Annotated in this window: 63 protein-coding genes and 1 tRNA gene (1 of these 64 only partly in view); 10 read left to right on the forward strand and 54 right to left on the reverse strand. The window is 61.0% G+C overall.

Annotated elements, in window-relative coordinates:
• Positions 1-92: 92 nt before the first annotated feature.
• The 43 genes from HYP802_RS0114830 to HYP802_RS0115040 all read right to left on the reverse strand — a co-directional run bounded on the left by HYP802_RS0114830 (position 93) and on the right by HYP802_RS0115040 (position 35990).
• The gene (locus HYP802_RS0114830; protein WP_013948163.1) at positions 93-1526 is read right to left on the reverse strand and encodes a Do family serine endopeptidase; all 1434 of its coding nucleotides are present in this window, start codon (positions 1524-1526) and stop codon (positions 93-95) included.
• A gap of 103 nt (positions 1527-1629) precedes the next feature.
• The gene (locus tag HYP802_RS0114835; protein WP_013948164.1) at positions 1630-2742 is read right to left on the reverse strand and encodes an NAD-dependent epimerase/dehydratase family protein; all 1113 of its coding nucleotides are present in this window, start codon (positions 2740-2742) and stop codon (positions 1630-1632) included.
• 324 nt (positions 2743-3066) lie between these two features.
• Entirely contained in the window at positions 3067-3492 is a 426-nt protein-coding gene (gene rplQ, locus HYP802_RS0114840) for a 50S ribosomal protein L17 (RefSeq protein ID WP_013948165.1), read from the reverse strand.
• Positions 3493-3651: 159 nt separating this feature from the next.
• Positions 3652-4674, reverse strand: a complete 1023-nt coding sequence (locus HYP802_RS0114845; protein WP_013948166.1) for a DNA-directed RNA polymerase subunit alpha — start codon at positions 4672-4674, stop codon at positions 3652-3654.
• A gap of 109 nt (positions 4675-4783) precedes the next feature.
• Entirely contained in the window at positions 4784-5182 is a 399-nt protein-coding gene (rpsK, locus tag HYP802_RS0114850; RefSeq protein WP_013948167.1) for a 30S ribosomal protein S11, read from the reverse strand.
• 101 nt (positions 5183-5283) lie between these two features.
• Complete coding sequence (rpsM, locus tag HYP802_RS0114855; RefSeq protein ID WP_013948169.1) at positions 5284-5661, reverse strand: 30S ribosomal protein S13; 378 nt, start codon at positions 5659-5661, stop codon at positions 5284-5286.
• Between the two features lie 188 nt (positions 5662-5849).
• Positions 5850-6443 carry an adenylate kinase gene (locus tag HYP802_RS0114860; RefSeq protein ID WP_013948170.1) on the reverse strand — a complete coding sequence of 198 codons (594 nt, stop codon included), beginning with the start codon at positions 6441-6443 and terminating at the stop codon, positions 5850-5852.
• A complete protein-coding gene (gene secY, locus HYP802_RS0114865; RefSeq protein ID WP_013948171.1) occupies positions 6440-7783 on the reverse strand; it encodes a preprotein translocase subunit SecY in 1344 nt (447 codons plus the stop codon). The genes HYP802_RS0114860 and secY overlap by 4 nt, the downstream gene beginning before the upstream one ends.
• Before the next feature lie 136 nt (positions 7784-7919).
• Positions 7920-8474: a 50S ribosomal protein L15 gene (gene rplO / locus HYP802_RS0114870; protein ID WP_013948172.1), complete on the reverse strand. Its 555-nt coding sequence runs from the start codon at positions 8472-8474 to the stop codon at positions 7920-7922.
• Positions 8475-8540: 66 nt separating this feature from the next.
• Positions 8541-8729, reverse strand: a complete 189-nt coding sequence (gene rpmD / locus HYP802_RS0114875; RefSeq protein ID WP_013948173.1) for a 50S ribosomal protein L30 — start codon at positions 8727-8729, stop codon at positions 8541-8543.
• Positions 8730-8793: 64 nt separating this feature from the next.
• Positions 8794-9369 carry a 30S ribosomal protein S5 gene (gene rpsE / locus HYP802_RS0114880; RefSeq protein ID WP_013948174.1) on the reverse strand — a complete coding sequence of 192 codons (576 nt, stop codon included), beginning with the start codon at positions 9367-9369 and terminating at the stop codon, positions 8794-8796.
• Positions 9370-9393: 24 nt separating this feature from the next.
• On the reverse strand, positions 9394-9756 hold the full coding sequence (rplR, locus tag HYP802_RS0114885; protein WP_013948176.1) for a 50S ribosomal protein L18: 363 nt from the start codon (positions 9754-9756) through the stop codon (positions 9394-9396).
• A gap of 11 nt (positions 9757-9767) precedes the next feature.
• Complete coding sequence (rplF, locus tag HYP802_RS0114890; protein ID WP_013948177.1) at positions 9768-10310, reverse strand: 50S ribosomal protein L6; 543 nt, start codon at positions 10308-10310, stop codon at positions 9768-9770.
• Between the two features lie 42 nt (positions 10311-10352).
• Positions 10353-10751, reverse strand: coding sequence for a 30S ribosomal protein S8 (gene rpsH / locus HYP802_RS0114895; RefSeq protein ID WP_013948178.1), 399 nt, complete (start codon positions 10749-10751; stop codon positions 10353-10355).
• Between the two features lie 12 nt (positions 10752-10763).
• Positions 10764-11069 carry a 30S ribosomal protein S14 gene (gene rpsN / locus HYP802_RS0114900; protein WP_013948179.1) on the reverse strand — a complete coding sequence of 102 codons (306 nt, stop codon included), beginning with the start codon at positions 11067-11069 and terminating at the stop codon, positions 10764-10766.
• 44 nt (positions 11070-11113) lie between these two features.
• Positions 11114-11788 carry a 50S ribosomal protein L5 gene (gene rplE, locus HYP802_RS22435; RefSeq protein ID WP_013948180.1) on the reverse strand — a complete coding sequence of 225 codons (675 nt, stop codon included), beginning with the start codon at positions 11786-11788 and terminating at the stop codon, positions 11114-11116.
• A 3-nt stretch (positions 11789-11791) separates the two neighbouring features.
• Positions 11792-12118 carry a 50S ribosomal protein L24 gene (rplX, locus tag HYP802_RS0114910; protein WP_013948181.1) on the reverse strand — a complete coding sequence of 109 codons (327 nt, stop codon included), beginning with the start codon at positions 12116-12118 and terminating at the stop codon, positions 11792-11794.
• Positions 12118-12486 carry a 50S ribosomal protein L14 gene (gene rplN, locus HYP802_RS0114915; RefSeq protein WP_013948182.1) on the reverse strand — a complete coding sequence of 123 codons (369 nt, stop codon included), beginning with the start codon at positions 12484-12486 and terminating at the stop codon, positions 12118-12120. The genes rplX and rplN overlap by 1 nt, the downstream gene beginning before the upstream one ends.
• Before the next feature lie 163 nt (positions 12487-12649).
• Positions 12650-12880, reverse strand: coding sequence for a 30S ribosomal protein S17 (rpsQ, locus tag HYP802_RS0114920; RefSeq protein WP_013948183.1), 231 nt, complete (start codon positions 12878-12880; stop codon positions 12650-12652).
• Positions 12881-12894: 14 nt separating this feature from the next.
• On the reverse strand, positions 12895-13101 hold the full coding sequence (gene rpmC / locus HYP802_RS0114925; protein ID WP_013948184.1) for a 50S ribosomal protein L29: 207 nt from the start codon (positions 13099-13101) through the stop codon (positions 12895-12897).
• Positions 13102-13117: 16 nt separating this feature from the next.
• Positions 13118-13528: a 50S ribosomal protein L16 gene (gene rplP, locus HYP802_RS0114930; protein ID WP_013948185.1), complete on the reverse strand. Its 411-nt coding sequence runs from the start codon at positions 13526-13528 to the stop codon at positions 13118-13120.
• 18 nt (positions 13529-13546) lie between these two features.
• Positions 13547-14380 (reverse strand): 30S ribosomal protein S3, encoded by an 834-nt coding sequence (gene rpsC, locus HYP802_RS0114935; protein ID WP_013948186.1) that lies wholly within the window; start codon positions 14378-14380, stop codon positions 13547-13549.
• 1 nt (position 14381) lies between these two features.
• Entirely contained in the window at positions 14382-14822 is a 441-nt protein-coding gene (gene rplV / locus HYP802_RS0114940; protein ID WP_013948187.1) for a 50S ribosomal protein L22, read from the reverse strand.
• On the reverse strand, positions 14822-15100 hold the full coding sequence (rpsS, locus tag HYP802_RS0114945) for a 30S ribosomal protein S19 (RefSeq protein ID WP_013948188.1): 279 nt from the start codon (positions 15098-15100) through the stop codon (positions 14822-14824). The genes rplV and rpsS overlap by 1 nt, the downstream gene beginning before the upstream one ends.
• Before the next feature lie 27 nt (positions 15101-15127).
• Positions 15128-15955: a 50S ribosomal protein L2 gene (gene rplB, locus HYP802_RS0114950; RefSeq protein WP_013948189.1), complete on the reverse strand. Its 828-nt coding sequence runs from the start codon at positions 15953-15955 to the stop codon at positions 15128-15130.
• 9 nt (positions 15956-15964) lie between these two features.
• Entirely contained in the window at positions 15965-16261 is a 297-nt protein-coding gene (locus HYP802_RS0114955; RefSeq protein ID WP_013948190.1) for a 50S ribosomal protein L23, read from the reverse strand.
• Entirely contained in the window at positions 16258-16878 is a 621-nt protein-coding gene (gene rplD / locus HYP802_RS0114960; RefSeq protein ID WP_013948191.1) for a 50S ribosomal protein L4, read from the reverse strand. Before rplD ends, HYP802_RS0114955 begins: the two co-directional genes overlap by 4 nt.
• A complete protein-coding gene (rplC, locus tag HYP802_RS0114965; RefSeq protein WP_013948192.1) occupies positions 16878-17579 on the reverse strand; it encodes a 50S ribosomal protein L3 in 702 nt (233 codons plus the stop codon). Before rplC ends, rplD begins: the two co-directional genes overlap by 1 nt.
• 62 nt (positions 17580-17641) lie before the next feature.
• The gene (gene rpsJ, locus HYP802_RS0114970) at positions 17642-17950 is read right to left on the reverse strand and encodes a 30S ribosomal protein S10 (protein ID WP_013215045.1); all 309 of its coding nucleotides are present in this window, start codon (positions 17948-17950) and stop codon (positions 17642-17644) included.
• A gap of 74 nt (positions 17951-18024) precedes the next feature.
• The gene (tuf, locus tag HYP802_RS0114975; protein WP_013948193.1) at positions 18025-19233 is read right to left on the reverse strand and encodes an elongation factor Tu; all 1209 of its coding nucleotides are present in this window, start codon (positions 19231-19233) and stop codon (positions 18025-18027) included.
• Between the two features lie 113 nt (positions 19234-19346).
• Complete coding sequence (gene fusA / locus HYP802_RS0114980; RefSeq protein ID WP_013948194.1) at positions 19347-21437, reverse strand: elongation factor G; 2091 nt, start codon at positions 21435-21437, stop codon at positions 19347-19349.
• 28 nt (positions 21438-21465) lie between these two features.
• Positions 21466-21936: a 30S ribosomal protein S7 gene (rpsG, locus tag HYP802_RS0114985; RefSeq protein WP_013948195.1), complete on the reverse strand. Its 471-nt coding sequence runs from the start codon at positions 21934-21936 to the stop codon at positions 21466-21468.
• Positions 21937-22007: 71 nt separating this feature from the next.
• Positions 22008-22379, reverse strand: a complete 372-nt coding sequence (gene rpsL / locus HYP802_RS0114990) for a 30S ribosomal protein S12 (RefSeq protein WP_013948196.1) — start codon at positions 22377-22379, stop codon at positions 22008-22010.
• A gap of 656 nt (positions 22380-23035) precedes the next feature.
• Complete coding sequence (gene rpoC, locus HYP802_RS0114995) at positions 23036-27256, reverse strand: DNA-directed RNA polymerase subunit beta' (RefSeq protein WP_013948198.1); 4221 nt, start codon at positions 27254-27256, stop codon at positions 23036-23038.
• Positions 27257-27366: 110 nt separating this feature from the next.
• Positions 27367-31530: a DNA-directed RNA polymerase subunit beta gene (gene rpoB, locus HYP802_RS0115000; protein ID WP_013948199.1), complete on the reverse strand. Its 4164-nt coding sequence runs from the start codon at positions 31528-31530 to the stop codon at positions 27367-27369.
• A 257-nt stretch (positions 31531-31787) separates the two neighbouring features.
• Positions 31788-32165, reverse strand: coding sequence for a 50S ribosomal protein L7/L12 (rplL, locus tag HYP802_RS0115005; protein WP_013948200.1), 378 nt, complete (start codon positions 32163-32165; stop codon positions 31788-31790).
• 104 nt (positions 32166-32269) lie between these two features.
• On the reverse strand, positions 32270-32791 hold the full coding sequence (rplJ, locus tag HYP802_RS0115010) for a 50S ribosomal protein L10 (RefSeq protein ID WP_013948201.1): 522 nt from the start codon (positions 32789-32791) through the stop codon (positions 32270-32272).
• A 332-nt stretch (positions 32792-33123) separates the two neighbouring features.
• Positions 33124-33873 carry a 50S ribosomal protein L1 gene (gene rplA / locus HYP802_RS0115015; protein WP_013948202.1) on the reverse strand — a complete coding sequence of 250 codons (750 nt, stop codon included), beginning with the start codon at positions 33871-33873 and terminating at the stop codon, positions 33124-33126.
• A gap of 4 nt (positions 33874-33877) precedes the next feature.
• Positions 33878-34324: a 50S ribosomal protein L11 gene (rplK, locus tag HYP802_RS0115020; protein WP_013948203.1), complete on the reverse strand. Its 447-nt coding sequence runs from the start codon at positions 34322-34324 to the stop codon at positions 33878-33880.
• Between the two features lie 191 nt (positions 34325-34515).
• Positions 34516-35091, reverse strand: coding sequence for a transcription termination/antitermination protein NusG (gene nusG / locus HYP802_RS0115025; RefSeq protein WP_013948204.1), 576 nt, complete (start codon positions 35089-35091; stop codon positions 34516-34518).
• Positions 35092-35140: 49 nt separating this feature from the next.
• Positions 35141-35338 (reverse strand): preprotein translocase subunit SecE, encoded by a 198-nt coding sequence (gene secE / locus HYP802_RS0115030; RefSeq protein ID WP_013948205.1) that lies wholly within the window; start codon positions 35336-35338, stop codon positions 35141-35143.
• Positions 35339-35429: 91 nt separating this feature from the next.
• A tRNA-Trp gene (locus HYP802_RS0115035) sits at positions 35430-35505 on the reverse strand.
• 101 nt (positions 35506-35606) lie between these two features.
• Complete coding sequence (locus HYP802_RS0115040; RefSeq protein WP_013948207.1) at positions 35607-35990, reverse strand: YbjQ family protein; 384 nt, start codon at positions 35988-35990, stop codon at positions 35607-35609.
• Positions 35991-36254: 264 nt separating this feature from the next.
• On the opposite strand from HYP802_RS0115040, the gene HYP802_RS0115045 reads away from it, so the two are divergent.
• Positions 36255-37148, forward strand: coding sequence for a TIGR01459 family HAD-type hydrolase (locus tag HYP802_RS0115045; RefSeq protein ID WP_013948208.1), 894 nt, complete (start codon positions 36255-36257; stop codon positions 37146-37148).
• A 12-nt stretch (positions 37149-37160) separates the two neighbouring features.
• Here the strand turns inward: HYP802_RS0115045 and HYP802_RS0115050 are convergent, their stop codons facing one another.
• From HYP802_RS0115050 to mdoH, 3 genes are read right to left on the reverse strand one after another with little or no spacing between them, the layout of a single operon-like run.
• Positions 37161-38174, reverse strand: coding sequence for a hypothetical protein (locus HYP802_RS0115050; RefSeq protein ID WP_013948209.1), 1014 nt, complete (start codon positions 38172-38174; stop codon positions 37161-37163).
• Positions 38175-38199: 25 nt separating this feature from the next.
• On the reverse strand, positions 38200-38943 hold the full coding sequence (locus tag HYP802_RS0115055; protein WP_013948210.1) for an FkbM family methyltransferase: 744 nt from the start codon (positions 38941-38943) through the stop codon (positions 38200-38202).
• Positions 38944-38947: 4 nt separating this feature from the next.
• Positions 38948-40762: a glucans biosynthesis glucosyltransferase MdoH gene (mdoH, locus tag HYP802_RS0115060; RefSeq protein WP_013948211.1), complete on the reverse strand. Its 1815-nt coding sequence runs from the start codon at positions 40760-40762 to the stop codon at positions 38948-38950.
• Between the two features lie 20 nt (positions 40763-40782).
• Between mdoH and HYP802_RS0115065 the strand changes: the two genes are divergently transcribed.
• Genes HYP802_RS0115065 through HYP802_RS0115080 form a run of 4 tightly spaced genes read left to right on the forward strand, consistent with a single transcriptional unit; the run spans position 40783 to position 44105 of the window.
• Positions 40783-41808, forward strand: a complete 1026-nt coding sequence (locus tag HYP802_RS0115065) for a zinc-binding alcohol dehydrogenase (RefSeq protein ID WP_013948212.1) — start codon at positions 40783-40785, stop codon at positions 41806-41808.
• Positions 41809-41831: 23 nt separating this feature from the next.
• Positions 41832-42236 (forward strand): 6-carboxytetrahydropterin synthase, encoded by a 405-nt coding sequence (locus HYP802_RS0115070; protein ID WP_013948213.1) that lies wholly within the window; start codon positions 41832-41834, stop codon positions 42234-42236.
• Positions 42229-43275 (forward strand): glycosyltransferase family 4 protein, encoded by a 1047-nt coding sequence (locus HYP802_RS0115075; RefSeq protein WP_024276064.1) that lies wholly within the window; start codon positions 42229-42231, stop codon positions 43273-43275. The genes HYP802_RS0115070 and HYP802_RS0115075 overlap by 8 nt, the downstream gene beginning before the upstream one ends.
• Entirely contained in the window at positions 43272-44105 is an 834-nt protein-coding gene (locus HYP802_RS0115080) for a class I SAM-dependent methyltransferase (protein ID WP_013948215.1), read from the forward strand. The genes HYP802_RS0115075 and HYP802_RS0115080 overlap by 4 nt, the downstream gene beginning before the upstream one ends.
• Positions 44106-44117: 12 nt before the next feature.
• Here HYP802_RS0115080 and HYP802_RS0115085 read toward each other — a convergent pair whose 3' ends face one another.
• Together HYP802_RS0115085 and HYP802_RS0115090 are read right to left on the reverse strand one after the other, a co-directional pair.
• On the reverse strand, positions 44118-44717 hold the full coding sequence (locus tag HYP802_RS0115085; RefSeq protein WP_013948216.1) for a cytochrome b/b6 domain-containing protein: 600 nt from the start codon (positions 44715-44717) through the stop codon (positions 44118-44120).
• A gap of 5 nt (positions 44718-44722) precedes the next feature.
• Positions 44723-45424, reverse strand: coding sequence for a RibD family protein (locus tag HYP802_RS0115090; RefSeq protein ID WP_035575830.1), 702 nt, complete (start codon positions 45422-45424; stop codon positions 44723-44725).
• A gap of 166 nt (positions 45425-45590) precedes the next feature.
• On the opposite strand from HYP802_RS0115090, the gene HYP802_RS0115095 reads away from it, so the two are divergent.
• Positions 45591-47366, forward strand: a complete 1776-nt coding sequence (locus tag HYP802_RS0115095) for a glucan ABC transporter ATP-binding protein/ permease (RefSeq protein ID WP_013948218.1) — start codon at positions 45591-45593, stop codon at positions 47364-47366.
• Positions 47367-47420: 54 nt separating this feature from the next.
• Here the strand turns inward: HYP802_RS0115095 and HYP802_RS0115100 are convergent, their stop codons facing one another.
• The 5 genes from HYP802_RS0115100 to HYP802_RS0115120 form a co-directional block, all read right to left on the reverse strand.
• Positions 47421-48062: a GTP cyclohydrolase II gene (locus HYP802_RS0115100; protein WP_013948219.1), complete on the reverse strand. Its 642-nt coding sequence runs from the start codon at positions 48060-48062 to the stop codon at positions 47421-47423.
• 252 nt (positions 48063-48314) lie between these two features.
• A complete protein-coding gene (locus tag HYP802_RS0115105) occupies positions 48315-48752 on the reverse strand; it encodes a CoA-binding protein (RefSeq protein ID WP_013948220.1) in 438 nt (145 codons plus the stop codon).
• A 5-nt stretch (positions 48753-48757) separates the two neighbouring features.
• Complete coding sequence (locus tag HYP802_RS0115110; protein WP_013948221.1) at positions 48758-49183, reverse strand: VOC family protein; 426 nt, start codon at positions 49181-49183, stop codon at positions 48758-48760.
• On the reverse strand, positions 49183-49998 hold the full coding sequence (locus HYP802_RS0115115; protein ID WP_013948222.1) for an enoyl-CoA hydratase: 816 nt from the start codon (positions 49996-49998) through the stop codon (positions 49183-49185). Before HYP802_RS0115115 ends, HYP802_RS0115110 begins: the two co-directional genes overlap by 1 nt.
• 40 nt (positions 49999-50038) lie before the next feature.
• Positions 50039-50629 (reverse strand): hypothetical protein, encoded by a 591-nt coding sequence (locus HYP802_RS0115120; protein WP_013948223.1) that lies wholly within the window; start codon positions 50627-50629, stop codon positions 50039-50041.
• Positions 50630-51032: 403 nt separating this feature from the next.
• On the opposite strand from HYP802_RS0115120, the gene rplM reads away from it, so the two are divergent.
• The 4 genes from rplM (at position 51033) to argC (ending at position 53838) form a co-directional block, all read left to right on the forward strand.
• Positions 51033-51494 carry a 50S ribosomal protein L13 gene (gene rplM / locus HYP802_RS0115125; protein WP_013948224.1) on the forward strand — a complete coding sequence of 154 codons (462 nt, stop codon included), beginning with the start codon at positions 51033-51035 and terminating at the stop codon, positions 51492-51494.
• A gap of 5 nt (positions 51495-51499) precedes the next feature.
• On the forward strand, positions 51500-51979 hold the full coding sequence (gene rpsI, locus HYP802_RS0115130) for a 30S ribosomal protein S9 (RefSeq protein WP_013948225.1): 480 nt from the start codon (positions 51500-51502) through the stop codon (positions 51977-51979).
• Between the two features lie 162 nt (positions 51980-52141).
• The gene (locus HYP802_RS0115135; RefSeq protein ID WP_013948226.1) at positions 52142-52900 is read left to right on the forward strand and encodes a TerC family protein; all 759 of its coding nucleotides are present in this window, start codon (positions 52142-52144) and stop codon (positions 52898-52900) included.
• Positions 52897-53838, forward strand: coding sequence for an N-acetyl-gamma-glutamyl-phosphate reductase (gene argC, locus HYP802_RS0115140; protein WP_013948227.1), 942 nt, complete (start codon positions 52897-52899; stop codon positions 53836-53838). The genes HYP802_RS0115135 and argC overlap by 4 nt, the downstream gene beginning before the upstream one ends.
• A gap of 76 nt (positions 53839-53914) precedes the next feature.
• Here argC and HYP802_RS0115145 read toward each other — a convergent pair whose 3' ends face one another.
• Positions 53915-54916, reverse strand: the 3' portion of a protein-coding gene (locus HYP802_RS0115145; protein WP_024276066.1) for a COX15/CtaA family protein. 120 nt of this gene lie beyond the right edge of the window; only the last 1002 of its 1122 coding nucleotides appear in the window; its start codon lies off the right edge, out of view; it ends in the stop codon at positions 53915-53917.

Genomic DNA, 54916 nt, shown 5'->3' on the forward strand with positions numbered 1-54916 from the left:
CGCGGAGGTCGCGAGGCGTAACCTCGGCCATGATTTTGTCAGCTTCTCGACAGTTGCGCGGCAATCGAGGTTAACACCCAGGGCTGCGATCCCTAACCCGGCACCTGAAGCTGGAGGACGCGGCTGCCGCGCTTGACTGAGATCTGCCAGAGCTGCTGGCGCGTTTCGAGTGCTTGGTCGGCCTCGTCTACGTTGGCGATCTTCTTCTTCCCGATGGCGACGATGACATCACCCGGCTGGAAGCCGAACTGCTGAGCCAGCGAACCGTCACGCACGGACGTCACGACGACCCCGTCAGTTTGATCGAGATTATACTCATCGGCGACGGACGGCAGGATGTTGGAAATGCGCGCACCATCGAGCGGGTGATTGCCCGAGAGATTCTTGGCGTCGCCCTTGCCAGGCTTCGGCGCCGCGACGAGCGGCATCTCGATATCGACCGGCTTTTTGTTGCGAATGACGGTCAGCTTCGCCGTGCGGCCGATGCCTTTCGTCATCAAACGATAATAGACGGCACGCGCATCGACGACCTCAACGCCATCGACATGCGTAATCACGTCTCCGGCCTGAAGGCCGGCGTCTGCGCCCGGACCTTTATCGTAAAGCCGGGTGACGACAGCACCCGAAACGCGATCGAGGCCGAGGCCTTCGGCGAAGTCCCGCGTCATGGCTTCGATCTTGGCGCCGAGCCACGGCTTTTCGACCTTCCGGCCCTTCTCCGCACTTTCGGCATAGACGCGAACCAGGTTCGATGGAATGGCGAAGCCGATACCGACGGAACCGCCGGACTGCGAATAGATCATCGTGTTGATGCCGACGAGGCGACCGGACATATCGACCAGCGCGCCGCCGGAGTTACCGGGATTGATGGCCGCGTCGGTCTGGATGAAGACTTGACTGTCCGATTGACCGATCTCCGAACGCGACAACGCCGAGACGATGCCGCTCGTTACGGTCTGGCCGACGCCGAAGGGGTTGCCGATGGCGAGCACGAGATCGCCGACTTCGAGCGAATCTGAATCATCGAACTGCAGATAGGGGAAATTACCGTCGCCGCCTTCGATCTTCAGCACGGCGATGTCGGCCTTGTCGTCCTGCGCGATAACCTTGGCGTCGAACTCGCGCTTATCGGCAAGCGCCACGCGGATGGCGGCGTCGCTGCCGCCCTTGATGACGTGCGTGTTCGTGACAACGAGGCCCTCGCGATTGACGATGACCCCGGAGCCGAGCGAACTCAACACACGCTCTGACGGACGGCCGAAAGCGTCGCCGAAGAAATGACGGAAGAAGGGATCGTTGGCGAAGGGTGAGTCGAACGTGCGAACGCGGCTGCGGACATAGACGTTGACGACGGCAGGCGCGGCCTTCTTCACGATCGGCGCGTAGGAATACTGGATAGCCTCGCGCGAGGGCGGCGGCATCTTCTCTTGGGCGGACGCCGTTTCCGCCGGACTGAAGATCTTCGGTGTGACGGCCGCACCAGCGACGATGGCAGCACAGACGAGGATCCACTTCTTCATTGTCATCGATCAGCTCTTCGCGATGGGTCTTGCAAGACCGTCCCATAGTTGATGCTCGACCGTCTCCGGCGAGACGAATCCGATCGCAGAGATAAGGTCTGGGGTGCGGTCAGATCAACCTAAGGTCTCGTAATGATCGCACCGCGGCGACGACGGCGTCGTCGGCGTTACGGAGCGTAAGGCCCAGTTCTGCCTTCACTTTGGCGTTGGTGTAGTCTTTCTTTTCGCCAAGCTCGGGCAGAACGGTCCGCAACTTCCTGTCGAATATGGCAGCTGTTCGCACGGCAAAGTCGGGAAGCTCGAATTTCGGCACCTTGGACGCGAGATCCGGCAGTTCGCGCGCCATGATGCGGCCCAGCTCATAAAGGCTCAAGCGCCCCTCGCCGACCAGATAGCGGTTGCCGCCGACGCCGGGGCGTACTGCCGCTTCCGCGTGCGCTGCGGCGATGTCGCGCACATCCGTCACGGGAAAGCTTATGCTCGGAGCTGCCGGATAGGTCCCCTTCGCCATGATGCGATAAAGCTCGTGCGAGGTCGAAAGATCGGCATCGACGGCCGGGCCTTGCACGAAACTCGGATTGATGGCGATCAGCTCGGGGGCACCGTGTGTCGACTCGATGAAGTCCCACGCGGCCTTTTCGGCGATGGTTTTCGATTTGACGTAGGGCGTCAGATCGGGGCGCGTTTCGTCGCTGTAATCCTGCTCGGAATAGATGTGCCCCGCCGACACGCCGCTGGGATAGAAGATCGCCACTGTGGATGACGTCAGCACCACGCGCGTGACGGCGGCTTTCGTCGCGGAGCGGAGAACGCGCAGCGTGCCATCGAGCGCGGGCAAGATCACGTCGTCGGGATCGTCCGGCTGCGAAATCGGAAACGGCGAAGCCGTATGAACGACGGCATCGGCGCCAGCGATGGCGTCGTCCCAGCCGGCATCGCTAGTCAGGTCGGCGACAGCAAACGACAGCTTCGAAGCGTCAGCGCCGAGGCGTGTCACCGCCGCGCGAACGCCGTCCGCCTTGCCCATGTTTCTCAGCGTGCCGCGAACACTGTGTCCACGACGGAGAAACTCGGCAATCGTGTACTTGGCGACAAGGCCGGTTGCGCCGGTCACGACAACCTGAGAATCCGAAGGCATGGACGCACCAACCGTTTCAAAGGCGGCACGCGCCTCGCGCACCGGATAGAGGCGATAGTCGGGCAGAATGCGCCCGGATGGCAACGTCAGATCGACGATAAAATGGTGTCTGCGGGGCTCGCGTCACACACGTGTAATGCAGATGAGCGACAACCTTGGCGAAAGAGCTGGAGGGGGCATCGCAATTTCTCGATGTGCCGAGCCTGCAGGATTTAATCCCGCTCCTACGCACGCTTACACATCATATCGCCCCCAAAGCAAAACCCCGGCGCAGCTCTCAGCGCCGGGGTTTTTGATTTTGGCTGCCAATCTGACGAGCCATCAACGTCATCGCTTAAGAGCCACAAACGCAAATGGCCGGGGCAAGCCCGGCCATAGCAAATTCATGCTGGTCGCTTCGAGCGCGAGTTAGCTCTGGGCCTGCTCGGCGAGCATGGCTTCGTGGCGGGCCTTGTCCTCGGCGCCCTTCACGCTCTCGTCGCGATCGACGAGTTCGATGACGGCGCGCGGCGAGTTATCGCCATACCGGAAGCCGGCTTTCAGAACGCGCGTGTAGCCGCCGTTGCGGTCCTTGTAGCGTGCGGCGAGAACGTCGAAGAGCTTCTTGACCATGTCTTCGTCACGCAGGCGCGCGATAGCCAGACGGCGCGAGTTCAAGTCACCGCGCTTTGCGAGCGTGATGTACTTATCGACGACGCGCTTCAGGTCTTTCGCCTTCGGCAGCGTGGTGACGATCTGTTCGTGTTTGATGAGGGCAGCCGCCATGTTCGAGAACATTGCCTGGCGGTGACCAACGTGGCGGCCAAAGCGGCGGCCGAGCTTCTTGTGTCGCATCGTATCTTCATCCTTACATTGTGAAAGCAACCGTCAGCGGATTGCTGTCCGGTCTGAGCGCGGGAGTTTCTGTGGCCTCACCTTCGCCCATAGGACCCGGTGCTCTCTGAGCTATCCGGGTACTCGGCCGGCCCACGAACCGCGGGCCAGCCGGAATTCTTAGTACTGGTCTTCGAAACGCTTCGCCAGCTCGTCGATGTTGTCCGGCGGCCAGTTCGGAACTTCCATGCCGAGATGGAGACCCATCGTGGCGAGGACTTCCTTGATCTCGTTGAGCGACTTGCGGCCGAAGTTCGGCGTGCGCAGCATCTCGGCTTCCGTCTTCTGGATCAGGTCGCCGATGTAGACGATGTTGTCGTTCTTCAGGCAGTTCGCAGAGCGGACCGAAAGCTCGAGCTCGTCGACCTTCTTGAGAAGCGCGGCGTTGAAGGCGAGCTCCGGATGGCGCTGCTCTTCCTGGGCCTTCTTCGGCTCTTCGAAGTTGATGAAGACCGCGAGCTGGTCCTGCAGGATGCGGGCAGCAAGCGCGACGGCATCTTCCGGGCGGACCGAGCCGTCGGTTTCAACGACCATCGTCAGCTTGTCGTAGTCGAGGATCTGGCCTTCGCGGGTGTTCTCAACCTTGTAGGAGACCTTCTTGACCGGCGAATAGAGGCTGTCGACCGGGATCAGGCCGATCGGCGCATCTTCCGGACGGTTGCGGTCAGACGCGACGTAGCCCTTGCCGATGTCGGCGGTGAACTCCATGCGGATCGCGGCGCCCTGGTCGAGGTGGCAGATCACGTGGTCGGGGTTCAGGACTTCGACTTCGGACGACATTTCGATGTCGCCTGCGGTGACGGGGCCGGCACCTTCCTTCTTGAGCACCATGCGCTTCACGCCTTCCGAATGGATGCGGAGCGCAATTTCCTTGATGTTCAGGATGATGTTCGTCACGTCTTCGCGGACGCCGGGGACCGACGAGAACTCATGCAGCACGCCATCAATCTGCACGGTCTTGATCGCAGCGCCCTGAAGCGACGAAAGCAGCACGCGGCGCAGCGCGTTGCCGAGCGTCATGCCGAAGCCGCGCTCAAGCGGCTCAGCGACGACGGTCGCGATGCGCGAACGATCGCGGCCGGTCTGAATTTCAAGCTTCGACGGCTTGATCAGGTCTTGCCAGTTCTTCTGGAGAACGTTCACGAGATACCTCGTTTAGTTTGGCGCGGACGGGGGAGCGGGCCGCGGAATCTCTTGAGCAGTGCATGCATCGCCGCGCGCCGGACGAGCGGCGCGCTGGCAGAATTTCGTATTAGACGCGACGGCGCTTGCGCGGACGGCAGCCGTTGTGCGGGATCGGCGTCACGTCGCGGATCGAGGTGATCTGGAAGCCAACAGCCTGGAGCGCGCGGAGTGCCGATTCACGACCCGAGCCCGGACCACAGACTTCGACTTCGAGCACCTTCATGCCGTGCTCCTGGGCCTTCTTGCCGGCATCTTCGGCGGCGATCTGAGCAGCGTAGGGCGTCGACTTGCGCGAACCCTTGAAGCCCTTCGTGCCCGAAGACGACCAGGCGATCGTGTTGCCCTGCGCGTCGGTGATCGTGATCATGGTGTTGTTGAACGACGCGTTGACGTGCGCGACGCCCGACGTGATGTTCTTCTTCTCGCGCTTTTTGACTTTGCCGCGCGCTGCTGCTTCCTTGGCCATTACCGTCGTTGCTCCATGCCTCAACCGATGAGGCTAAAAACGTTGCGCGCGCCGGAGATCTTAAAAAACCAGACCGGCGCGCAGAAATTTGCGGTGACGAACTACCTCGTCGCCTTCTTCTTACCGGCGATCGGAACAGCCTTGCCCTTGCGGGTGCGGGCGTTCGTGTGCGTGCGCTGACCGCGAACGGGGAGGCCCTTGCGGTGACGAAGACCGCGGTAGCAACCGAGGTCCATCAGGCGCTTGATGTTGGTCTGAACTTCGCGGCGGAGATCGCCTTCGACCGTGTAATCGCGGTCGATGGTTTCACGGATCTGCAGGACCTCAGCGTCGGTCAGCTGATTGACGCGGCGCTCCGGCGGGATGCTGCACTTCTCACAAATCTCTTTCGAGAATTTGGGGCCAATGCCATGAATATAACGCAGCGCGATTTCAACGCGCTTGCCTGTCGGAATGTTGACGCCTGCGATGCGGGCCACTTCAGTCTCCTGCCTTTAAATCTCGTGTCGAATTAACGATGCCGTATTCGATATTTCTCAAGTGCCAAAAGGCGCAACGACCGCAGAACCGGGGGTTCAAGCCCTGGTCGGATCAAGTTGAGCCCTAGAAGAAAGTTGCGTGTTCTACCTCGGGTCTTCCCTTCCGTCAATGCGTGCTTTTTTCTTTGTCAAGCATCCTGGAATTGATTCAACAATGCGCCAATCTGGCGGCTTACGTCGGCGATCGGCGCCATGCCGTCGATCGACTTCAGCAGCTTGTGAGCATAATAGTAACCAATGAGCGGCGCCGTCTCGCGGTAGTAAGCGATCAGGCGCGTTTTCAGGGCCTCGGCGTTGTCATCGGCGCGGACTGTGCCGCCTGCCGCAAGCGTTTCGCGAGCGCGGGTCTCGATCCGCTCGACGAGCTTGGTGTCGTCGACCTTCAGCTCGATCACGCAATCGATATGGCGGTTTTTCGACTTCAGCAGATCGTCCAGCGCATCGGCCTGGGGCAGCGTGCGCGGAAAACCATCCAGAATGAAGCCCTTGGCGCAGTCCGGCTCGGAAATGCGGTCGGCGATGATGCCGATCACGATCTCGTCGCTGACGAGGCCGCCTTCCGCCATGATCTTCTTCGCCTTGAGGCCGACCGGCGTTCCGGCTTTCACGGCCGCGCGGAGCATATCGCCGGTGGAAAGCTGAGGCAGTCCGAGCTTCTCGGAAATGATCTGCGACTGCGTCCCTTTGCCCGCGCCTGGCGGGCCCAACAGCATCAGGATCATCGGCGCGCCCCGCGAAGCTTGGCCTTCTTGATGAGGCCTTCGTATTGCTGGGCGATCAGGTGGCTTTGGACCTGAGCGACAGTATCCATCGTGACGCTGACGGCGATCAGCAGCGAGGTGCCACCGAAGTAGAGCGGGATGCCGGCGTAGGACGTCAGGATCTCAGGGAGAACGCAGACTGCTGCCAGATAGAGTGCGCCGACGACGGTGATGCGGGTCAGAACATAGTCGATATACTCGGCGGTCTTGTCCCCAGGGCGGATACCGGGCAGGAAGCCGCCGTACTTGCGCAGATTGTCGGCCGTCTCCTTCGGGTTGATCACAACCGCGGTGTAGAAGAACGCGAAGAACAGGATCAGCAGCGCGTACACAAGCATGTGGAGCGGCTGGCCTGAACCGAGCGCGGCGACCGCCTCGTTGAGCCATTCCGGGCCCTGCCCTGCCGTAAACTGGGCAACCGTGATCGGCAGCAACAGCAGCGACGAGGCGAAGATCGGCGGAATAACGCCCGACGAGTTGAGCTTCAGCGGCAAGTGCGAAGCCTCGCCCTGGAACATCTTGTTGCCGACCTGTCGCTTCGGATACTGGACGAGCAGACGCCGCTGGGCGCGCTCGAAGAAGACGATGGCCGCGACGACCGCCAGAGCGAGCGCCAGGAAGAACACGAGAATGCCAGGCGAGATCGAGCCGGTACGCGACAGCTCGAAAAGTTGTACCAGCGCGCCCGGAAGGCCCGCTACGATACCGGCGAAGATGATCAGCGACGTGCCGTTACCGACGCCGCGCTGCGTGATCTGCTCGCCGAGCCACATCAGGAACACGGTACCGCCGACCAGCGTGATAACGGTCGTGGCGCGGAAGAACAGGCCGGGATCCATGACGACAGCGCCGGCGGCGTTGCGCGAGCCTTCAAGACCGACGGCGATGCCGTAAGCCTGGAGCGCTGCGAGCACAACCGTCAGGTAGCGCGTATATTGGTTGATCTGCTTGCGGCCCGCCTCACCCTCTTTCTTGAGGGCTTCGAGCTTCGGCGAAATCGAGCTCATCAACTGCATGATGATCGACGCCGAGATGTACGGCATGATGTTCAGCGAGAAAATGGCGAGACGCTGAAGCGCACCGCCCGAGAACATGTTGAACATGCCGAGAATGCCGCCCGCCTGAGACTTGAAGGTCTCGGCGAATGCGGCCGGATTGATGCCCGGCAGCGGAATGAACGTGCCCAGGCGGAAGACGATCAGCGCACCAAGCGTGAACCACAGGCGCCGCTTCAAATCCTCCGCCTTTGCGAAGGCGCTGAAATTCAGGTTCGAAGCAAGCTGCTCGGCAGCGGAAACCATTGGTCTCTTCTCCTAACCGTTGTGGCGATGGCCGACAGGCCCAACCACAACTTGGGTCCGGAACGCGCCGTTTCCAGTGCCTTCCAGCCTCGAACGCTCGGCCGGGACCAGTCCCCCGCTCCGGCCGGGCGCGCGATTAATCTTCCGATTTCGCGGCGCCGGGCTTCTTGCCCTGAGCAGCCTTCTTGGCCTCTGACTTTTTCCGCTTTTCTTCGTCAGCGGCGATGACCTTCGGCTCGATCAGCGTGATCGTGCCACCGGCCTTCTCGATCGCTTCCTTCGCCTTGGCGGAAGCGTGGTTGACCGTGATCGAGATCTTGGCCTTGATCTCGCCGTCGCCCAGAAGGCGCAGGCCTTGCTTCGGGCGGCGAACGATGCCGGCCTCGATCAGCGTCGCAAGGTCAACGGGCTTGGAGCCGTCGAGACGCTTGTCTTCGATGGCCTGCTGCAGCGAGCCGACGTTGATCTCGTTGAAATCCTGCGGGCGCCACTTGTTGAAGCCGCGCTTCGGCAGACGACGATGCAACGGCATCTGGCCGCCTTCGAAGCCGCCGATCGCGACGCCGGTACGGGCCGTCTGGCCCTTGCCGCCGCGGCCACCCATCTTGCCGAGGCCCGAACCAATACCACGGCCGATGCGGACGCGCGTTTTCTTGGCGCCGGGGTTGTCTTTAATGCCATTGAGCCGCATGGGACCCAGATCCTTCTTTGCTTGCGCTCGGCGACTCCCGTTCCGGGAGCCGGCCGCCGAGCGAGGTTATTTCCCTTCTTCGACCTGGACGAGATGCTGAACTTTCTTCAGCATGCCGCGGACGGCCGGGGTATCTTCGAGCGTCGAGGTGCGACCGAGCTTGTTCAGCCCGAGGCCGATCAGCGTCTCAGCCTGCCGCTCGGGGCGCCGGTTGGGGCTGCGCACCTGCTTCAGCGTGATCGTTTTCTTCGACATGTCGTAACCTCAAAATCCCATAGCAAAGCGGCACGGCGCAACCGGCCGCTTTCGTTGTTCTCTATCAGACGTCGGCGCCGGCTTCGGCAATCGACGAGCCGTCGCGACGGCGCGATACGATATCGGAAACCTTCTTGTTGCGACGAGCTGCGACGCCGCGCGGGTTTTCCTGGGCCTTCAGCGCGTCGAACGTGGCGCGAACGACGTTGTAAGGGTTCGTCGAGCCCATCGACTTCGCGACGATGTCGTGAACGCCGACCATCTCGAAGACGGCGCGCATTGCACCACCGGCGATGATACCCGTACCGGCCGGAGCCGAGCGCAGGATCACCTTACCCGAGCCGTGACGGCCGACGCTGTCGTGATGAAGCGTGCGAGCGTCGCGCAGCGGCACGCGGAGAAGGTTGCGCTTGGCGCCTTCCGTTGCCTTGCGGATCGCTTCCGGCACTTCACGCGCCTTGCCGTGGCCGAAACCGACGCGGCCCTTCAGGTCGCCGACGACGACCAGCGCAGCGAAGCCGAAGCGCTTACCGCCCTTGACGACCTTCGCAACGCGATTGATGTGCACGAGCTTATCGGAAAACTCGCTATCGCGTTCCTCGCGGTCTCTGCCACGCTCTCTCTGGGGTCCACGTGCCACGATCTAGTTCCTCTCGAGTATCTCTTAAAACTTCAGACCGCCTTCACGGGCGGCATCGGCGAGCGCCTTGACGCGCCCATGAAAAAGGAAGCTGCCGCGATCGAAAACGACCTCGGTGACGCCAGCCTTGACAGCGCGTTCTGCAACGAGCTTGCCGATGGCTGCAGCGGCCGCCTTGTCGGCGCCGGTCTTCAGCGTACCCTTGACGTCCTTCTCGAGCGTCGAGGCAGCGGCGAGCGTTACGCCCTTCACGTCGTCGATCACCTGAGCGTAGATGTTCTCCGACGAGCGGTGAACAGAAAGCCGGGGGCGGCCGTTGGAGGCTGCCTTGACGGCACGGCGAACGCGCGCACGGCGGTTCGCAAGTTTTTGGTTCATATTGGCCATCGGTGCCGATCCTACTTCTTCTTACCTTCCTTGCGGAGGATGTATTCGCCTTTATAACGCACACCCTTGCCCTGGTAAGGCTCAGGCTTGCGGGAGGCGCGGATGACGGATGCCACCTGGCCGACCGCCTGCTTGTCGATGCCGGAAACGTTGACCAGTTCCTGCTTGGCGCCGCCAACCTTGACCTCGACACCGGCCGGAATCTTCAGCACGACGTCGTGGCTGTAGCCGACCGAAAGGGTCAGCGTATCCTTGCCCTTCATGGACGCCTTGAAGCCAACGCCATGGATTTCGAGATCCTGGCTGTAGCCGTCCGTCACGCCCTTGATGAGGTTCGCGATCTGAGTGCGCGACATGCCCCACTTCGAGCGTGCAAGTTTGGTGTCTTCGAGAAGGCTGACGTCGATGCCTTCGTCCGTTCTCTGAACCTTCAAAGCGTCGGGAACAACAAAGGCGAGTTCGCCCTTGGGTCCCTTCATCTTGACGGTCTGACCGGTGATCGTCGCCGTTACGTTCGACGGGACCGGAACGGGTTTCTTACCGATGCGCGACATGGCTTCTTCAAACCTTGTTTCGCCGAGGCCAAAGCCCCAGCCTTAGAAAATACTGCAGATGACTTCGCCGCCGACGTTGGCTTCGCGCGCCTTCGTGTCCGACATGACGCCCTTCGGCGTGGACAGAATGGCGACGCCGAGGCCGTTGGCGACCGTCGGGATACCCTTCACGGGCGAATAAACGCGGCGGCCCGGCTTCGAGATACGCTCGATCTCACGGATGGCCGGCTGGCCATTGTAATACTTGAGCTCGATCTCGAACTGAGGGAGTTCGCCCTTCATTTCGACGCGGCTATAGCCACGGATGTAGCCTTCCTCGGCGAGAACGTCGAGGACGCGCGCGCGGAGGTTCGAGGCCGGGGTCGCAACCTTCGGACGGCGACGCATCTGGGCGTTCCGGATGCGAGTGAGCATATCGCCGATGGGATCATTCACGGACATTGATGCTTCCTCTTACCAGCTCGACTTGACCATGCCCGGGATGCGGCCCTGGCTCGCCAGCTCGCGGAGCTGGTTGCGGCACATCTTGAGCTTGCGGTAGTTGCCGCGCGGGCGGCCGGTGATCTCGCAGCGATTGCGGATGCGAACCTTCGAGCCGTTACGGGGCATCTCGGCCAGCTTCAGGCGGGCAGCGAAACGCTCTTCCGGCGTCTTGGTCTTGTCCTTAGCGAGCAGCTTGAGGCGCTTACGCTTCGGGGCTTGCTCCGCCACCATCTTGCGGCGGCGGTTGTTCTTTTCGATCGAACTGACTTTTGCCATTTCTTCTCCTCCAAAGGCCTTTCGGCTTTGAGTGCCGAGGTCCTCTAGCTACGGAACGGGAAGTTGAAGCCCTTGAGCAATTCACGGGCTTCGTCATCGGTCTTGGCCGACGTGCAAACGATCACGTCGAGGCCCAAAACGTTGTCGACTTTGTCGTAGTCGATTTCAGGGAACACGAGATGCTCCTTCAGGCCGGTCGCGTAGTTGCCGCGGCCATCGAAGCTCTTCGGGTTCAGACCACGGAAGTCCTTCACGCGCGGCAGCGCGATCGTGACGAACCGGTCGAGGAATTCGTACATGCGGTCGCCGCGGAGCGTCACCTTGGCGCCGATCGCCATGCCTTCGCGCAGCTTGTACGTTGCGATGGCCTTGCGGGCGCGGGTAACGACCGGCTTCTGACCGGCGATGAGCGCGAGATCGGCAGCGGCGACGTCAACTTTCTTGCGATCGTTGACGGCTTCGCCAACGCCCATGTTGATGACGACTTTTTCGATCTTCGGAATCTGCATCACGTTGGCGTAGCCGAACTTCTCTTTGAGAGCGTTGCGGACGACCTTCTCGTAATGCGATTTCATGCGCGGCTTGTAATCGGCCGGACGCGGCGCAGCAGGAGCACGCGGTTCGGACGAAGCGGCCTTCTTGTCGGCCTTCGCCTTCTTGTCACCGCCCTGGGCGGCGCCGCCCTGCGGCTTCACGGATTTTTTTTCTTCCTTAGCCATGGCTTAGTTCTTCTCCGGGATCTGCTCGCCCGAGCGCTTCGCGACGCGGACCTTCTTGCCATCGGCGAGGACCTTGAAGCCAACGCGGGTCGGCTTGCCGTCCTTGGGATCCTCGAGCGCGATGTTCGAGAGGTCGATCGGACCTTCCTTGGAAATGATGCCGCCTTCCTGGGTCGCCGACTGGCGCTGGTGACGGCGCACCATGTTGACGCCACGCACGAGGGCGCGGTGCTCTTTCGGGCGAACCTCGATCACCTCACCGCGCTTGCCTTTGTCGCGGCCGGCGAGGACGACGACGTTGTCGCCCTTCTTGATTTTAAAAGCCGACATCAGAGGACCTCCGGCGCAAGCGATACGATCTTCATGTGGTTCTTGGCGCGAAGCTCACGCGTCACGGGTCCGAAGATGCGGGTGCCGACGGGTTCGCCGTTGGCATTGACCAGCACAGCGGCGTTGCGATCGAAGCGGATCAGCGAACCGTCGGCGCGGCGGATACCCTTCGCGACGCGGACGATGACAGCCTTCATCACCTGGCCCTTCTTGACGCGACCCTTCGGGATCGCCTCCTTGACGGAGACGACGATGGTATCACCCACCGTCGCGTACTTGCGCTTCGAGCCACCCAGCACCTTGATGCACTGGACGCGGCGCGCGCCAGAATTGTCGGCGACGTCGAGATTGCTCTCCATCTGGATCATCGCGTCATTCCTTCTCTCATGGCTTCGAGAGGCATACTCTCCAAGCCCATCTCATCATTTTCCCAACCGGCTCGCGGGGTCTTGGGGCAATTCCCAACTCTCCGACGGCCTGAAAGGCGCTCTACGTAAGCGTTCGATCGCTTAGCGAAGCGAGGCTTATGCCTCAATTCGCGACGGCAATCCAACGTTTGTTCTTGGAGATCGGCCGGGTCTCTTGAATTTCGACCTGGTCGCCTACCTTGAACGAATTCGATTCATCGTGAGCGTGGTACTTCTTCGTACGACGCACGGTCTTCTTCAGCAGCGGATGGGTGTAGCGACGCTCAACCTGAACGACGATGGTCTTGTCGTTCTTGTCAGATACCACGACACCCTGCAGCACGCGCTTCGGCATAATCTCGTTCTCCCTTACGCGCCTTTTTTGACGCTGCCACCGCGCCGGGCAACGGCTGCGGTCTTGACGCGCGCGATGTCACGGCGGACCGTCCGGATGCGCGCGGTGTTCTCGAGCTGGCCCGAGGCCTTCTGAAAGCGCAGGTTGAACTGCTCCTTCTTCAGCTTCGCCAGCTGGTCGTCGAGCTGATCGATCGACATGCCCTTGAAATCATCGGCCATGACTGTTCCTCAACTCCTATTCAATTCGCGTAATGACGCGGCATTTGATCGGCAGCTTCGCAGCACCGAGCGCAAGCGCTTCTTTGGCGACCTGGGGGTTCAAACCGCCAAGCTCGAAAATAATACGGCCCGGCTTCACGCGCGCCACCCAGAGCTCGGGCGAACCCTTGCCGGAGCCCATACGGACTTCGGCAGGCTTCTTCGACACCGGCACGTCCGGGAAGATGCGCAGCCACATGCGGCCAGCGCGCTTCGTATGACGAGCGATGGCCCGGCGTGCGGCTTCGATCTGACGAGCGGTGAGACGCTCGGGCTCCATGGCCTTGAGGCCCACTTCGCCGTAAGCGAGCGTGGTGCCCGACTTCGCGACGCCGTGGATGCGGCCCTTGAACTGTTTGCGGAACTTCGTCCGTTTCGGTTGCAGCATTGTGTGCCTCTGAATTCCTTACGCTTCGGGCGCCGACGGAGTAGCGTCGGAAGCGGCCGGTGCGTTGCCGCCACCCGCGCCACCACGTCCACCACCGCCGCCACGTCCACCGCGGCCCGGACGACGATCACGACGATCCTGACGGTCGCCATCGTCACGACGCGGACGCGGAGCGCCGCTCTCTTGCATTTCCGTGAGCTTCTTGTCGGAGGCCATCGGATCGTGCTCGATGATCTCGCCTTTGAAGACCCACACCTTGATGCCGATGATGCCGTAAGCGGTGCGTGCAACGCCGTAGCCGAAATCGATGTCGGCGCGAAGCGTGTGCAGCGGCACGCGGCCTTCGCGGTACCACTCAGTACGGGCGATTTCAGCGCCACCCAAACGGCCGGCGACGTTGATACGGATACCGACGGCGCCGAGACGGAGAGCCGACTGAACGGCACGCTTCATCGCACGGCGGAACGCGACGCGGCGTTCGAGCTGCTGGGCGATGCCCTCGGCGATCAGCGTAGCGTCGATTTCCGGCTTGCGGATCTCGAGGATGTTCAGGTGAACTTCCGAGCTCGTCAGTTTCGCGAGGTCAGCGCGCAGGCGTTCGATCTTCTCGCCCTTCTTGCCGATCAGGATGCCGGGACGCGCCGTCATGACGGTGACGCGGCACTTCTTGTGCGGACGCTCGATGACGACCTTCGAGATGCCGGCTTCGCGCTGCTCTTTCATGATGTGCGCGCGGATGGCCCGATCTTCATGAAGCAGCTTGCCGTATTCGCCACGAGCGGCGAACCAGCGGCTGTCCCAGGTCCGGTTTATGCCAACGCGAAGGCCGACGGGATTGACTTTTTGACCCATATTACTTGGCCTCCTTGGCCGCAGCCTTCGGCGCGGACTTCTTTGCAGCTTTCTTCTTCTCGGTCTTTTCCTCTTCGACCTGACGGACGACGACGGTGAGCTGCGAGAACGGCTTCAGGATCGCGGCGCCGCGGCCACGGCCACGAGCGTGGAAACGCTTCATGACAAGGTTCTTGCCGACGTAGGCTTCAGCAACGATCAGATCGTTGACGTCAAGCGCGTGGTTATTCTCGGCGTTCGCAACGGCGCTCATCACGCACTTGCGGACATCTCCCGCGATGCGCTTCTCGCTGAACTCAAGCTCAGCGAGCGCCTGATCGACCTTCTTGCCACGGATCAGACCCGCGACGAGGTTCAGCTTCTGCGGAGAAATACGCAGCGATTTGACAACCGCTTGAGCCTCGGTGTCAGCGAGGCGGCGCTGATGACTTGGCTTGCCCATTATTTCTTCACCGCTTTCTTGTCGCCGCCGTGGCCGTGGAAAATACGGGTCGGAGCGAATTCACCGAACTTGTGGCCGATCATGTCTTCCGTCACAGCGACGGGGATGTGCTTCTGGCCGTTGTGCACGCCGAAGGTCAGGCCGACGAACTGGGGAAGGATCGTGGAGCGACGGCTCCAGATCTTGATCACCTCATTGCGGCCGGACGAACGCGACTTCTCCGCCTTCTTGAGGAGGTAGCCGTCGACGAACGGACCTTTCCATACTGAACGTGTCAAAGTCGAATCTCCTTCAGAGCGCCGCTACTACTTCTTCTTCGCCTTCTGGCGCGAGCGGACGATATATTTCGTGGTCGTCTTGTTCTTGCGTGTCTTGAAGCCCTTGGTCGGCTTGCCCCACGGCGTCGCCCAGTGCTTACCGCCCTTCGTACGACCACCGTTCGGGTGATCGACTGGGTTCATAGCAATCGAGCGAACGGTAGGACGACGGCCGAGCCAGCGAGTGCGACCCGCCTTGCCGACAACAGTGTTCATGTGGTCGGGGTTCGAAACCGCACCGACAGTCGCCATGCATTCGGCGCTGACCTTGCGGGTTTCACCCGAGTTGAGCTTCAGAACGGCGTAACCCGAGTCGCGGCCGACGAGCTGAACGAATGAGCCTGCCGAACGTGCGACCTGACCGCCCTTGCCAGGCTTCATCTCGACGTTGTGAACGATCGTGCCGATCGGCATGGCCGACAGCGGCATGGCGTTGCCGGGCTTCACGTCAACCTTCGGACCCGAGACGACCGTGTCGCCGACGCCCAGACGCTGCGGCGCCAAGATGTAAGCCTGCGTGCCGTCCTCGTACTTGATGAGGGCGATGAACGCGGTGCGGTTCGGATCGTATTCCAGGCGCTCGACACTGGCCGGCGCGTCGAACTTCCGGCGACGGAAGTCGATCTTGCGGTAGGCCTGCTTCGCGCCGCCGCCGATGTGGCGCGACGTGATGCGGCCGTCGCTGTTGCGACCACCGGTCTTCGTCTTGCCCTCGACGAGCGTCTTGAGCGGCTTGCCCTTCCAGAGCGTCGAACGGTCGACCTGAATAAGGTGACGACGACCAGGCGACGTTGGGTTGTATGTTCTAAGCGCCATGACTTATCCTCAGAGCCCCGTCGTCACGTCGATGGAATGACCATCTTCGAGCGTCACGACCGCCCTTTTCGTATCGCTCAAGATGGCCTTGATGCCCTTGAACGTTCTTTGCTTGCCCTTGCGGACGATCGTGTTGACGGCCTTCACCTTGACCTTGAACAGGCCTTCGACCGCCGACTTGATCTCGGTCTTCGTCGCGTCAGGCTTGACCTTGAAGATCACCTGGTTGGCCTCGGAGGCGAGCGTCGCCTTTTCCGTGATGACCGGCGCAACGATGACGTCGTATGCGGAGCGTTTGATCGTCATTTGAAGCGCTCCTCCAGCGCGGCGACGGCGGCCCGGGTCAGCACCAGCTTCTTACGACGGAGAATGTCGTAGACGTTGATGCCCTGGATCGGGAGCACGTCGATGTTCGGGATGTTGCGAGCAGCGCGCGTGAAATTCACTTCGAGCTCGGCACCATCGATGATCAGCGCATTCTCAAGCGACAGCTTGGCGAACTGCGCCTTCAGCGCGGTCGTCTTGCCCTCGGCCGAGGTCGCCTTGTCGATCACGACAATCTCGCCGGCTTTCGCCTTCGAGGAGAGCGCGTGACGGAGCGCCAGAGCGCGCACCTTCTTCGGCAACTCGATGGCATGCGAGCGGGGCTTCGGACCGAACGCCTTGCCGCCACCGCGGAACTGCGGAGCCGACTTGTCGCCGTGACGAGCACCGCCGGTGCCCTTCTGCTTGTACATCTTCTTGCCCGTGACCGCGACTTCCGAGCGGTCCTGAGCATGATGCGTGCCGGCCATGCGCTTCAGCGTCTGGTAGCGCACCATGCGGTGGATGAGGTCGTTGCGGACCTCAAGACCGAAAATGTCGTCGGCAAGCTCGATGTCGCCGGACTTACCGGCATCGAGGCTGGTAACTTCGGCTTTCATCACGCGCCTTCCTTCTTCGCTTCGCCACGCGCTTTGAATGCACCGGGCTTCGGAACATCAGCGTGCGCAGCTTTCTTCACGGCGTCGCGAACGACAACCCAGCCACCTTTGGAACCGGGGACAGCACCGCGAACCATCACGAGGCCGCGTTCCTTGTCGATCTTGGCAACAACGAGGTTCTGCGTCGTGACGCGCTCGTCGCCCAAGTGGCCGGCCATCTTCTTACCTTTGAAGACCTTACCAGGATCCTGGCGCTGACCGGTCGAACCGTGAGCACGGTGCGTGACCGAGACGCCGTGGGTGGCGCGCAGACCGCCGAAGTTCCAGCGCTTCATGGCGCCCTGGAAACCTTTACCCTGGGTGGTGCCCGTCACGTCGACGAACTGACCCGGAACGAAGTGGTCTGCGGTGATTTCCGCGCCAACATCGATGAGGTTCTCAGGACTGACACGAAACTCTGCGATCTTCCGCTTCGGTTCGACTTCGGCCTTCGCAAAGGTGCCGCGCTCGGACTTCGTCAGACGCGAGGGCTTCCTCGTGCCGCCGCCGACCTGGATGGCGGTATAGCCGTTCTTCTCCTCGGTGCGGTGCGAGAGAACCTGGAGGTTCTCAAGACGCAGCACCGTGACGGGGATGTGTTCGCCCGCGTCGGTGAAGATCCGGGTCATACCGATCTTCTGTGCTATCACTCCGGAACGCATTTGCATTCCTTCCTATCGTTAGGGCCATTCGCGTTACCGCCAGAGGGCCCGGAAGTTCTTGTTTAGAGCTTGATCTCGACGTCGACGCCTGCGGCGAGGTCGAGTTTCATCAATGCGTCGACCGTCTGCGGCGTCGGATCGACGATGTCGAGCAAACGCTTGTGGGTCCGCATCTCGAATTGCTCGCGGCTCTTCTTGTCGATGTGTGGCGAACGGTTGACCGTAAAGCGTTCGATGCGCGTCGGCAGCGGGATGGGACCGCGAACTTCAGCACCGGTACGCTTCGCCGTGTTCACGATCTCGCGGGTCGATGCATCGAGAATACGATGATCGAACGCCTTGAGCCGGATGCGGATGTTTTGGCCGTGCATGGCTTTGTGCTTTCACTTCTCGCAAAAAGATTTGGGGAAGCGCGCTATTCAGAACGCTTCCCCGGAAATGCCTTCTACTCGATAATTTTCGTTACAACGCCCGCGCCGACCGTACGGCCGCCTTCGCGGATAGCGAAACGAACTTTCTCTTCCATGGCGATCGGCTGAACGAGCTCGACTTCGACCGAGACGTTGTCGCCCGGCATAACCATTTCCGTACCTTCGGCGAGCTTAACGGTGCCCGTCACGTCGGTCGTGCGGAAGTAGAACTGCGGACGATAGTTCGTGAAGAACGGCGTGTGACGGCCACCCTCTTCCTTGTTGAGGATGTAGGCCTCAGCGGCGAACTTCTTGTGCGGCTTCACAGAGCCCGGCTTGCAGAGAACCTGGCCGCGCTCGACAGCTTCCTTGTCGATACCGCGCAGGAGGCAGCCGACGTTGTCGCCAGCTTCACCCGAGTCGAGCAGCTTGCGGAACATTTCGACGCCGGTGACAACCGACTTCTGCGTGTCGCGAAGACCGACGATCTCGACTTCTTCGCCAACCTTGATGGTGCCACGCTCGATACGGCCCGTGACGACGGTACCGCGACCGGAGATCGAGAACACGTCTTCGATCGGCATCAGGAACGGCTGATCCTTCGGACGCTCCGGGATCGGGATGTACTCGTCCATGGCTTCGTACAGCTTGATGATCGCTTCGTCAGCGAGCGGGCCCTTCTCACCGTTGAGGGCCTTGACGGCTGCGCCACGGATGACCGGGGTGTCGTCGCCCGGGAAGTTGTACTTCGAGAGAAGTTCACGGACTTCCATTTCGACGAGGTCGAGGAGCTCTTCGTCTTCGACGATGTCGCACTTGTTCAAGAAAACGACGATCTTCGGCACGCCGACCTGGCGAGCGAGAAGGATGTGCTCACGCGTCTGCGGCATCGGGCCGTCAACGGCCGACACAACGAGAATCGCGCCGTCCATCTGGGCTGCGCCGGTGATCATGTTCTTGACGTAGTCGGCGTGGCCGGGGCAGTCGACGTGCGCATAGTGACGGTTCGGGGTCGCGTATTCGACGTGCGACGTGGCGATCGTCAGAATCTTCGTCGGGTCGCGACGGCCCTGGCTTTCAGAAGCCTTGGCAACTTCGTCATAGGCGATCGAGGTCGCCGTCCAGCCGCGGTCGGCCGAAACTTTCGTCAAGGCTGCGGTCAGCGTTGTCTTGCCGTGGTCGACGTGTCCGATCGTACCGACGTTGCAATGCGGCTTGTTCCGCTCAAATTTTGCCTTCGCCATCGTTGGCTCTCCTTAGTCCTACTATCAGGTCCCGGCTCTTGCGACCCGGGAATTTCAGGCTTCATTTTTTAGAACCCAGCGGACGGATACTCTCGCCGGCCAGGTTCAACTTCTTAGGCGTACTTGGCCTTGACCTCGTCCGCCACGTTGCGCGGCACGTCCGCATAGTGTGCGAACTGCATCGAGTACTGCGCGCGACCCGTCGACATCGAACGCAGCGTATTGATGTAACCGAACATGTTCGCGAGCGGGACGAACGCACGAATGACCGTCGCGTTGCCACGCATCTCCTGCGTACGGATCTGGCCGCGCCGCGAGTTGATGTCGCCGATGATGCCGCCGACGAATTCGCCCGGCGACACGACCTCGACGTCCATGATCGGCTCGAGGATCTTAACACCGGCCTTCTCGCAGCCTTCCTTCATGGCAGCACGCGTCGCGATTTCGAAGGCGATCGCGGACGAGTCCACTTCGTGGAACGCGCCGTCATAAAGATTGACCTTCATGTCGACCATCGGGAAGCCGATCAACATGCCGTTGTCCCAGACCGACTTCACGCCCTTTTCGACGCCCGGAATGTATTCCTTCGGAACCGTACCGCCGACGATCGAGGTCGTGAACTCGTTGCCCTTGCCGACTTCGTTCGGCTCGAGCTTGAGCTTGACGCGAGCGAACTGGCCCGTACCGCCGGTCTGCTTCTTGTGCGTGTAGTCGATGTCTGCCGGGCGCGCGAGCGTTTCGCGATAGGCGACCTGCGGAGCGCCCGTCGTGGCTTCGACGCCGTAGGTCCGCTTCAGGATGTCGACTTTAATGTCGAGATGAAGCTCGCCCATGCCTTTGAGGATCGTCTCGCCCGACTCGGGGTGAACCGAGACGCGGAACGAGGGATCTTCCAGCGACAGCGTGTTGAGCGCGATCGCCATCTTTTCCTGGTCGGCCTTCGTCTTCGGCTCAACCTTCATCTCGATGACGGGCTCCGGGAAGTCCATCTTTTCGAGAATGACCGGCTTCTGCGGATCGCAAAGCGTTTCGCCCGTGCGCGTATCTTTCAGGCCCTGCAGAGCGACGATGTCGCCGGCATAAGCTTCCTTGATTTCTTCACGATCCGCGGCGTGCATCAGGTACATGCGGCCGGCGCGCTCTTTCTTGTCGCGCGTCGTGTTCGCAAGCGCCATGCCCTGCTCGAGCTTGCCCGAGTAGATGCGGCAGAACGTGATCGAGCCGACGTGCTCGAAGCTCATGATCTTGAAGGCGATCATGGCCAGCGGTTCGGTGTCCGACGGCTTGCGGAGCAGCTCATCGCCGGTCTTGGGATCAATGCCCTTGTAGGCTTCGCGATCGAGCGGCGACGGCAGATAGTCGACGACCGCGTCGAGCAGCGGCTGAACGCCTTTGTTCTTGAAGGCCGAGCCACAGAACATCGGGTAGAAGGCGCCCTTGACGGTCGCCTTGCGGATCAGCTTGCGCAGCGTATCCTCATCCGGCTCTTTGCCTTCGAGGAATGCCTCGAGTGCTGCGTCGTCCATTTCGACGGCAGCTTCGATCATAGCGGCGCGATATTCGTTCGCCTTGTCGACGAGGTCGGCCGGGATCTCGCCCTCGACCATCTTCGCGTCCTTGCCGTCACCGTCCCAGGTGATGGCCTTCATCTTAACGAGATCGATGACGCCCTGGAAATTCGACTCAGCGCCGATCGGAATCTGCATCGGAACCGGACGCGCACCAAGCTTTGCCTTGATGTCGTCGACGCACATGTAAAAGTCAGCGCCGATCTTATCCATCTTGTTGGCGAAGATAATGCGCGGAACGTTGTACTTATCGCCTTGACGCCAGACGGTTTCCGTCTGCGGCTCGACGCCCTGGTTCGAGTCAAGAACGCAAACAGCGCCGTCGAGCACGCGCAGCGAACGCTCGACTTCGATCGTGAAGTCGACGTGACCTGGGGTGTCGATGATGTTCAGGCGGCGCTTCTTGCCGTCACGGCCGGTCCAGAAACAGGTCGTCGCGGCCGACGTGATCGTGATGCCGCGCTCAGCTTCCTGATCCATAAAGTCCATCGTCGCGGCGCCGTCATGGACTTCGCCGATCTTATAGGACCTGCCGGTGTAGTAGAGGATTCGCTCGGTCGTGGTCGTCTTGCCAGCATCAATGTGAGCCATGATGCCGAAGTTGCGATAATCCTCGATCGGGTATTGCCGGGCCATGTCTGCCTCGAAATCCTTGTAACTTGTCCTACCAGCGGTAGTGCGAGAAGGCGCGGTTGGCTTCAGCCATCTTGTGCGTGTCTTCGCGCTTTTTAACTGCAGTGCCACGATTGTTCGCGGCGTCGAGCAATTCGCCTGAGAGCTTGTCGATCAGCGTCGACTCGTTGCGAGCGCGAGCGGCGGAGATCAACCAGCGGATCGCCAGCGCCTGACGGCGCTCGTTACGAACTTCGACCGGAACCTGATACGTGGCACCGCCGACGCGACGCGAACGAACCTCAACCGACGGCATGACGTTGTCGAGCGCCTGACGGAAAAGATCGATCGGGTTCGCCTTGCCCCGCTGCTCCATCTTTTCGAACGCGCCATAGACCATGCGTTCTGCAACCGACTTCTTGCCGTGCTCCATCACCGCGTTCATGAACTTGGTGACGACGACGTCGTTGAACTTCGGATCCGGGATCACTTCCCGCTTTTGCGCCGCGTGACGACGAGACATCCTGACAGGCCCTTCGCTTCGAATTCTCTTTAAATCTTACAGGCCGACACCGCCGGCCCGAACGAGACCGATTACTTCGGCCGCTTTGCACCGTACTTCGAACGCCGCTGACGACGTGCCGAGACGCCCTGCGTATCAAGCACACCACGGATGATGTGATAACGGACGCCGGGAAGGTCCTTCACGCGGCCGCCGCGGATCAGCACCACGGAGTGCTCCTGAAGGTTATGGCCTTCGCCCGGGATGTAGCCGATCACTTCGTAACCGTTGGTCAGCCGGATCTTGGCGACCTTACGCAGAGCGGAGTTCGGCTTCTTCGGCGTCGTCGTGTAGACGCGCGTGCAGACGCCACGCTTCTGCGGGCACGCTTCCATGTGGCGCGACTTCTCGCGGTAGACTGGCTTTACCCGGGGCTTCCGGATCAACTGTTGTATCGTCGGCATTCGCCCAATCCTGACTTCGGGACACATTCCCGACAGCGGAAATGCGCCAAGCAAACCTGCCAGGTGCGCGAAGTTCGCCCCTAGCAAGAAAAAACCAGAGGATCGTGCCGCCCTTTGGGGGAGACAGATCATGGCCCGTCGATATGCTCTGCTTTATGAACGGGAGCGTTTAGGAGCAAAATAGGCGCTTAAAGCGCCGAGCGACCTACCACCAACCCGTGAGAGTGGGCGGAGCTATATACACACCCGCCATATTGGTCAACAGGGCCGCCGCAGGGTTGCGAAATTATTTTCGCCGAATTCGCCGTCATAAGGCAAACCGAACCTGCGACCTGTTGTCGGCTCGGGCGCGCAGAACGCTTTAAAACCGACAGAAAACCAAATTTTTGGGTGTGCACCGCACTTAAATGGGAATCGCTGAAAATTTTTAAACAGGACTCGCGTCTTCCAGGCTGCTTTGCACCGGTTGGCAGCCCTCTCTCGAGGAAATTTCGAGGTGTCATCCACGGCTTCAGGCCCAGGATCCATTGTACCGCCCTAAAGATAAGAAATGGCCTGTCGAGACAAGGGCGAGGAGACCGTTCTCAACAAATGAAAACGGCCGCCCCAGAGAGGCGGCCGTTGGCATTAGAATGCTCTTGAGAAGCGAGCGGAGATTACTCCGCTGCTTCCTCCGCCGGGCGACGGCGACGGCGTGCAGCCGGGCCTGAGGCGCCGTCAGGCGACGGCAAGTTCGAAGTCTTCGCCTTTTCCTTAGCGATGAGATCGTCACGCTGCATCGCGACCTTGCGGAGCTGACGCAGCATGCCGCCCGTACCGGCCGGAATAAGGCGGCCGACGATGACGTTCTCCTTGAGACCTTCGAGCGTGTCGGACTTGCCGTTGACGGCAGCATCCGTGAGCACGCGCGTTGTCTCCTGGAAGGACGCCGCCGAGATAAACGAGCGCGTCTGCAGCGAGGCCTTGGTGATACCAAGCAGAACCGGGTTCGCGGACGCCGCACGCTTGCCGGCCTTCTGAGCGGCTGCGTTGATTTCCTCGAACTCGATCCGATCGAGTTGCTCACCCTTGATGAGTTCCGTCTCGCCGGCGTCGGTGACTTCAACCTTCTGCAACATCTGACGAACGATGACTTCGATGTGCTTGTCGTTGATCGTCACGCCCTGCAGTCGGTAGACGTCCTGGATCTCGTTGATCAGGTAGTTCGCGAGTTCCTCGACGCCCTTGATCGCCAGGATGTCGTGCGGCGCCGGGTTGCCGTCGTACACGAAATCGCCACGCTCAACGCGATCGCCAGGCTGAACAGCAAGGCTCTTGCCACGCGGGATCAGGTATTCGACCGGCTCCAACGATTCATCGTCAGGCTTGATCGTGATGCGCTGCTTGTTCTTGTAGTCCTTGCCGAACTCAACTGTACCCGAGATGTCCGCGAGGATCGCGTGATCCTTCGGACGGCGGGCTTCGAAGAGTTCCGCGACGCGCGGTAGACCGCCGGTGATGTCACCGGACTTCGCCGACGCCGTCGGAATACGAGCAAGAACGTCGCCCGCCTTCACTTCCGTGCCGCGATCGACCGACAGAACGGCTTCGACCGACAAGAGGTAGCGAGCGTCACCGCCGCGCGCGACCTTGATCGGCTTGCCCTTCGAGTCCTTGATCACGATGGCAGGCTTCAGCTCGGAGCCCTTCGGAGACGTGCGCCAGTCGATAATGACCCGGTTCGACGTACCCTTCATTTCGTCGGTCTGTTCGCGGACCGACGAGCCTTCGATCAAGTCTTCGAAGTCGACGAAGCCGTCGGCTTCCGACAGGATCGGACGGGTGTAGGGATCCCACTGCGCGATCTTGGTGCCGCGCTTCACGGTATCGCCTTCATCGACAAAGATGCGCGAGCCGTAGCTGATCTTGTGAGTCGCGAGTTCCTTGCCCGTCTGGTCGACGATGATGACCGACATGATGCGGCTCGTCGCAACGTTCTGGCCCTTCGAGTCCTTGGCGATCGCACGGTTCTTCAGCTTCACGGTGCCGTTAAAGTTCGACTCGATGAAGGACGAGTCGACCAAGTTGGCCGTGCCGCCGATGTGGAACGTACGCATCGTCAGCTGCGTGCCCGGCTCACCGATCGACTGTGCGGCGATGACGCCGACAGCTTCACCGATGTTGACCGGCGTACCGCGAGCGAGGTCGCGGCCGTAGCACTTGGCGCACACGCCGTTGACCGTCTCGCAGGTCAGCACCGAACGGATACGAACTTCCTGAAGCTCGGCCTTGCCGATGAGATCGGCGTGCTTTTCTTCGATTAGTTCGCCGTTGGCGACGATGATCTCGCCCGTCGTCGGGTGCTTGATGTCTTCGGCTGCCGTACGGCCCAGCGAGCGCGCCGCAAGCGACACGATCACCTGACCGGCGTCGACGACTGCCTGCACGTTAATGCCGGCATCGGTTCCGCAATCGACTTCAGAGATGATGGCGTCCTGCGCGACGTCGACGAGACGACGCGTGAGGTAGCCCGAGTTCGCCGTCTTCAAGGCGGTGTCTGCAAGACCCTTACGGGCACCGTGGGTCGAGTTGAAGTACTCGAGAACCGACAGGCCTTCCTTGAAGTTCGAGATGATCGGCGTCTCAATGATTTCGCCCGAAGGCTTCGTCATGAGGCCGCGCATACCGGCGAGCTGCTTCATCTGCGCCGGCGAACCGCGCGCGCCCGAGTGGCTCATCATGTAGACCGAGTTGATCGGACGCTCGCGTCCGGTCGTAGCGTCCTTCTGAACCGCCGAGATGCGGTCCATCATTTCCTTGGCGATCTGATCGGTGCAGCGCGACCAGGCGTCGACGACCTTGTTGTACTTCTCGAGCTGCGTGATCAGGCCGTCCTGATACTGCTGTTCGAAGTCGCGGACCTCGACGTTGGTCTTCTCGACGATCTTCTCCTTCGTCTCCGGGATGAGCATGTCGTCCTTGCCGAACGAGATGCCAGCCTTGAAGGCGTGATGGAAGCCGAGCGCCATGATCCGATCGCAGAATATGACCGTCTCTTTCTGACCGCAGTTACGGTAGACCAAGTCGATCAGACCGGAGATGTTCTTCTTCGTCAGAAGCTGGTTCGCCATAGAGAACTTCATGCCCGGCATCTTCGGCAGATGCTGTGCGAGAAGCAGACGGCCCGGCGTCGTCTCGTGGATCTCCGAGACTTCCTCGCCCTCATCATTGATCGCGTTATAGCGGCCTTTGATCTTGGCGTGCAGCGTGACGGACTTCGATTCAAGGGCGTGAAGCACCTCGTTGATCGAGCCCAACATCATGCCTTCGCCGGGCTCGCCGTCGCGCATCATCGACAGATAGTAGAGACCCAACACGATGTCCTGCGACGGCACGATGATCGGCTGGCCGCTCGCGGGATGCAGGATGTTGTTCGTCGACATCATCAGGACGCGCGCTTCGAGCTGCGCTTCGAGCGACAGCGGAACGTGCACGGCCATCTGGTCGCCGTCGAAGTCTGCGTTGAAGGCAGCGCAAACCAGCGGATGAAGCTGGATCGCCTTACCCTCGATGAGTTGTGGCTCGAACGCCTGAATGCCGAGACGGTGAAGCGTCGGGGCGCGGTTCAGCATCACCGGATGCTCGCGAATGACTTCGTCGAGGACGTCCCAAACCTCGGGCTTTTCCTTTTCGACGAGCTTCTTCGCCTGCTTTACGGTCGCGGCTTGGCCGAGCGTCTGGAGGCGCGCGTAGATGAAGGGCTTGAACAGCTCAAGCGCCATCTTCTTCGGCAGGCCGCACTGGTGCAGCTTGAGTTCCGGACCGACAACGATGACCGAACGGCCGGAGTAGTCGACGCGCTTGCCGAGCAGGTTCTGACGGAAGCGGCCCTGCTTGCCCTTCAGCATGTCGGCGAGCGACTTCAGCGGACGCTTGTTGGCGCCGGTGATGACGCGGCCGCGACGGCCGTTGTCGAACAGAGCGTCGACGGCCTCCTGCAGCATGCGCTTTTCGTTGCGAATGATGATATCCGGCGCGCGCAGCTCCATCAGCCGCTTCAGGCGGTTGTTACGGTTGATGACGCGGCGATAGAGATCGTTCAGGTCCGACGTCGCAAAGCGGCCGCCATCGAGCGGAACAAGCGGACGCAGTTCCGGCGGGATGACCGGAACTTGCGTCAGGATCATCCACTCCGGACGGTTGCCCGATTCCATGAAGGCTTCGATCACCTTCAGGCGCTTGCCGAGCTTCTTCGGCTTCAGTTCGGTCGTCGCCTCGGCGATCTCCTGGCGAAGGTCCTGCGCGATCTTCGGCAGGTCCATGGCGGACAGAAGCTCGCGGATCGCCTCAGCGCCGATGCCGGCGGTGAAGGTATCTGCGCCGTACTCGTCGATCGCCTGGTTGTACTGCTCTTCCGTCAGCAGCTGGCGCTCAGCGAACGGCGTCGTGCCCGGCTCGATGACGATGTAGTTCTCAAAATAAAGAACGCGCTCAAGGTCCTTCAGCGCCATGTCCATCAGCAAGCCGATGCGCGAGGGCAGCGACTTCAGGAACCAGATGTGCGCAACGGGAGCCGCAAGCTCGATGTGGCCCATGCGCTCGCGGCGAACCTTTGCGAGCGTCACTTCCACGCCGCACTTTTCGCAGATCAGGCCCTTGTACTTCATGCGCTTGTACTTGCCGCACAAGCATTCGTAGTCCTTGATCGGTCCGAAGATGCGCGCACAGAACAGGCCGTCGCGCTCCGGCTTGAAGGTACGATAGTTGATCGTCTCGGGCTTTTTGATCTCGCCGTAGGACCAGGACAGGATGTCCTCGGGCGAGGCGATCGAGATCCGGATCTGATCGAAGACCGGAGCGGGAGCCTGCGATTTAAAGATGTTGGTAATTTCGTTCATCGGCTGTCTCCTCATGGGCGCGGCTGGGGTGACCGTGCCCGTGGAATTTAGTGGTCGTGTTTTGCCGATCTCCGCCCTTCCCGGGGGGCGGAGATCGTCTTCGATGTTCGTTATTCAGCCGCTGGCGGAAGCTGCGCCTGGGGTTCCTCGGGCGTCTCCGGCTGATCGTTTTCTGCTTCGATCTGCGGCAGCTCGCTGTTGACGAGCTCGACGTTGAGACCCAACGCGCGCATTTCCTTGACGAGCACGTTGAAGCTTTCTGGCACGCCGGCTTCGAACGCATCGTCACCACGGACGATCGCCTCGTAGACCTTGGTGCGGCCGGCGACGTCGTCCGACTTCACGGTCAGCATTTCCTGCAGCGTGTAGGCGGCGCCGTAAGCTTCCAGAGCCCAGACCTCCATTTCGCCGAAGCGCTGGCCGCCGAACTGCGCCTTACCGCCCAGCGGCTGCTGGGTAACGAGCGAGTACGGACCGATCGAACGAGCATGGATCTTGTCGTCGACAAGGTGGTGCAGCTTCAGAACGTACTTGTAGCCGACGGTGACCTTGCGATCGAACGGCTCGCCCGTGCGGCCGTCGAACAGCGTCACCTGGCCCGACGTATCGAAACCTGCGAGCTGCAGCATTTCGACGATGTCTTTCTCACGCGCGCCGTCGAACACCGGCGTCGCAATCGGAACGCCCGTGCGCAGGTTCTGAGCGACGCCCACAAGCTCATCGTCTTTCAACGACGACTTGATGACGTCCTGACCGTAAACGCGCTCCATCTGTTCGCGGAGAGCCTGCGCCTGGCCGCTCTCGTGGAACTGATGCAATGCGTCGTCGATCATGCGGCCAAGGCCGCGGCACGCCCAGCCAAGATGCGTTTCGAGGATCTGTCCGACGTTCATGCGGCTCGGCACGCCGAGCGGGTTCAGAACGACGTCGACCGGCGTGCCGTCTTCGAGGAACGGCATGTCTTCCGACGGGACGATCATCGACACGACACCCTTGTTGCCGTGACGGCCGGCCATCTTGTCGCCCGGCTGGATCTTGCGCTTCACCGCGACGAAGACCTTGACCATCTTCATCACGCCCGGCGGCAGCTCGTCACCGCGCTGCAGCTTGTCGACCTTGTCGGCAAAACGCAGACCGAGGCCCTTCTTGGCGTCTTCGTACTGCTTCTGGATGGCTTCGACTTCGGCCTGCGCCTTCTCATTGGCAAGACCGATTTCCCACCACTGGCTACGCGGGATGTCGTCGAGGATCACGTTGTCGATGATCGTACCCTTACGGGCGTTCTTCGGACCCTTCGCGACTTCCTTGCCCATCAGTGCGTCTTTCAGACGGGCGTAGACGTTGCGGTCGAGGATCTGAAGCTCGTCGTCGCGGTCTTTTGCGAGACGCTCGATCTCTTCGCGCTCGATCGCCATCGCACGCTCGTCTTTCTCGACGCCGTGACGATTGAAGACGCGGACTTCGACGATCGTGCCGGCGACGCCCGGCGGCAGACGCAGCGAGGTATCGCGAACGTCAGACGCCTTTTCACCGAAGATGGCGCGCAGAAGCTTTTCTTCCGGCGTCATCGGGCTTTCGCCCTTCGGCGTGATCTTGCCGACCAGAATGTCACCCGGATGGACTTCGGCGCCGATGTAGACGATGCCGGCTTCGTCGAGGTTCTTCAGCGCTTCTTCCGAGACGTTCGGAATATCGCGCGTGATTTCCTCAGGTCCGAGCTTCGTATCGCGAGCCATGACCTCGAATTCCTCGATGTGGATCGAGGTGAACACGTCTTCGGAGACGACGCGCTCGTTCATCAGGATCGAGTCTTCGAAGTTGTAGCCCATCCACGGCATGAACGCGACGAGCACGTTCTTGCCGAGCGCCAGCTCGCCGAGTTCGGTCGAAGGACCGTCAGCGATGATGTCGCCTGCCTTGACGTGATCGCCGACGTTAATCAGCGGACGCTGGTTGATACAGGTGTTCTGGTTCGAACGCTGGAACTTGCGCAGACGATAGATGTCGACGCCCGGCTTCGAAGGGTCCTGCTCTTCCGTTGCGCGGATAACGATACGGGTTGCGTCGACCTGATCGACGATGCCCGTACGGCGTGCCGCGATGGCAGCGCCCGAGTCCTGCGCCACGCGCTCTTCCATGCCGGTGCCGACCAGCGGCGCTTCCGCCTTGATCAGCGGCACGGCCTGACGCTGCATGTTCGAGCCCATGAGCGCGCGGTTGGCGTCGTCGTTCTCAAGGAACGGGATGAGCGCGGCCGCGACCGACACGAGCTGCTTCGGCGACACGTCGATGTAATCGACCTTGTCGGTCGGAACGAGCATCACATCGCCCTGGTAGCGAACGGTGACGAGGTCTTCCGTCATCTTGCCCTTGGCATCGATGGCAGCGTTTGCCTGCGCAACGTGATGGCGCATCTCTTCCATGGCGGAGAGGTAGGCAACCTCGTCGGTGACGCGGCCGTTGATGACCTTGCGGTACGGGCTTTCGATGAAGCCGTATTTGTTCACGCGCGCGAACGTCGCGAGCGAGTTGATCAGACCGATGTTCGGACCTTCCGGCGTCTCAATCGGGCAGATACGGCCATAGTGCGTCGGATGCACGTCGCGGACTTCGAAGCCCGCGCGTTCACGCGTCAGACCGCCCGGTCCAAGAGCCGAGAGACGGCGCTTGTGGGTGATTTCCGACAGCGGGTTCGTCTGGTCCATGAACTGCGAGAGCTGGGACGAACCGAAGAACTCGCGCACCGCAGCCGCTGCCGGCTTGGCGTTGATCAGGTCCTGCGGCATCACCGTGTCGATATCGACCGACGACATGCGCTCCTTGATGGCGCGCTCCATGCGGAGCAGGCCGACGCGATACTGGTTCTCCATCAGCTCGCCGACTGAGCGAACGCGACGGTTGCCCAAGTGGTCGATGTCGTCGATTTCGCCCTTGCCGTCGCGCAGATCGACAAGCGTCTTCACGACCGCGAGGATGTCCTCACGGCGCAGCACGCGCATCGTATCAGGCGCATCGAGTTCGAGGCGCATGTTCATCTTCACGCGGCCGACGGCCGAGAGATCGAAACGCTCCGGATCGAAGAACAGGCCATGGAACAGCGCGGTCGCCGCTTCGATGGTCGGCGGCTCGCCCGGGCGCATGACCCGGTAGATGTCCATCAGCGCTTCCTGCTGATTGGCGTTCTTGTCGATGTTGAGCGTGTTGCGGATGAACGCGCCGGTGTTGACGTAGTCGATGTCGAGGATGTGGAATTCCTTGACCTTCTGCTCCTTGAGCTCGGCCAACAGATTCTCATCCAGCTCGTCACCGGCTTCGGCGAAGATCTTGCCCGTCTCCATATCGACGATGTCTTCGGCGATGAAGCGGCCTGCGAGGTCCTCAGCGGAGATCAGGATTTCCTTGATGCCGCTTTCGGCGATCTCGCGCGAACGGCGTGCGGTGATCTTCTCGCCAGCGCGCGCAATCACTTCACCGGTCTTAGCGTCGGCGATGTCGGACTGCGGAGTAACGCCGCGGAACTTCTCGGGCAGGAACGGCATTTTCCAGCCGCGCTTCGATTCCTTGATCGAGATGTGCTTGTAGAAGTGCGCGAGGATCTCTTCGTCGTCGAGGCCCAAGGCATAGAGCATCGTCGTCACCGGCAGCTTGCGGCGGCGGTCGATACGGACATAGACGATGTCTTTCGCGTCGAACTCGAAGTCGAGCCAGGAACCGCGATACGGAATGATGCGAGCTGCGAACAATAGCTTGCCCGAAGAGTGCGTCTTGCCGCGATCGTGGTCGAAGAAGACGCCCGGCGAACGGTGCATCTGCGAGACGATCACGCGCTCGGTGCCGTTGATGATGAAGGTGCCGTTCGACGTCATGAGCGGCATGTCGCCCATGTAGACGTCCTGCTCCTTGACGTCCTTGATCGACTTCGAGCCCGTCTCTTCGTTCACATCGAACACGATCAGGCGCAGCTTGACCTTGAGCGGCGCTGCGAACGTCATGTCGCGCTGCATACACTCGTCGACGTCGAACTTCGGCGGCTCGAATTCGTAGCTGACGAATTCCAGCGTCGACTTGCCGGCGAAATCGGAGATCGGGAAAACGCCCTTGAACACCGACTGCAAGCCGAAATCGTCCGGCCTGCCGCCCGGGGGCTCTTTGACCATCAAGAAGTCATCGTAAGACGCTTTCTGAACCTCGATGAGGTTCGGCATCTCCGCGACTTCTCCGATAGAACCAAACTGCTTCCGGAGGCGTTTGCGGCTGGTGAGGGTTTGAGCCATATCGGTCCCTTCGTGCTCTCGTATGCGGGTAGTCCCGCGATCCAAATGCGACGCGCTCAGGGTCCCTGGAGAACTGGGACCTCTTGAAACGGTTCACCGGAGGGTCCTTTTTCGAGGTTCGAAAACCCCAGGACCCTCCGGAAAACCGTTTTTTATTTTGCGCATTGCGCGCCCCCTTCTGGGAAGCCGGCCGCAATGCGCGGTATGCGCAGGCATCAACACCGGCCGGGAGCGACCCAGCCGGTGTTGATCGTCAATTACTTCACTTCGACGACAGCGCCCTGATCCTCAAGCTGCTTCTTGAGCTTCTGGGCTTCGTCCTTCGAAACGCCTTCCTTCACGGTCTTGCCGCCGGCCTCGACGAGGTCCTTGGCTTCCTTCAGGCCGAGGCCCGTGATGGCGCGAACTTCCTTGATGACGTTGATCTTCTTGTCGCCACCCGACTTCAGGATAACGGTGAACTCCGTCTGCTCTTCGGCCGGAGCAGCAGCAGCGCCGCCAGCAGCGGGAGCAGCAACGGCGACGGCAGCAGCAGCCGAAACGCCCCACTTCTCTTCCAGCATCTTGGCAAGCTCAGCGGCTTCGAGCACGGTGAGTGCCGACAAGTCTTCAACGATTTTCTCGATCTTAGACATATATAGTGTCCTTCCGGTTTGAACCTAGTGGTTGAATTGCAGCACCCCCTGCGGGCCGTGCTGCGTAGCTCTTCGAGGGCTCAAAGCCCCACAACTTCCGATGGTTAGGCTGCTGCCTCTTCCTTCGACGCCTTGGCCTGAATGACGCGGGCCAGCTTGGCACCGGGCTCCTTGACGGTCCGGGCGATCTTGGTCGCCGGAGCGTTGAGGAGGCCAATGAGCTTGGCGCGGAGTTCATCAAGCGACGGCAGTTCGGCAAGGGCCTGCACGCCTTTCGCGTCAAGGATGGTCTTGCCCATCGCGCCACCCAGGATCACGAGCTTGTCGTTGCCCTTGGCGTACGTGACGGTCGCCTTCGCCGCGGCGATCGGATCTTGCGAGAAGGCCAGGATGGTCGGCCCCGTCAAAATCTCCGAAAGCTTCTCGGCGTCGGTATCCTTGAGCGCGAGCTGCGCCAGCTTGTTCTTGGCCACCTTCACAGAGCCGCCGGCTTCTTTAACGCGCCTGCGGAACTCTGCGGATTGAGCGGCCACCATGCCGGTGTTGTGGGCGACAACGACCACACCCGTGCTTTTCAGCGTGGTGTGGAGGCTATCGATGAGCTCACGTTTCGCGGCTCTATCCACGTCTCGTCTCCTTGCTGCGAAGCTTCATTTGCGAAGCCTCGCGGGTTGCACCTTTGCCGCCGTCTCCGGTGAGGGATCAGGCGACGTTAGTCTGTCCTCGTTCCCGTGGACCGCGAGTAGCGGCACGGTGCTGACCCAGAAGGTTCAAACCGAACTTTTTGGCTTATCGCCTCAAATCCGATCCACTTCTGTCTCATGCAGGCTCTCCCGCGGAGGAGAGACTTAGGCGTCACCGGCAAGCCGGATCGGCACCCACAATCTCGGACAGCTCCGGACCGAAGCGAAACCGCCCCGGTCCAGGGTTTTCCGGGTTGCCCCGGAATTCTTCAAACTTAGGCGGCCGGTCCCGGCGCGACGGAAGCGGTGTCGAGCTTCAGGCCCGGACCCATCGTCGAGGACAGCGATACCTTCTTGAGGTACGTGCCCTTGGAACCCGTCGGCTTCGCCTTCACGACCGCGTCGACGAACGCCTTGATGTTCTGGACCAAGGCTTCTTCGGTGAAGCTCGCCTTGCCGACGCCAGCGTGCACGATGCCCGCCTTCTCGACGCGGAACTCAACCGAGCCGCCCTTGGCGCCTTTCACGGCGCTGGTGACGTCCATGGTCACGGTGCCGACGCGCGGGTTCGGCATCAGGCCGCGCGGACCCAAGACCTTACCGAGGCGGCCGACGAGACCCATCATGTCCGGCGTCGCGATGCAGCGATCAAAGTTGATCGTGCCCTTCGAGACGATTTCAACGAGGTCTTCCGCGCCAACGATGTCGGCTCCGGCAGCCTTCGCTTCGTCGGCCTTGGCGCCGCGAGCGAAAACGGCAACGCGCGCCGTGCGGCCCGAGCCGTTCGGCAGGTTGCAGACGCCGCGGACCATCTGGTCGGCATGCTTGGGATCGACGCCGAGGTTGACGGCAACTTCGATCGTCTCGTCGAACTTCGCCTTGGCGCGTTCCTTGATGATCTTCACGGCTTCGTCGACGCCATAGGCTTTACCCGCGGGGAGGCCCTGCTTGACGGTGAGCATGCGCTTGCCACCGGCATCGCGCGTTTCTTTGATCTTTTCAGCGCTGATTTGAGCTTTTGCCATCGGACTACTCCACCACCTTGAGGCCCATCGAACGTGCGCTACCCGCGAGCGTGCGAGCGGCGGCGTCGATATCGTCGGTGTTCATGTCCTTGAGCTTGCCCTTAGCAATCTCTTTCAGCTGCGCGATCGTGACCTGACCGGCAACAATGCGACCCGGCTCTTTCGAACCCTGACCGCCCTTACCCGTCGGGCGAAGACCTGCTGCCTTCTTGATGAGGTACGTCGCCGGCGGCTGACGCATCTCGAACGTGAACGAACGGTCGGAGTAGACCGTGATCTTCACGGGAATCGGTGTACCCTGCTCCAGGTCCTTCGTTTTTGCATTGAAGGACTTGCAGAATTCCATGATATTCACGCCGCGCTGACCAAGCGCGGGACCGATCGGCGGCGACGGATTGGCCGCCCCAGCCGGTACCTGCAAGTTGATAAAGCCGTCAATTTTCTTCGCCATAGTTCCCCTTCACTGTTAGAGCCCGCACCCAAACGGCACGATGCTCAGGGTTAGCGGTTCAACGGGCGAGCCTCCCAAAGTGGAAAGCCTGCCCTCCCGCACATCGACCGCATCCGAACCAAAATCCCGATGCGGGCTCCGGCGGCGAACCGCCGGAATTCTCGTCTCGCCCAAGGCGCTGCTGAGCACCGTCAGGCTGCGATCTTTTCGACCTGTGTAAATTCGAGCTCGACCGGCGTCGGCCGCCCGAAGATCGACACGGCGACCTTCACACGTGAGCGCTCCTCGTCGACTTCCTCGACGATGCCAGTGAACGAAGCGAACGGGCCGTCTGCGACCTTGACGTTCTCTCCGACCTCGAATGTGATCGTCGGCTTCGGCCGCTCTACGCCTTCCTTCACTTGGTTCAGGATGCGCATCGCCTCAGCTTCCGGGATCGGCATCGGCTTATTGTCCGCACCGAGGAAGCCAGTGACCTTCGGCGTGTTCTTGATCATCACGAACGCTGCGTCGGTCATCTTCATTTTGACGAGCACGTAGCCCGGCAAAAACTTCCGCTCGGTCGGGATCTTGCGGCCGCGCTTGATCTCGACGACTTCTTCCGTGGGAACGACGATCTCTTCGAAGAGATCTTCAAGGCCGCCCGCTTTCGCGCGCTCGCGGATCGCGTCCGCCACCTTGCGTTCGAAATTCGTGTATGCGTGCACGATGTACCAGCGCGTACCGGCAACCGTTGCTTTTTCTTCGCGTTCTTGCGCGACAACCATTCTCAAAGGCCCTCTGGCGCGTCACTTAAACCAATCATGCGAGCCGAAATCAGGTGCCCACCCCTAAGACCAAACGCACGATGTGGCTCAGCGCCTGATCAACAAGCAAAAAGAAAACAGAGGCGAGCGCGACCATGATGAGTACCATCAAAGTCGTGATCCACACCTCTTTCCATGTCGGCCAAGTTACCTTCGCGACTTCCTGCCGAACCTCTTGCATAAAGGTTATGGGATTGAACTTCGCCATCAAAACTGCTTTCTGCGCGCATGAGCGACAACATGCCGCACCCGACCTCGGTGTTTTCCGGGGCCGGTCGGCAGATCAAACTCCACGAGGCTGGCAGGGGCGGAGGGTCTCGAACCCCCGACCTTCGGTTTTGGAGACCGACGCTCTACCAATTGAGCTACACCCCTAGTACTGACGCAGGCAAGAGCCAGCCGTCGAGCAGCCTCTTTCGGGGCGTGCACCCTTAACCGAAGTTTGACGGCTTGTCAGCCCCGCCCGCGCCTTTTTTCTATCGGCGACCGTCGGGGCCGCTCCAGGGGCCGCCGATTTCGGCTGGTGCCTTCCCCTGCCCATCCACCGGCTCGATGACGACGGCCGATCCGTAGGCCAGGACCTCGGTCACGGCAGCGGCAATTTCGTTGGCGTCGTAGCGCATCGCGACGACGGCGTTTGCGCCCATGCTCTGGGCGTGCTCGACGAGAAGGTCGAAGGCTTCCTGGCGCGCATGCTCGGCGAGCTTGGTGTAAACCGAGATGTTGCCGCCAAAAAAGATCTGTATCGCGGCGCCGAGATTGCCGACGACGCTGCGCGAGCGCACCGTCAGGCCACGAACCAGCCCGAGGTGACGGACAATGCGGTAGCCTTGAATCTCGTTTGTCGTCACGACCAGCATGGTGCTTCCTCTCCTTCGGCCCGTCTTCCCATGCGGACTCCCGCAGGCGGCGCCACCCTAACGCGACTCTCGGCGAGTGACGACAGAGGGAAACAGCATTTGGGCGGATCTTTCCGTAAAGATCAGATGCGGCGCACTCTGCGGAGCCCGGCGGGAATGAACTTGCCTGCCCAATGTGCCGCTTTTAACTGACGCTCAACCTTGGCTATCAGAGAGCCTAGCAACCCGCGGACACAGGCTCCGTATCATTCGTTGAGATCTGATTTGCCGACATCATCGCTTCGCAACACGTCCAAGGTCCCTCCCGTCTTGGCTCACGCCGGTCTGCTTTTGAGCCGTTATGACGTCATCTTTTGCGATGTCTGGGGCGTGGTTCACAACGGCGTCACGGCGTTCGAGGGCGCATGCCGGGCGCTTGAGAAATTTCGCGCCGACGGCGGCACCGTCATTCTGGTGTCGAATGCGCCGGTTCCGAAGAAGCGCGTGGCGGACATGCTCGATTCCCGGCATGTGCCCAGAAGCGCCTGGGACGACATCGTGTCGTCGGGCGATATTGCGCTTCATCACCTGGATGAGAAGAAGTTCCAGCAGCTTTACTGCATCGGTCCGCAGGACCGCGATCAGGCGCTTTTTTCCGCGCTTCGGGCCCGCTCGGCCGAGTTGGAGGATGCCGAAGCGATCATTTGCACGGGACTCAACGACGACCGGCGAGAGACGCCGGAAGATTACCAGGGCATCCTCGAACGTGCGCTTGCAAAAGACATACCGTTCGTATGCGCCAATCCGGACTTGATCGTCGATGTCGGTGGCACCCTGCTCTATTGCGCAGGCGCCATCGCCGACCTGTACGAGAAGATGGGCGGCGTCGTCTATTGGGCGGGCAAGCCTTATCTCAGCGCGTACGAGACCGCGCATCGCAAGGCTGAGGGGCTTCGCGACAAGAACGTCGCGAAAGACAAGATCCTCGTCATCGGCGACGCCATCCGCACCGATATCAAAGGCGCGCAGAACTATGGCTGCGACGCCCTTTTCATTGCGTCGGGCATTCACCGCCACGAGACGGTCGACGGCATCGACCTGTCGGCGACAAAGCTTGCCGATCTGTTCACGGCCGACGCGCCGCCCGCCATTGGCGCAATGCTCGAACTCGCCTTGTAAGAGCGCCCGGCGCTACTTGATCGGCTTCGTCGAAACTTCGGCCGGGACTTCAGATTTTGGCCGCTTCGGCGTCGGTCCAGCCGAGAAGCTGTTGAAGACCACGTCAGGCGAGGTCGTGTTGTGCTGCGACGGTGTCAGGCGCCCGATCCAGATGTCGGTGGCGCGGGCGTGGTCGAACTTCATGATGTTGTCTTCCCGCCAGCCTTTGGCACCTTGTTCGCGCACTGCGATGCGCGCGGTATCGTTGTTGAATTCCGTGACGTACATCGAGCGCAGCATCGCAAACGGACTGCCGCTGATGCCGTGATCAAATGCAACGTCGAGCGCTAAACGATCGGTGTCGACGTTCACGACCTTCACGGTGGCCGTTCCTCCCCGTTCAAACGTCAGAGTGAACTGCAGCTTATCGGGATCGAATGCGGCTTCCTTGATCTTCACGAGCGGCCGTCCTTCTTTCTCAATCGGGCCGATGAGAAACGACGAGCCGTAAGCAGTGACGTCCATGTTCGCCGGCGTCATCGGACGAGGACGCCAATAGCCGTCTTGCGGATAGAGAACGAGAACCTCATCGGCGCGGCCGTTCTTCAACACCCAGACCTGCAGCATGTGGATGTTGTTGTAGACCTTGTCGCCGATGCGCACCGCGGCCGTCGCCGGGCGCCAGAACGAAGGATACGTATATCCGACCAGCCACAAATCCGGCTCGCCGACGAGCGTGATTTTTTTCGGAGGCACGGGAGCTTTATAAACTGGATCCTTCGACATGTCGCATGCCGTCCAATCCGGCTCGATATTGCTGCGCATGGCGGATGAAAGATAAACGGGATGCGCAGCCTCGATGCGGAACGAACGAACGTTCTTATTCGTGAACGCCACCGCGACGTTGTCTTTCTCGGCGCAAAGCACCGGCTCGCTTTCGTTCTCCACGTCGACGGCCAAGCCATCGAGAGACGCCGCCTGCACGGATATGAACGGCACAACAAGCGAGATTAGCATCAAGGCAAGCAAGCGGACGGACGACGGCATTCAATTCTCCGGTTTCAGGTGCTCATTATGGCGCGAGCATCGCATAGACGTCGCCCGAATTCGCATCGTGTGGCAGGTTGCTCAGGTATTCGGCGATTTCGGCATCCGTGAGCCAACGATCGAACGTGAGCATCTGGGTTTCGCCGAGAGACCAGTTGTAGCGATAGTCGCCAAGCTCCGAAAGTCGATCGAAGCATGCCATCGCGACACCGCGGGCAATCGTCGTGAATTCGAACGACAGCGCCTTTACCGGCTGTGAAAGGCCGCGCAAAGCTGCGTCTTCGAAACCTTCGACATCAATCTTGATGAACGCAGGAAGGCCGTAACGCGCGATGAGACCGTCGAGCGTCACCATTTCGATCAGCAGATGAGCGTCCCAGACCTGGCCTTCCCAGCCGGGCGCGCCTTCGGCTTGATGCACGAAGTCTTCCGACAAAGTCGAAACGGTCGGGTTCGCGGTGTTGACGAAGAGCTCGTGCATTCCAGCATCTGCTCCGACGGCGCGATCAACGATCTCGACGAGCGGATCGCGGCCGTGCAGGTGGGTGAGCGCAGAAAACAGCAGCGGCTGCGGCTCGACCGCGATGACTCTGGCACCGAGACGTCGAAACGACGAGACGCGGTCGCCGACGTGAGCACCGATATCAAACACGAGTGCGCCCGGCTCGATAAAGCGGCGATAGAGATCGTCCATGGCCTCGCGCGGCGCATCGGGGCCGAGATAGACCCGCAGCGATCGCATGACGCCCTGCAACGCTTGCGAGACCATTCCGCTACCGTCCAGCCTCAAGGGCGCGTATCTCGACGGGCGGCGCGAAATCTTCGGGAATGCCTGCGATACCGTGGCGCCGGAAAAAGCGGCCGACCGCCGGGCTCGCCGTGAAAAACGCAAACGGAATGGCGAGCAGATATCCTGCTGTCAGCGGCAGGCTCCAGAGCAGCAGTCGCGGAGAAATAACGGCCAGCGCCAGACAGAGCGAAATGCCGAACACGAGCTGCGGCCATAGCGCCTCTAAGGCTGTGCGCCATGAAAGCCCCGTGCCGTCGCGCTGTTGTCCGTTCCAAGCGATCGATTTCCCCAACACGAGCGCGATCATAAACATTGAGGTGCGAATTGTCGTGACGGAACCGAGAATGAGCGAAAACAAAATTTCGCCGACTGCGCTCAGCGAAAAACGGGCGTTCCCGCCGAAGCGGCGAACCTCTCCCGGCGTCATGACCGCATCGGCAATTCCTGCAAGTTTCGGCGCGAGGTGCATGACAATCAGGATGACATAAAGCATTTCGACGACATGCCACGGGAAGTCGGCGACATTTTGTGCGTTTAAGACCATAAGGGGCAAAAGGGCGGCGAACAGTGTCCAGGCCGGAACGCCGAGAAACATCAAAATCGCCCAAAAAAGCTGAAACCGGCTCACCGGCTTCAGGCCGGGTAGGCCGATCAGCCGAACGTATTGCAGATTGCCCTGGCACCAGCGGTTATCGCGCTGCATGAATTCGATGAGATCGGGCGGATTATCTTCATAGGAACCGGCCTCGACCGGCAGCACACGCACTTCGTAGCCCGCGCGACGCATCAGAACAGCTTCGACCTGATCGTGCGAGAGGATCTGTTTGCCGCCGAGCAGACCGTCCAGCGCGCAGTGCTCGACATAAGGCTTGATGCGCACAAGCGCGTTGTGTCCCCAGAACGGTCCGCAGTCGCCGACCCACCAGGCTTGGCCCATCGTGTAGGTGCGCATGCCGAGCCGCATGCCGAACTGGAAGATGCGCGCAAACGCCGATGATGACGGCGTGCCGACGACGAGGCTTTGCAGGATGCCCAGAAGGGGGTGCGCCTGCATGATACGGACGAGATCGACGATGGTTTCGCCGGTCATCAGGCTGTCGGCGTCGAGCGCCAGCATTAGCTCATAGTCGGCCCCCCAGCGCGCAGCGAAGTCGCGGACGTTCCCGGCTTTGAAGCCTGTGTTTTCGGTGCGGCGGCGGTAAACGATCCTCTCGCGATCCGCGTCGGCAGCGCGCCATTCGGCGATCAGACGTTCCTCTTCAGCCGCGATGTCGGCGCGGTTGGTGTCGCTCAGAATGAAATACGAAAAGCGCGCGGCATCGGATGTGCGATCGAGGCTGGCCTTGACGATCTTCAGTCGGAGAAGCGCCCGAGCCGGGTCCTCGTTGCGGATCGTCATCAAAACGGCGGTGTTAACCGTGATCGGCTGCGGTTCGCCGGTGGATGTCCAAAATGCCGCTTCACCGTTAGATTTCGTCCGCTTTCGCGCTCTGCTCCCATGAAGCTGCCACAGCCCGATGACAGCGTTCCAGAAGCCGAGAATCGGCCATGGAACACCGAGTGCCACGCATATGACCATGATCGCCGACATCAGCGTCCAGCCACCGTGGGCAAGAGCGTGTGCCGTGACGAGCACGATGAGGAGCCAGGTTGCAGTGTTCAATATGAAAGCCGTGCAACGCCGCCGGGCCAGCGTCGCTCTTGCATCGAGACCCGCCGGGGTCGTAAGGCTCTCGCACTCGACTATTGTCACAGCATCAGCCTTCGACATCCCGTCGCGCTCGGCACCGATCGTCATTACGGACCCAATCCTTCGCAATGAATGACCCGCAGAGCACCTTCGAACCCAACGCCCAGCCGACCCGCCGCAGCCAAGGCCAGATCGTGGTTGCGCGCGCGCTCTGGTACGTCAAGCCGGGCGTAGCCGAAATCCGGACCGAACGCCTTGCTCCGCCGCCTCCTGGCCATGTGCGGATTGCCGCCGAGTATTCCGCGATCAGCCGCGGCACCGAACGCCTCGTCGCCCTCGGTCAGGTGCCGGAAAGCGAATGGTCTCGCATGCGCGCGCCGTTGCAGGCTGGAGCATTCTCATTTCCGATCAAATACGGCTATTCGGCGACGGGCGTCGTTACAGCGGGCGCCGAGGCGCTCATCGGCCGGCGCGCCTTTGCGTTGCATCCGCATCAGGATTATTTTCAAGCACCGGAGACGATGCTGTCGCTGCTCCCCGAGGCCGTGCCGTCGCGCCGGGGCGTGCTCGCCGCCAACATGGAAACGGCACTCAACGCCCACTGGGACGCGGGCACGACGCTTGGCGACCGCGTGCTCGTCGTCGGGGCCGGCATCGTCGGTCTGCTGACGGCCTATCTCGCCCGGCGGATTGCGGGCACGGAGGTCGCGATCCTAGACGTCAATCCGGCACGGGCACGACTTGCCGAAGCGCTCGGCATTCGGTTCGTTTCACCATCGGACGTGCCAACGGATAATCGCATCGTCTTTCATGCGAGTGCGACCAGCGCCGGACTAGAAGCGGCGCTAAACGCCTGCGCATTCGAAGGTACGGTCGTCGAGATGAGCTGGTATGGATCGGAACCCGTGACGGTCAGGCTTGGCGGCACGTTTCACAGCCGGCGATTGAAAATCGTATCGTCTCAGGTCGGTCACGTCGCACCGAGCCACCGCGGAACACTGAAGCACGCCGATCGCCTTGCGCGCGCCATTGACCTCTTGGATGACGCCCGTCTCGACGCGCTCGTTTCGGAAGAGGTGCATTTCGACGATTTGCCATCGGTGTTGCCGCGGATCTGGTCGTCATCCGACTTGCCGCCGGTCATTCGCTATTAATCTCATCAGGTGAAGAAGCTCAGATGTTCTCCGTCGAAGTCCGCAACCGCATCATGATCGCCCACTCGCTACCGGATCCGTTTTTCGGACCGGCGCAAAACATGCACGGCGCAACCTTCGTGGTCGATGTCGCGTTCTTCCGCGAAGCGCTGACGGCGCAGAACGTCGTCGTCGATATCGGCGCGGCGCTTGACGTCCTGGGGCAAACGTTGAGGCCCCTCGCCTACCAGAACCTCGACACCCTGCCGCAGTTCAAAGGTGTGCTGACGACGACCGAATTCATTTGCAAATATATCTTCGACCAGATGGCGGCGGCGGCGCTGTCCGGCGCGCTTGGTGACGACGGAAAGACGCTCGCGCGGATCCGTGTCACGCTGTCTGAAACGGATCTGGCACGTGCGAGCTACGAGGGACCGATCGGTGGCTGAAGCGGTATTCGCCATTCCAGGAGACTTGAAAACGGCGACGGGAGGCTACGCCTACGATCGCCGTGTGATGGAATTGCTTCCAGCGTTCGGCGTTCCGGTTTCGGTGTTGGCGCTGCCCGCGTCGTTTCCCAATCCTACCGAAAGCGATCTGGAGGACGCGCGGCAGGCGCTTGCAGGATTGCCCGCAAATTCCGTGCTCGTCGTCGATGGCTTGGCGTTCGGCGCCTTCACCAACGACGTGCTCGATGCCATCAAGGGCCGCGTCGTCGGCCTCGTGCATCATCCGCTGTTTCTTGAAACGGGCCTGCCGCATGCGCGCAAAGTCGAATTGAAAGACAGCGAAGAACAAGCGCTAAGGCGTGCCAGCCACATCATCGTGACGAGCCGCGCGACGAAGCGGATCGTAACCGATCACATGGGGATCTCGTCGGAGAAAATCACCGTCGCGCAGCCTGGGACCGATCCGGCGCAGCGGGCAACCGGAACCGGCGCACCGCTGCAGATCCTCGCAGTTGGCGCTGTGATGCCGCGCAAAGGCTATGATCTTCTCGTCGAAGCCTTGGCGCCGCTGATCGACATCGATTGGCGGCTGACGATTGCGGGCGCGCTCGACCGTCATCGGCAAGCTGTCGAATCGGTGCAAGAGGCCATTCGCAGGCACGGGCTCGAAGATCGCGTTACGCTTGCGGGCAAAGTGGTGCCGGCTACGCTCGACCGCTTTTACGAGAGCGCAGATCTGTTCGTCTCGGCGTCTCTTTTCGAAGGATATGGCATGGTGCTGGCGGAAGCCATGGCGCGTGGACTGCCCATCGTGCTCGCAGCAGGCGGGGCTGCAGCCGACACAGCAGGCGAAGCCGCCGCACTGCATGTCGAAGCTGGCAACGTGCCGGAACTGACAGCGGCGCTGCAACGTGCGTTGACCGACAAAAAACTCCGCGATCGGCTCGCTGATGCGGCCTGGGAAGCGGGCCGAACGCTTCCGACCTGGCACGAAACGGCTCGCCGGATCGCTGCCGTTATTCTGGGACTTCGACCGTGAGTGACTTTTCCGCCGAATGGCTCGACCTGCGCGAGGCGGCCGATATGCGAGCGCGTAATCCGCAAGTCGCAAACGCCGTGTCCGCTCGCTTGGCGTTGCGCGACGAACTGAACGTCCTCGATCTTGGTTCCGGCACAGGCGCCAATCTTCGCGCGACGGCGCACCTTTTGCCATCGCGGCAAACGTGGACGCTTGTCGATCGCGACGCGGCATTGCTCGATGCTGCGCGCACGAAACTCACGCGTTGGGCCGACACGCACACGACCGAGGGCGACGCGCTGGAGCTAGAGAAAAGCGGACGCAAAATTCGCGTCATGTTCAAATCGGCGGATCTGGCACACGACACGCAAGCGTTGATCGCCGAGGGTGTTCAGCTCGTCACGGCGTCGGCGTTTTTTGACCTGACATCCGAGAGCTATATCCGCGAACTTGCGAAAGCCGTCGTCAGCGCTAAGGCGGCGTTCTACGCGACGCTCGTCTATAACGGCTTGCAGAAGTGGACGCCACATCGTCCGGCCGACAATCAAATGACAGCGGCGTTTCAGCGTCACCAGATGCACGACAAGGGTTTTGGCCCCGCGGCCGGGCCTCTGGCCGGTTCGCATCTCGTCGATCAGTTTCGCATCAACGGCTATCTGGCGCTGTCCGGTGAAAGCCCGTGGCGGCTCGATCGCGCCGATCGCATGCTGATCGAAGAGTTGGTGCGGGGCCACGCAGTCGCCGTCACAGAAGACGGCGGCGTCGATGAGAAGACCATCGTGACGTGGGTGAACGTGCCGCGCAGCGCAGCGTTCGTGGGGCACACCGACGTGTTCGCGGCGCCTCAGTAAGCGCGTCCTTTATCAGGCGACCCGCTTGGGGATCATCCGCTCGACCACCCGATCCCTGCGGACGAAATAGTGATAGACGGCGGCGATGATGTGCAGCGTAACGAAGCCGATGATCAGAAATGCCCCCAGTTCGTGCCACTCGAAGATTTCCTTCGAGAGGTCGTCATTCTTCACTGTCAGCATCGGCAAACGGAAATTGAAGATATCGAGAAAGTCGCCGTATGAGATGGCCAGATAGCCGAGAACGGGAACCGCGATCAGCAGCGCGTACAGCGCCCAGTGCACGAGATGGCTGATGCCGGTCAATGCGGGTGGCACGGTCGGGTCGGAGCGCGGTGCGCCCTGTGTCAGCCGGTAGAGCAGCCGCAGCACGACGAGCGTCAGCACAATCAATCCGAGCAACTTATGTGAGCTATAGAGATAGCCCGTCAGCGCATCCCAGACGCCTTTGACCGGTTCGCCCTTTTCATTGACCGACGGCATCTCATTGCCGCGGTACGACATGTAAAAGCCGAGGGGCAACTGAATGAAAATCAAAAGCGCGATCAGCCAATGAAAGGCGCGCGCCGTCGGCGTGTAGGTCGGGAGAGCATATTTCGGATCTTGGGCCATGGCCGCTAGCCTCGCCGTTGATGCCTCAAATCACAATCAAACAGCACGTCGCCGCCGTCAAGAACATGCACTGTCGTTTCGGGCCGCAACGCATCGCCGAGCCGGTCGACAGGCAACAGCGAAAGTCCTTGAATACCTGAACCCAATATCATTGGCGCGACAAGGATATGAAGACGATCAACCATATTTGCGTCGATGAAATTTGAAACCGTCGCGGCGCCGCCTTCCACCAAAATTTTCCTGAAGCCGCGCGCAAAAAGTGCCGTGACGATTGCGGACGGCGCCAGGAGTCCCTCCGTTGAGGCGACGACCAGCAGTTCGGCGCCTTCCGGAACGACGCGTTCATGATCGCCGATAACGAGGCATGGCTCGACGCCGACGGCAAGACAACGTGCTGATGCCGGGAGGCGTCCGCGCGGATCAATGATGACGCGGACGGGTTGCGGGCCATCGACGCGACGGACGGTGAGTTGCGGATCGTCGGCGATCACCGTTCCTACGCCGACGACGACGGCATCGACGTGGGCGCGAAGGCGATGCAGGTGATCGAGCGCCGCAGGGCCGTTGATCCAGCGTGACTCGCCATGTGTCGTCGCAATGCGCCCGTCGAGGGATTGGCCGAGCTGGGCAACGATGAACGGACGTTCAGGCGATGCGCTTAAAATGGCGTCAAACATCCCCGTTGCGTGGTTTTTAGCGGATGTCATACGGTCTTAGCGTGCTATAAGGCGCAAAACCGAGCGCAAAGAGCATTGGAGCCGAAGAGCTGACCGCCAATTTGAGCTGTCTACGGTTGATTTGCATGCCGCGCAATTCACCTGTCTTACCGGCGTTCTCCATGCCCTCTCCATTATCCTCTCATAGCATCCCGACATGACGACGAAACCGCTTGGCCTGATCGCAATCTACACGCGCTCGCTCGCCCTGCTCGCATCCGAGAAATATCTGGCGATGGGTCTTGCGGCTGCCGGCGTCGTCATCGCCGTCACGCAACTTGCCGAGCCCATTCTGTTCGGGCGCGTCGTGGACGCCTTGAGTAAAGGCGAAAGCGCTTTCGTCTATATCGGACTTTGGGCGCTCCTGGGACTGTTCGGCATTATCGCGGGCGTCATCGTCGGCATCAATGCCGACCGTCTGGCGCACCGGCAGAAGCTCGCGCATCTGGCGAGCGTTTTCGAAAAGACGATCTCGTTGCCGCAAAGCGCACACGCGGCCCGCGGTTCGGGCGCGACGATACGAACGATTTTGTCGGGAATGAGCGCGTTGTTCTGGTTGTGGCTCGGCGTCATGCGCGAGCAATTGGCGACCGTGTTCGGCATTATCCTGCTGGTGCCGACGGCGTTCGCCATGGACGTCCGGATGGCGACGATCCTGGTGGCACTGGCCGGCGCCTATACGCTGATGCACGTCTTCGTCGTCAAGCGGACCGCAGTCGGGCAGGCCGCGGTCGAAGATCATGAGACGGCGCTGTCGAGCCGCGTGGTCGATGTCGTCGGCAACGTCACTGTGGTGCAGAGCTACGGACGGCTCAAAGCCGAAGCCGATGCGCTGCGCGGACTCGCGAACGATCTTTTGTCGGCTCAGTACCCAGTGCTGACGTGGTGGGGCGTGTTGACCGTGATGCAGCGTTCGGCGGCAACGCTGACGATGGTCGTTATTTTTACGGCGGGCGCCGTTCTCGTCGGGCGCGGTGAGCTGACCGTCGGGCAGATCGTCAGCTTCGTGGCTTTTGCGACGTTGCTGATCTCGAAGCTCGATCAGCTTTCGGGCTTTGCCGTGCGCATAGATCAGCAAGCGCCGACGATCACGGCTCTGTTCGATTTGATGGATGAAGTCGGCGCGGTCGGCGACGCGCCCGGCGCAAAGCCGCTTGCGGCCGTCGAAGGCGCCGTCGCGTTCGATCACGTCAACTTCCGCTACGACGGCAGCCCGCAGGGCATCACTGACTTGTCGTTCGCGGCGAAGGCCGGCGAAACGGTTGCGTTTGTCGGACCGACGGGATCGGGCAAGTCGACGACGATTGGCTTGCTCCAACGTTTCCTGAAACCCAGCTCGGGACGGGTATTGATTGATGGGCAGGACATTGCGGGCGTGACGCTCGCATCGCTGCGCAGCAACATCGCGGTCGTGTTTCAGGACGCGGGGCTTTTCAACCGTTCGATCGGCGAGAACATCCGCATCGGCAGGCCGGGTGCGACAGACGCCGAGGTCGAGCACGCGAGCCGTCTGGCCGAAGCGCACGACTTCATCATGCGCAAACCGGGCGGATACGATTTCGTCATCGGGGAGCGCGGGCTGGCGCTGTCGGGGGGCGAGCGGCAACGCATCGCCATTGCGCGGGCCATTCTGAAGGACGCGCCGATCCTTATTCTCGATGAAGCGACGAGCGCACTCGATTCCGAGACAGAGGCGAAGATCAAGCGGGCGCTCGATACGTTGCGCGCCGGGCGTACAACATTCGTCATTGCGCATCGCTTGTCGACCGTTGCTGACGCCGATCAGATCTTTGTCTTGGACCAGGGGAAAGTCGTCGAGCACGGCCAGTTCACCGAGCTTGCGGAACGCGGCGGGCTTTTCTCGCGGCTCGTTGCCGAAGGCGGCTTCACGGTGCCGAAGACGACGGAGAAGCCGCGAGAACCGGTGGCGTGATGTGCGCTGTAGAGGATGGGGCCCTCTCGCCCAAGACCGGGAGAGGGCAAGACATCAGAGCTTGTGGGCCATACGGGCGCGCTTGGTGTCGAGGTAGCGCTGATTGAACTTGTTCGGCGCGGCGACGAGCGGCAGACGCTCGGCGATGCGGATGCCGTGCTGCTTGAGCGCCTGCTCCTTGGCGGGATTGTTCGACAGCAGCTTGATCTCCGACATGCCGAGGTCGCGCAGGACACGCGCCGTCAAACCATAATCGCGGCTATCGATCGGAGCACCGACTTCGATGTTGGCCTCAACGGTATCGAAGCCCTGATCCTGTAGCGCGTAGGCCTGGATCTTCTTGAAGAGGCCAATCCCGCGGCCCTCGTGATAGGGCACATAGATGATGGCGCCGTAGGGCACCTCGCTGACGATCTTCAGCGCGGCCTGGAGTTGCTGATAGCAGTCGCAGCGGAGCGAATGGAAGATGTCGCCGGTAACGCAGCCGGAGTGGACGCGGACCACGGGAACCGGCGCCGAGCCGTTAACGGCCGTCGGGTCGCGATGGATGAGGGCTAGGACCTGCTCTTCTTCGCTATCGCCCTGATAGGCGTGCGCTTCGAGCATTAACTCCTTGCCCTGAAAGTCGATGGGAAGAATGGTCTCGACCGACCAATCGGCTGGCATTTTCACGGACGTCAAGGCACCCGACTTCATCTTTGTATCGCTCCGGGATCTCAGAAGGCATATGCCCCATTTGCGAGGCGAACGCAAAGTCTCCTACCTAGGCGGCCTTTTGAATGTTCCGCAGGGAACAGCGAGGTAGCCACGAAATCCGCTAACGCGATTAAATGGGCATAGCCTTGCGGAAGATTAGGACGTCAGGATGACGCGGGGAGGGCTTCGGACCGAATTGGAATAAGCTTTATATCCGGGGCATGGCCCCTCACCCAACCAAAGAATGTCGAATTATGGGCGCGTCAGGCGGCTGAATTCGATTTTCGGACAGCGGTCCATGACGACGGTCAGACCGGCGGCGCGGGCTTCGGCTGCGGCATCTTCATTAATGACGCCGAGTTGCATCCAAATCACGCTCACGCCCAGACGGCCCTTCTCGGCGATCACCTCACGGACGATCGCCGGAACGGCGTCGGAGTTGCGGAAAATATCGACGACGTCGGCGGGCGGAGGAAGGTCGGCCAGCGTTGCATGGACCGATTGGTCGTGAATGGTCTTGCCGGCGATGGCGGGATTGACGGGTTTCACTGTGTAGCCTTTGGCGATCAGAAACCGCATCACGTCGTAGCTCGCCCGCTCGGGTTTCTGAGATGCTCCGACTACTGCAAATGTTTTGACGCGCGCAAGGATGGCGCGGATTTCGGCGTCGTCCAAACCGTCGATCGTCATCCTACTCATTCCGGCAGCGTAACCCGTCCGTCGGCGTCCAACGGCATGAACGGGTTGAAGGCGACTTCCCAAAGGTGGCCATCGGGGCCGGAGAAGTATCCGGAGTATCCTCCCCAGAATGCCTTCTGGCCCGGCTTTAGCAGCGTCGCGCCAGCCGCCACGGCTTCGGAGATAGCCCTATCGACCTCGGCTTCCGAACTGACGTTGTGCGCGAGGGAAATGCCGCTGAAACCGGATTTCGTAGCAGCCACGCCAGCGTCATCGGCCAGCGCCTCGCGACCGAAAAGCGACAGTACAACGCCCCCTGCATCGAAAAAAGCAACGCCATCATGGCTCGCGGATGACGGGCGGAAGCCCAGCGCTTCGTAGAATGCCCGAGCTTTTCCGACATCGCTCACCCCGAGTGTGACAAATGAAAGCCGCGCCGCCATCAACGGTCCTTCCATTCGGGATGACGCTTTTCGATGAAGGCGCAGATCCCCTCGCCTGCGTCGGCCGTCAGCATATTGTTGACCATCACCTCGCTGGCATAGGCATAAGCGTCCTCAAGCGGCATCTCCGCTTGGCGATAGAACGCCGCTTTGCCGATGGCGACGGTCGCCTTCGATTTGGCTGCGATGATGCGCGCCATGCTCAGCGCTTCGTCCATGACTTTGTCCGGCGCCACGACGCGATTGACGAGGCCGAAGCTCAGCGCATCCGCTGCGGACAAGGCTTCGCCGAGCAGCAGCATTTCCATCGCACGCTTACGCGAGATGTTGCGGGAGAGCGCAACCATTGGCGTCGAGCAGAAAAGGCCGATATTCACGCCGGGCGTGGCGAAGTCGGCCGTCTCGGCAGCGATGGCGAGATCGCAGGTTGCGACGAGCTGGCAGCCGGCGGCGGTGGCGCGCCCCTCGACCGCGGCGATAACCGGTTTCGGACAGGCGACGATGGCGCGCATCATTGCCGAGCAGGCCGTCATCGTTTCGCGGAAAAACGCCTCGCCGCCATCGGAATCGACGCGGTGGGCGGTCATTTCTTTCAGATCGTGGCCGGATGAATAGACCTTGCCACTTGCCGCAAGAATAATGACGGCGACGCTCGGATCGGCGCCCAAACGCTCGACGGTATCGTGCAGTTCACGAATGACAGCGCGGGAAAGCGCGTTACGCGCCGCAGGCCGGTTGAGCGTTAGCCGTACAATGCCGGGCTCAACGGTCTCGACGAGGACCAGCGGGGCAGCTAAGGGCGAAAGATCCTGCATTCGGGCACTCCGTGCGTGACGCCCGTCCACGAGCGTTTCGCTACTGTAACGCCTTCTCGATCTCGGCGCGATGCGCTTTCACGATCTCGACGTTCTCCTTGTATTGGAGGCGCGGCGTCGTGCCGATCGCTTCATTCAACTCGTCAAGAAGCTGCTTCTTGTCGGCGTCTGGGATCGTCGTATCCTTCTCGACTTCCTCGCGCTCTTTTTTCAGCGCATCAACCGGATCGACGAAGTTGCCGGTGCCGGAGTCCAGTCCGGCCATGACGATCGAGATGTTCGCGGCGACGTCATCCAGTTCGGCGAAGGTTTTGAAGCCGTGCTTCTTTGCGATGCCTTCGAGTTCCGACTGGAGTGCTGGATCGGGCTTGTCACCCGCCGCCTGGATTTTGCTGGCGATCGCCGCGAGGTCGGCCTGCGCGGCGATGAAGCGCGTCACTTGATCGTCGGTCAGCTTGATCTGCTTCACATCGTCGGGAGCAGGCGCGTCCGAGCCGCTGGCATCGCCCTGCGCGGCCGGAGGATTGGTCGGTGCGGCGACATCTTCGGCGTTCGCCAGTGTCACGCTGGCAGCGAGAGCGAGCCCCCCGATGATCGTGCGCAGCGCCGCCTTGGCCAGAAAGACCGACATCGTGTTCCTCCAGTACACTTTCCGCATCACGCGGACCTGTTGCCCCGCGACCTCTTACGCCCACTCGGACGATAACGAGAAAGCTTCCGCCGTTCCGCTTTCAGATTTCGGTCCCGGTGTGGCGCGCGAAGATCAGTGTGGGATTTAATCCATGCTCCCTGCACCGCCCATGAACAAGGCTTGCACGGCGGGGAAGCTGGGACCGGCGTGAGGTGGTATTGTAATACCGCAATGTGGTGTTATTTTACCGTATTTATTATCTATTTGATTTTGCTATATAATATTAGAAACAAGAAATTGTTCTTGCCAAGGATCGGTATTTCTGCGTATTCACGCCGCTTCTCGGAACGCCACGCGACCAGCCGTCTGGGCGCGGAGCCATCCGCCAAGGAGCTTCAATATAATGTCTACCTATGTCGCCAAGCCGGCCACGGTGGAGAAGAAGTGGGTCCTCATCGACGCCGAAGGGCTCGTTGTCGGCCGCCTCGCCGCTCTCATCGCGACGCGCCTCAAGGGCAAGCACAAACCGATCTACACGCCACACGTCGATTGCGGTGACAACATCGTCGTCATCAACGCCGAGAAGGTCGTCTTCACCGGCGCCAAGCGCGAAGACAAAGTCTACTACAAGCACACCGGCTATCCGGGCGGCATCAAGGAACGGACGCCGAAGCAGATTCTCGACAGCAAGCATCCGGAACGGATCATCGAGAAGGCCGTCGAGCGCATGCTCGCCCGCGGACCTCTTCATCGCCAGATCATGCGCAACCTTCGCGTCTACAAGGGCGCCGCGCATCCGCATGAAGCGCAGAACCCGGAAAAGCTCGATATCGCGAAGCTCAACCGCAAGAACGTGAGGGTCTAATATCCATGGTTACCGAAACAAAGACCCTCGCCGATCTCGCGGCCGTCAAGGGCTCGGAGCCCGAAGCGGCGCCGGTGCGCACGCAGAAGCTCGACAAGCTCGGCCGCGCTTACGCAACAGGTAAGCGCAAGAACGCCGTCGCTCGCGTCTGGCTGAAGCCGGGCAAGGGCACGATCACGGTCAACGAGAAAGACTATAAGGCCTACTTCGCACGTCCGGTTCTGCAGATGCTTCTGCAGCAGCCACTCGATCTCGCGAACCGCGCCACGCAGTATGATATCCGTATTTCCGTCGCTGGCGGCGGTCTCTCGGGTCAGGCCGGTGCCGTGCGTCACGGCATCTCCAAGGCTCTCACCTATTATGAGCCGGAGTTGCGCGGTGTGCTGAAGAAGCAGGGCTTCCTGACGCGCGACAGCCGCGTTGTCGAACGTAAGAAGTACGGCAAGGTGAAAGCTCGTAAGTCGTTCCAGTTCTCGAAGCGCTAATCAAACAGCGATCGCCTGGGACGAAAGCACAGCCCGCCACCTTGGCGGGCTGTTTGCTTTTCTGGCTCGGAAGGGTTGTCGCAGAGGCGCCGTGATGCCACATAGCCACTGGCTTTCGGCCGTTGTGGCACAGGCTTAAGGACCGGGGGGTTCGGAGAGAGAATGGACGCAGTATTAAACGGCATTCATGACCTATGGACGGTTCTTGTAACGGACATCGGCTTACTGCTCTCACCGCACTGGTGGCGGACCCACGCCGTGCCGCTGTTCAACATCCTGATGATCGATCTGACGCTCGCGGGCGACAACGCCATCGTGGTGGGCATGGCAGCATCCCGCGTCGAGAAGTCGATGCGGACGAAGGTTATCTTCTGGGGCATCCTCGGCGCCGTGATCCTGAGGATCATTTTCTCCGGCATCGCGCAGCAGATGCTGCAAGTCATCGGACTGACGCTTGCAGGCGGCATCCTGCTGCTGTTCGTGTGCTGGAAAATGTACAAGCAGATCGTCGAAGCCGACACGCATTCCATTCACGAGGTCGAAAAGAACCTCGCCTCAGGCGCCCCGCATCCGAACCCGGTGTCGTTCTGGGGCGCTCTTTGGACGATCATCCTCGCCGACCTTTCAATGTCGCTCGACAACGTGCTTGCGGTCGCGGGCGCGGCGGGTGAATCGACGCTCGTCCTCATCATCGGTTTGGCGATCGCCATCGTTCTTATGGCAGTTGCCTCGACGTACATCGCCAAGCTGCTCGCGCGCTATCCCTGGATCGCCTGGGTCGGCCTTGCCATCATCTTGTATGTTGCGCTCGACATGATCTATCGCGATAGCCACCGGATCGCCTGTGCCAACTATGGCATCGGCTGCTCGGAAACGATCTGGGAAGGCATCAAGCATCGCATCGGGATGTGGTTAGGATGACGACCGCAACACAAACGAAGCTCGCGCGGGTTTTCATTGATGGCGAGGCCGGAACGACCGGCCTCGAAATCCGCGAGCGGCTGGCTGGCGTCGCCGGTATCGACGTTAAAAGCATCGATCCGGCCAAGCGGAAGGATCGTGCCGCGCGGGCAGATATGCTGCGCGACGTCGATCTCGTCGTGCTGTGCCTGCCGGACGATGCTGCCCGCGAGACCGTGGCGCTTGCCGATGAACTCGGGGCGCAAGCGCCGAAGATCGTCGATGCTTCGACGGCGCATCGCGTCGCGGAAGGCTGGGCTTACGGTTTCGCCGAACTGACGCCCGGCCACGCCGACGTCATCCGGAGAGCGATGCGTGTCGCCAATCCCGGCTGCTATCCGACGGGCGGGATCGCGCTGCTGCGGCCGCTGGTCGACGCGGGCATCATCGAGCCGGACTATCCGATCACAGTCAATGCCGTGTCGGGGTATTCGGGCGGCGGACGGACGATGATTGAAGCCTATGAGGCTGGTACGGCGCCGTCGTTCGAGCTTTACGGACTCGGCCTGGAGCACAAGCATGTGCCCGAGCTACAGAGGTATTCGGGTCTATCGCGGCGGCCGATTTTCGTGCCGAGCGTCGGCAACTTCCGGCAAGGGATGCTCGTCTCCGTGCCCTTGCATCTCGATACACTGCCGGGCAAGCCGTGCCTGCGCGATATCGAGCGTGTGCTGGAAGAGCACTATCGCGGCAGTACGTACGTGAGCGTTATCGCCGAGCCATCGGCGAAGATGAACCGCCTCGAAGCCGAAGCACTGAACGGAACGGACAAGCTTGAACTGTACGTCTTCGGAAAGGCTGCGCTGAATCAGGCGGTGCTCGTCGCGCGGCTCGACAATCTCGGCAAGGGCGCGGCCGGCGCGGCCGTTCAGAACATCAAACTGATGCTCGGCCTGTAAGCGGCATTCGCATTTCGCTCGAAACAAGCTCGTCGCCCCTCCCCGTCAAGGGGAGGGAGATTGAGCGAGCGAAACGTCAGGCGGATGCGCGACCGCGGGCGGCGAAGTAATCGCGCGGAACGATCCCAGCGCGGCGCGTTGCGTGCAAATGCACGACCGCCAGAATGAAAACGATCGCGCCGCCTGCCTGATGCGACAGGGCTAGGTCGAGACGCATGTGCAGCAGCAGCGTCGTAATGCCGAGCGCAATCTGGAAGACGACTGCGGCGCCGAGCCATTGCGACGTCAGGCGGATGCGATCATCGACTGGCGTGCGCGTCGTCAGCCAAATCTGGAAAATGGCCAAAGCGGCGACGAGATACGCCACCATGCGATGATTGAACTGCGAGGCGGCATGACCTTCGAAGAAGGTCAGATAAGCAGGCTTGATCCAATAGTCGCTGGGAATGAACTGACCATCCATCGACGGCCACGTGTTGTAGATGTACCCAGCCCTGAGCCCCGCCACGAAAGCGCCGAGCATGACCTGAATAAGAACCGTGGCAACGATGATGGCGGCCATACGCTTGATCAACGGCGTCGCCACCTCGCCCGTGATGCGCTCCTCGCGCGGCCATTCTTCGAGCGCCGCCCAAACGAGCAGACCGAGGATCATGAACGCCGTCACCAGATGCAGCGCAAGCCGGTACTGGCTTACTTCGATGCGCTCGCTCAAACCGGAGCTGACCATGTACCAACCAATGAAGCCCTGAAGTCCGCCCAGAGCGAGGATGCCGAGAAACTTCTTTCCCGTGCCGCGCTTCAGCTTGCCGGTCCACCAGAAGTACAGAAACGGAATGGCGAACACGAAGCCGATGGCACGGCCGAGCAGCCGGTGGCTCCATTCCCAATAGTAAATGAATTTGAACTGATCGAGGGACATGCCATCATGAATGGCCGTGTACTGTGGGATCTGTTTGTACTTGTCGAACGCCGCCATCCAGTCGGCTTCGTTCAGCGGCGGGATCGCGCCGAGGATCGGTTGCCATTCGGTGATCGAAAGCCCGCTTTCCGTCAGTCGCGTGGCGCCCCCGACGAC

The sequence above is a fragment of the Hyphomicrobium sp. 802 genome (genome assembly GCF_000526135.1).
Classification (GTDB): domain Bacteria; phylum Pseudomonadota; class Alphaproteobacteria; order Rhizobiales; family Hyphomicrobiaceae; genus Hyphomicrobium_B.

Coding starts and splice junctions, on each gene's coding strand:
- HYP802_RS0114830 (WP_013948163.1), bottom strand. CDS start 1,526: ATGACAATGAAGAAGTGGATCCTCGTCTGTGCTGCCATCGTCGCTGGT.
- rplQ (WP_013948165.1), bottom strand. CDS start 3,492: ATGCGACACAAGAAGCTCGGCCGCCGCTTTGGCCGCCACGTTGGTCAC.
- rpsK (WP_013948167.1), bottom strand. CDS start 5,182: ATGGCCAAGGAAGCAGCAGCGCGCGGCAAAGTCAAAAAGCGCGAGAAG.
- HYP802_RS0114860 (WP_013948170.1), bottom strand. CDS start 6,443: ATGATCCTGATGCTGTTGGGCCCGCCAGGCGCGGGCAAAGGGACGCAG.
- secY (WP_013948171.1), bottom strand. CDS start 7,783: ATGGTTTCCGCTGCCGAGCAGCTTGCTTCGAACCTGAATTTCAGCGCC.
- rplO (WP_013948172.1), bottom strand. CDS start 8,474: ATGCGGCTCAATGGCATTAAAGACAACCCCGGCGCCAAGAAAACGCGC.
- rpmD (WP_013948173.1), bottom strand. CDS start 8,729: ATGTCGAAGAAAACGATCACGCTGAAGCAGGTGCGCAGCCCCAACCGG.
- rplR (WP_013948176.1), bottom strand. CDS start 9,756: ATGGCCAATATGAACCAAAAACTTGCGAACCGCCGTGCGCGCGTTCGC.
- rplF (WP_013948177.1), bottom strand. CDS start 10,310: ATGTCGCGCATCGGTAAGAAACCCGTTCCGGTCCCGTCGAACGTAACG.
- rpsH (WP_013948178.1), bottom strand. CDS start 10,751: ATGTCCGTGAATGATCCCATCGGCGATATGCTCACTCGCATCCGGAAC.
- rpsN (WP_013948179.1), bottom strand. CDS start 11,069: ATGGCAAAAGTCAGTTCGATCGAAAAGAACAACCGCCGCCGCAAGATG.
- rplE (WP_013948180.1), bottom strand. CDS start 11,788: ATGGCTAAGGAAGAAAAAAAATCCGTGAAGCCGCAGGGCGGCGCCGCC.
- rplX (WP_013948181.1), bottom strand. CDS start 12,118: ATGTCGGCTTTTAAAATCAAGAAGGGCGACAACGTCGTCGTCCTCGCC.
- rplN (WP_013948182.1), bottom strand. CDS start 12,486: ATGATCCAGATGGAGAGCAATCTCGACGTCGCCGACAATTCTGGCGCG.
- rpsQ (WP_013948183.1), bottom strand. CDS start 12,880: ATGCCGAAGCGCGTGCTGCAGGGTGTCGTGGTATCTGACAAGAACGAC.
- rpmC (WP_013948184.1), bottom strand. CDS start 13,101: ATGGCCGATGATTTCAAGGGCATGTCGATCGATCAGCTCGACGACCAG.
- rplP (WP_013948185.1), bottom strand. CDS start 13,528: ATGCTGCAACCGAAACGGACGAAGTTCCGCAAACAGTTCAAGGGCCGC.
- rpsC (WP_013948186.1), bottom strand. CDS start 14,380: ATGGGTCAAAAAGTCAATCCCGTCGGCCTTCGCGTTGGCATAAACCGG.
- rplV (WP_013948187.1), bottom strand. CDS start 14,822: ATGGGCAAGCCAAGTCATCAGCGCCGCCTCGCTGACACCGAGGCTCAA.
- rplB (WP_013948189.1), bottom strand. CDS start 15,955: ATGGCGCTTAGAACATACAACCCAACGTCGCCTGGTCGTCGTCACCTT.
- HYP802_RS0114955 (WP_013948190.1), bottom strand. CDS start 16,261: ATGACGATCAAACGCTCCGCATACGACGTCATCGTTGCGCCGGTCATC.
- rplD (WP_013948191.1), bottom strand. CDS start 16,878: ATGAAAGCCGAAGTTACCAGCCTCGATGCCGGTAAGTCCGGCGACATC.
- rplC (WP_013948192.1), bottom strand. CDS start 17,579: ATGCGTTCCGGAGTGATAGCACAGAAGATCGGTATGACCCGGATCTTC.
- rpsJ (WP_013215045.1), bottom strand. CDS start 17,950: ATGCACGGCCAAAACATCCGCATCCGGCTCAAGGCGTTCGATCATCGT.
- tuf (WP_013948193.1), bottom strand. CDS start 19,233: ATGGCGAAGGCAAAATTTGAGCGGAACAAGCCGCATTGCAACGTCGGT.
- fusA (WP_013948194.1), bottom strand. CDS start 21,437: ATGGCCCGGCAATACCCGATCGAGGATTATCGCAACTTCGGCATCATG.
- rpsG (WP_013948195.1), bottom strand. CDS start 21,936: ATGTCTCGTCGTCACGCGGCGCAAAAGCGGGAAGTGATCCCGGATCCG.
- rpsL (WP_013948196.1), bottom strand. CDS start 22,379: ATGCCGACGATACAACAGTTGATCCGGAAGCCCCGGGTAAAGCCAGTC.
- rpoC (WP_013948198.1), bottom strand. CDS start 27,256: ATGAACGAAATTACCAACATCTTTAAATCGCAGGCTCCCGCTCCGGTC.
- rpoB (WP_013948199.1), bottom strand. CDS start 31,530: ATGGCTCAAACCCTCACCAGCCGCAAACGCCTCCGGAAGCAGTTTGGT.
- rplL (WP_013948200.1), bottom strand. CDS start 32,165: ATGTCTAAGATCGAGAAAATCGTTGAAGACTTGTCGGCACTCACCGTG.
- rplA (WP_013948202.1), bottom strand. CDS start 33,873: ATGGCAAAAGCTCAAATCAGCGCTGAAAAGATCAAAGAAACGCGCGAT.
- rplK (WP_013948203.1), bottom strand. CDS start 34,324: ATGGCGAAGAAAATTGACGGCTTTATCAACTTGCAGGTACCGGCTGGG.
- nusG (WP_013948204.1), bottom strand. CDS start 35,091: ATGGTTGTCGCGCAAGAACGCGAAGAAAAAGCAACGGTTGCCGGTACG.
- secE (WP_013948205.1), bottom strand. CDS start 35,338: ATGGCGAAGTTCAATCCCATAACCTTTATGCAAGAGGTTCGGCAGGAA.
- HYP802_RS0115040 (WP_013948207.1), bottom strand. CDS start 35,990: ATGCTGGTCGTGACGACAAACGAGATTCAAGGCTACCGCATTGTCCGT.
- HYP802_RS0115050 (WP_013948209.1), bottom strand. CDS start 38,174: ATGCCGTCGTCCGTCCGCTTGCTTGCCTTGATGCTAATCTCGCTTGTT.
- HYP802_RS0115055 (WP_013948210.1), bottom strand. CDS start 38,943: ATGGTCTCGCAAGCGTTGCAGGGCGTCATGCGATCGCTGCGGGTCTAT.
- mdoH (WP_013948211.1), bottom strand. CDS start 40,762: ATGACGATCGGTGCCGAGCGCGACGGGATGTCGAAGGCTGATGCTGTG.
- HYP802_RS0115065 (WP_013948212.1), top strand. CDS start 40,783: ATGAATGACCCGCAGAGCACCTTCGAACCCAACGCCCAGCCGACCCGC.
- HYP802_RS0115070 (WP_013948213.1), top strand. CDS start 41,832: ATGTTCTCCGTCGAAGTCCGCAACCGCATCATGATCGCCCACTCGCTA.
- HYP802_RS0115085 (WP_013948216.1), bottom strand. CDS start 44,717: ATGGCCCAAGATCCGAAATATGCTCTCCCGACCTACACGCCGACGGCG.
- HYP802_RS0115090 (WP_035575830.1), bottom strand. CDS start 45,424: ATGACATCCGCTAAAAACCACGCAACGGGGATGTTTGACGCCATTTTA.
- HYP802_RS0115095 (WP_013948218.1), top strand. CDS start 45,591: ATGACGACGAAACCGCTTGGCCTGATCGCAATCTACACGCGCTCGCTC.
- HYP802_RS0115100 (WP_013948219.1), bottom strand. CDS start 48,062: ATGAAGTCGGGTGCCTTGACGTCCGTGAAAATGCCAGCCGATTGGTCG.
- HYP802_RS0115105 (WP_013948220.1), bottom strand. CDS start 48,752: ATGACGATCGACGGTTTGGACGACGCCGAAATCCGCGCCATCCTTGCG.
- HYP802_RS0115110 (WP_013948221.1), bottom strand. CDS start 49,183: ATGGCGGCGCGGCTTTCATTTGTCACACTCGGGGTGAGCGATGTCGGA.
- HYP802_RS0115115 (WP_013948222.1), bottom strand. CDS start 49,998: ATGCAGGATCTTTCGCCCTTAGCTGCCCCGCTGGTCCTCGTCGAGACC.
- HYP802_RS0115120 (WP_013948223.1), bottom strand. CDS start 50,629: ATGTCGGTCTTTCTGGCCAAGGCGGCGCTGCGCACGATCATCGGGGGG.
- rplM (WP_013948224.1), top strand. CDS start 51,033: ATGTCTACCTATGTCGCCAAGCCGGCCACGGTGGAGAAGAAGTGGGTC.
- rpsI (WP_013948225.1), top strand. CDS start 51,500: ATGGTTACCGAAACAAAGACCCTCGCCGATCTCGCGGCCGTCAAGGGC.
- HYP802_RS0115135 (WP_013948226.1), top strand. CDS start 52,142: ATGGACGCAGTATTAAACGGCATTCATGACCTATGGACGGTTCTTGTA.
- argC (WP_013948227.1), top strand. CDS start 52,897: ATGACGACCGCAACACAAACGAAGCTCGCGCGGGTTTTCATTGATGGC.